This window comes from Streptomyces sp. enrichment culture, from assembly GCF_964273255.1.
Lineage (GTDB): Bacteria > Actinomycetota > Actinomycetes > Streptomycetales > Streptomycetaceae > Streptomyces.
This window is the reverse complement of sequence record NZ_OZ186835.1, coordinates 4,042,967-4,099,551: the sequence shown is the minus strand read 5'-3', so window position 1 is coordinate 4,099,551 and position 56,585 is coordinate 4,042,967. Positions and strand designations below refer to the sequence as shown.

The 56,585-nt window shown below is 75.1% G+C and carries 48 protein-coding genes and 1 pseudogene (2 of these 49 running past the window's edge); 17 read left to right on the top strand and 32 right to left on the bottom strand.

Annotation, left to right across the window (positions count from 1 at the left end):
- Positions 1–1,724, bottom strand: the 5' portion of a protein-coding gene (locus ACSU53_RS17780) for a bifunctional FO biosynthesis protein CofGH (protein ID WP_437028916.1). The gene continues 865 nt to the left of window position 1, outside the view; the window shows 1,724 of its 2,589 coding nt (coding positions 1–1,724); it begins with the start codon at positions 1,722–1,724; the stop codon falls past the left edge of the window.
- 342 nt (positions 1,725–2,066) lie between these two features.
- A complete protein-coding gene (locus ACSU53_RS17775; RefSeq protein ID WP_437028914.1) occupies positions 2,067–2,927 on the bottom strand; it encodes an LLM class F420-dependent oxidoreductase in 861 nt (286 codons plus the stop codon).
- Between the two features lie 205 nt (positions 2,928–3,132).
- On the opposite strand from ACSU53_RS17775, the gene ACSU53_RS17770 reads away from it, so the two are divergent.
- The 3 genes from ACSU53_RS17770 to ACSU53_RS17760 all read left to right on the top strand — a co-directional run bounded on the left by ACSU53_RS17770 (position 3,133) and on the right by ACSU53_RS17760 (position 7,211).
- Entirely contained in the window at positions 3,133–3,525 is a 393-nt protein-coding gene (locus ACSU53_RS17770) for a nitroreductase/quinone reductase family protein (protein ID WP_437028912.1), read from the top strand.
- Between the two features lie 322 nt (positions 3,526–3,847).
- Entirely contained in the window at positions 3,848–6,805 is a 2,958-nt protein-coding gene (locus ACSU53_RS17765) for an AfsR/SARP family transcriptional regulator (RefSeq protein WP_437028910.1), read from the top strand.
- A gap of 220 nt (positions 6,806–7,025) precedes the next feature.
- The gene (locus ACSU53_RS17760; RefSeq protein WP_437028908.1) at positions 7,026–7,211 is read left to right on the top strand and encodes a hypothetical protein; all 186 of its coding nucleotides are present in this window, start codon (positions 7,026–7,028) and stop codon (positions 7,209–7,211) included.
- Between the two features lie 392 nt (positions 7,212–7,603).
- Here the strand turns inward: ACSU53_RS17760 and ACSU53_RS17755 are convergent, their stop codons facing one another.
- The 3 genes from ACSU53_RS17755 to ACSU53_RS17745 form a co-directional block, all read right to left on the bottom strand.
- Entirely contained in the window at positions 7,604–8,128 is a 525-nt protein-coding gene (locus tag ACSU53_RS17755) for a hypothetical protein (RefSeq protein WP_437028906.1), read from the bottom strand.
- A gap of 179 nt (positions 8,129–8,307) precedes the next feature.
- Positions 8,308–10,680, bottom strand: a complete 2,373-nt coding sequence (locus ACSU53_RS17750) for an outer membrane protein assembly factor BamB family protein (RefSeq protein ID WP_437028905.1) — start codon at positions 10,678–10,680, stop codon at positions 8,308–8,310.
- A gap of 247 nt (positions 10,681–10,927) precedes the next feature.
- Positions 10,928–11,668, bottom strand: a complete 741-nt coding sequence (locus ACSU53_RS17745) for a VOC family protein (protein ID WP_437028903.1) — start codon at positions 11,666–11,668, stop codon at positions 10,928–10,930.
- Between the two features lie 134 nt (positions 11,669–11,802).
- Here ACSU53_RS17745 and ACSU53_RS17740 point away from each other — a divergent pair, with 134 nt between their 5' ends.
- Positions 11,803–12,438, top strand: a complete 636-nt coding sequence (locus tag ACSU53_RS17740; protein ID WP_437033249.1) for a TetR family transcriptional regulator — start codon at positions 11,803–11,805, stop codon at positions 12,436–12,438.
- Positions 12,439–12,822: 384 nt separating this feature from the next.
- On the opposite strand, the gene ACSU53_RS17735 is transcribed toward ACSU53_RS17740, so the two are convergent.
- Complete coding sequence (locus ACSU53_RS17735) at positions 12,823–13,275, bottom strand: Lrp/AsnC family transcriptional regulator (RefSeq protein ID WP_437028901.1); 453 nt, start codon at positions 13,273–13,275, stop codon at positions 12,823–12,825.
- 82 nt (positions 13,276–13,357) lie between these two features.
- Here ACSU53_RS17735 and ACSU53_RS17730 point away from each other — a divergent pair, with 82 nt between their 5' ends.
- The 3 genes from ACSU53_RS17730 to ACSU53_RS17720 all read left to right on the top strand — a co-directional run bounded on the left by ACSU53_RS17730 (position 13,358) and on the right by ACSU53_RS17720 (position 15,441).
- Entirely contained in the window at positions 13,358–13,984 is a 627-nt protein-coding gene (locus ACSU53_RS17730) for a LysE family translocator (RefSeq protein WP_437028899.1), read from the top strand.
- Positions 13,985–14,143: 159 nt separating this feature from the next.
- Positions 14,144–14,572 (top strand): pyridoxamine 5'-phosphate oxidase family protein, encoded by a 429-nt coding sequence (locus tag ACSU53_RS17725; protein ID WP_437028897.1) that lies wholly within the window; start codon positions 14,144–14,146, stop codon positions 14,570–14,572.
- 89 nt (positions 14,573–14,661) lie between these two features.
- Positions 14,662–15,441, top strand: a complete 780-nt coding sequence (locus ACSU53_RS17720; RefSeq protein WP_437028895.1) for a pyridoxine/pyridoxamine 5'-phosphate oxidase — start codon at positions 14,662–14,664, stop codon at positions 15,439–15,441.
- A gap of 43 nt (positions 15,442–15,484) precedes the next feature.
- On the opposite strand, the gene ACSU53_RS17715 is transcribed toward ACSU53_RS17720, so the two are convergent.
- The gene (locus ACSU53_RS17715; protein ID WP_437028893.1) at positions 15,485–16,396 is read right to left on the bottom strand and encodes a GNAT family N-acetyltransferase; all 912 of its coding nucleotides are present in this window, start codon (positions 16,394–16,396) and stop codon (positions 15,485–15,487) included.
- A gap of 275 nt (positions 16,397–16,671) precedes the next feature.
- Here ACSU53_RS17715 and ACSU53_RS17710 point away from each other — a divergent pair, with 275 nt between their 5' ends.
- On the top strand, positions 16,672–17,889 hold the full coding sequence (locus ACSU53_RS17710) for a flavin-containing monooxygenase (protein WP_437028891.1): 1,218 nt from the start codon (positions 16,672–16,674) through the stop codon (positions 17,887–17,889).
- Positions 17,890–17,954: 65 nt separating this feature from the next.
- Here the strand turns inward: ACSU53_RS17710 and ACSU53_RS17705 are convergent, their stop codons facing one another.
- Entirely contained in the window at positions 17,955–19,331 is a 1,377-nt protein-coding gene (locus tag ACSU53_RS17705; RefSeq protein WP_437028889.1) for an MFS transporter, read from the bottom strand.
- A 71-nt stretch (positions 19,332–19,402) separates the two neighbouring features.
- Between ACSU53_RS17705 and ACSU53_RS17700 the strand changes: the two genes are divergently transcribed.
- Entirely contained in the window at positions 19,403–20,581 is a 1,179-nt protein-coding gene (locus ACSU53_RS17700) for a GlxA family transcriptional regulator (protein ID WP_437028887.1), read from the top strand.
- 609 nt (positions 20,582–21,190) lie between these two features.
- Here ACSU53_RS17700 and ACSU53_RS17695 read toward each other — a convergent pair.
- The 3 genes from ACSU53_RS17695 to ACSU53_RS17685 all read right to left on the bottom strand — a co-directional run bounded on the left by ACSU53_RS17695 (position 21,191) and on the right by ACSU53_RS17685 (position 24,204).
- Positions 21,191–21,652 (bottom strand): ATP-binding protein, encoded by a 462-nt coding sequence (locus tag ACSU53_RS17695; protein WP_437028886.1) that lies wholly within the window; start codon positions 21,650–21,652, stop codon positions 21,191–21,193.
- A gap of 1,246 nt (positions 21,653–22,898) precedes the next feature.
- Positions 22,899–23,411, bottom strand: coding sequence for an EF-hand domain-containing protein (locus ACSU53_RS17690; RefSeq protein WP_437028884.1), 513 nt, complete (start codon positions 23,409–23,411; stop codon positions 22,899–22,901).
- 412 nt (positions 23,412–23,823) lie between these two features.
- Complete coding sequence (locus ACSU53_RS17685) at positions 23,824–24,204, bottom strand: STAS domain-containing protein (RefSeq protein WP_362099610.1); 381 nt, start codon at positions 24,202–24,204, stop codon at positions 23,824–23,826.
- Positions 24,205–24,487: 283 nt separating this feature from the next.
- Here ACSU53_RS17685 and ACSU53_RS17680 point away from each other — a divergent pair, with 283 nt between their 5' ends.
- Together ACSU53_RS17680 and ACSU53_RS17675 are read left to right on the top strand one after the other, a co-directional pair.
- Positions 24,488–25,069, top strand: a complete 582-nt coding sequence (locus ACSU53_RS17680) for a sigma-70 family RNA polymerase sigma factor (RefSeq protein WP_437028881.1) — start codon at positions 24,488–24,490, stop codon at positions 25,067–25,069.
- A complete protein-coding gene (locus ACSU53_RS17675; RefSeq protein ID WP_437028879.1) occupies positions 25,066–26,430 on the top strand; it encodes a zf-HC2 domain-containing protein in 1,365 nt (454 codons plus the stop codon). Before ACSU53_RS17680 ends, ACSU53_RS17675 begins: the two co-directional genes overlap by 4 nt.
- 38 nt (positions 26,431–26,468) lie before the next feature.
- Here the strand turns inward: ACSU53_RS17675 and purU are convergent, their stop codons facing one another.
- Positions 26,469–27,350: a formyltetrahydrofolate deformylase gene (purU, locus tag ACSU53_RS17670; RefSeq protein WP_437028877.1), complete on the bottom strand. Its 882-nt coding sequence runs from the start codon at positions 27,348–27,350 to the stop codon at positions 26,469–26,471.
- A gap of 47 nt (positions 27,351–27,397) precedes the next feature.
- Positions 27,398–27,844, bottom strand: a complete 447-nt coding sequence (locus ACSU53_RS17665; protein ID WP_362099622.1) for an SCO4402 family protein — start codon at positions 27,842–27,844, stop codon at positions 27,398–27,400.
- A gap of 172 nt (positions 27,845–28,016) precedes the next feature.
- Here ACSU53_RS17665 and ACSU53_RS17660 point away from each other — a divergent pair, with 172 nt between their 5' ends.
- Entirely contained in the window at positions 28,017–29,339 is a 1,323-nt protein-coding gene (locus tag ACSU53_RS17660) for an ABC transporter substrate-binding protein (RefSeq protein ID WP_437028875.1), read from the top strand.
- Between the two features lie 111 nt (positions 29,340–29,450).
- On the opposite strand, the gene ACSU53_RS17655 is transcribed toward ACSU53_RS17660, so the two are convergent.
- Both ACSU53_RS17655 and ACSU53_RS17650 read right to left on the bottom strand, forming a co-directional pair.
- Entirely contained in the window at positions 29,451–31,241 is a 1,791-nt protein-coding gene (locus ACSU53_RS17655; RefSeq protein WP_437028873.1) for a hypothetical protein, read from the bottom strand.
- A gap of 216 nt (positions 31,242–31,457) precedes the next feature.
- The gene (locus ACSU53_RS17650; protein ID WP_437028872.1) at positions 31,458–32,843 is read right to left on the bottom strand and encodes a transcriptional regulator; all 1,386 of its coding nucleotides are present in this window, start codon (positions 32,841–32,843) and stop codon (positions 31,458–31,460) included.
- A 282-nt stretch (positions 32,844–33,125) separates the two neighbouring features.
- On the opposite strand from ACSU53_RS17650, the gene ACSU53_RS17645 reads away from it, so the two are divergent.
- The 3 genes from ACSU53_RS17645 to ACSU53_RS17635 all read left to right on the top strand — a co-directional run bounded on the left by ACSU53_RS17645 (position 33,126) and on the right by ACSU53_RS17635 (position 36,227).
- On the top strand, positions 33,126–33,788 hold the full coding sequence (locus ACSU53_RS17645; protein WP_437033248.1) for a bifunctional DNA primase/polymerase: 663 nt from the start codon (positions 33,126–33,128) through the stop codon (positions 33,786–33,788).
- 73 nt (positions 33,789–33,861) lie between these two features.
- Positions 33,862–34,638 carry an ABC transporter ATP-binding protein gene (locus tag ACSU53_RS17640; protein ID WP_437028870.1) on the top strand — a complete coding sequence of 259 codons (777 nt, stop codon included), beginning with the start codon at positions 33,862–33,864 and terminating at the stop codon, positions 34,636–34,638.
- Positions 34,635–36,227 (top strand): transporter, encoded by a 1,593-nt coding sequence (locus ACSU53_RS17635; RefSeq protein ID WP_437028869.1) that lies wholly within the window; start codon positions 34,635–34,637, stop codon positions 36,225–36,227. Before ACSU53_RS17640 ends, ACSU53_RS17635 begins: the two co-directional genes overlap by 4 nt.
- A 162-nt stretch (positions 36,228–36,389) precedes the next feature.
- Here ACSU53_RS17635 and ACSU53_RS17630 read toward each other — a convergent pair whose 3' ends face one another.
- Entirely contained in the window at positions 36,390–37,274 is an 885-nt protein-coding gene (locus ACSU53_RS17630) for an alpha/beta fold hydrolase (RefSeq protein ID WP_437028868.1), read from the bottom strand.
- A 739-nt stretch (positions 37,275–38,013) separates the two neighbouring features.
- The gene (locus ACSU53_RS17625; RefSeq protein WP_362099646.1) at positions 38,014–38,706 is read right to left on the bottom strand and encodes a metal-dependent transcriptional regulator; all 693 of its coding nucleotides are present in this window, start codon (positions 38,704–38,706) and stop codon (positions 38,014–38,016) included.
- A 376-nt stretch (positions 38,707–39,082) separates the two neighbouring features.
- Between ACSU53_RS17625 and ACSU53_RS17620 the strand changes: the two genes are divergently transcribed.
- Positions 39,083–39,838 (top strand): SIS domain-containing protein, encoded by a 756-nt coding sequence (locus tag ACSU53_RS17620; RefSeq protein ID WP_437028866.1) that lies wholly within the window; start codon positions 39,083–39,085, stop codon positions 39,836–39,838.
- Between the two features lie 295 nt (positions 39,839–40,133).
- Here the strand turns inward: ACSU53_RS17620 and ACSU53_RS17615 are convergent, their stop codons facing one another.
- The 3 genes from ACSU53_RS17615 to ACSU53_RS17605 form a co-directional block, all read right to left on the bottom strand.
- On the bottom strand, positions 40,134–41,531 hold the full coding sequence (locus ACSU53_RS17615; RefSeq protein WP_437028864.1) for a PAS domain-containing protein: 1,398 nt from the start codon (positions 41,529–41,531) through the stop codon (positions 40,134–40,136).
- 208 nt (positions 41,532–41,739) lie between these two features.
- Positions 41,740–42,093 carry a Rid family hydrolase gene (locus ACSU53_RS17610; RefSeq protein WP_437028862.1) on the bottom strand — a complete coding sequence of 118 codons (354 nt, stop codon included), beginning with the start codon at positions 42,091–42,093 and terminating at the stop codon, positions 41,740–41,742.
- 387 nt (positions 42,094–42,480) lie between these two features.
- Entirely contained in the window at positions 42,481–43,581 is a 1,101-nt protein-coding gene (locus ACSU53_RS17605; protein WP_437028860.1) for a citrate synthase 2, read from the bottom strand.
- Between the two features lie 394 nt (positions 43,582–43,975).
- Between ACSU53_RS17605 and pdxH the strand changes: the two genes are divergently transcribed.
- Positions 43,976–44,662 (top strand): pyridoxamine 5'-phosphate oxidase, encoded by a 687-nt coding sequence (gene pdxH / locus ACSU53_RS17600; RefSeq protein ID WP_437028858.1) that lies wholly within the window; start codon positions 43,976–43,978, stop codon positions 44,660–44,662.
- 28 nt (positions 44,663–44,690) lie between these two features.
- Here pdxH and ACSU53_RS17595 read toward each other — a convergent pair whose 3' ends face one another.
- The 12 genes and pseudogenes from ACSU53_RS17595 to ACSU53_RS17540 all read right to left on the bottom strand — a co-directional run.
- The gene (locus ACSU53_RS17595; protein ID WP_437028856.1) at positions 44,691–45,248 is read right to left on the bottom strand and encodes a hypothetical protein; all 558 of its coding nucleotides are present in this window, start codon (positions 45,246–45,248) and stop codon (positions 44,691–44,693) included.
- Between the two features lie 3 nt (positions 45,249–45,251).
- Positions 45,252–45,866 carry a TetR/AcrR family transcriptional regulator gene (locus ACSU53_RS17590; protein ID WP_437028855.1) on the bottom strand — a complete coding sequence of 205 codons (615 nt, stop codon included), beginning with the start codon at positions 45,864–45,866 and terminating at the stop codon, positions 45,252–45,254.
- Entirely contained in the window at positions 45,854–46,588 is a 735-nt protein-coding gene (locus ACSU53_RS17585) for an enoyl-CoA hydratase family protein (RefSeq protein ID WP_437028853.1), read from the bottom strand. Before ACSU53_RS17585 ends, ACSU53_RS17590 begins: the two co-directional genes overlap by 13 nt.
- The gene (locus ACSU53_RS17580; RefSeq protein ID WP_437028851.1) at positions 46,585–48,165 is read right to left on the bottom strand and encodes a 4-coumarate--CoA ligase family protein; all 1,581 of its coding nucleotides are present in this window, start codon (positions 48,163–48,165) and stop codon (positions 46,585–46,587) included. Before ACSU53_RS17580 ends, ACSU53_RS17585 begins: the two co-directional genes overlap by 4 nt.
- A gap of 38 nt (positions 48,166–48,203) precedes the next feature.
- Positions 48,204–49,367, bottom strand: a complete 1,164-nt coding sequence (locus tag ACSU53_RS17575; protein ID WP_437028849.1) for an acyl-CoA dehydrogenase family protein — start codon at positions 49,365–49,367, stop codon at positions 48,204–48,206.
- Complete coding sequence (locus ACSU53_RS17570; RefSeq protein ID WP_437028847.1) at positions 49,364–51,346, bottom strand: acetyl/propionyl/methylcrotonyl-CoA carboxylase subunit alpha; 1,983 nt, start codon at positions 51,344–51,346, stop codon at positions 49,364–49,366. Before ACSU53_RS17570 ends, ACSU53_RS17575 begins: the two co-directional genes overlap by 4 nt.
- Before the next feature lie 5 nt (positions 51,347–51,351).
- Entirely contained in the window at positions 51,352–52,950 is a 1,599-nt protein-coding gene (locus ACSU53_RS17565) for an acyl-CoA carboxylase subunit beta (RefSeq protein WP_437028846.1), read from the bottom strand.
- Positions 52,947–54,641 carry an acyclic terpene utilization AtuA family protein gene (locus ACSU53_RS17560; protein WP_437028844.1) on the bottom strand — a complete coding sequence of 565 codons (1,695 nt, stop codon included), beginning with the start codon at positions 54,639–54,641 and terminating at the stop codon, positions 52,947–52,949. Before ACSU53_RS17560 ends, ACSU53_RS17565 begins: the two co-directional genes overlap by 4 nt.
- Positions 54,638–55,632, bottom strand: a pseudogene (locus tag ACSU53_RS17555) (TIGR03084 family metal-binding protein). Before ACSU53_RS17555 ends, ACSU53_RS17560 begins: the two are co-directional and overlap by 4 nt.
- A 108-nt stretch (positions 55,633–55,740) precedes the next feature.
- Entirely contained in the window at positions 55,741–55,980 is a 240-nt protein-coding gene (locus tag ACSU53_RS17550; protein ID WP_437028842.1) for a hypothetical protein, read from the bottom strand.
- Between the two features lie 17 nt (positions 55,981–55,997).
- Positions 55,998–56,288, bottom strand: a complete 291-nt coding sequence (locus tag ACSU53_RS17545; RefSeq protein ID WP_437033246.1) for a hypothetical protein — start codon at positions 56,286–56,288, stop codon at positions 55,998–56,000.
- Positions 56,289–56,552: 264 nt separating this feature from the next.
- A protein-coding gene (locus tag ACSU53_RS17540; RefSeq protein WP_437028840.1) for a serine/threonine-protein kinase crosses the window boundary here: on the bottom strand, positions 56,553–56,585 show its end. It continues 1,776 nt past the right edge of the window; the window shows 33 of its 1,809 coding nt (coding positions 1,777–1,809); its start codon lies off the right edge, out of view — the gene reads right to left on this strand; it ends in the stop codon at positions 56,553–56,555.

The following is a 56,585-nucleotide window of genomic DNA, read 5'->3' as shown; positions in this document are numbered from 1 at the left end:
TGCTGGGCGCGGTCGGCGACCTGGTCCAGGGAGAGGGTGTAGGCGTCGGCGTCGGTGCGGCGCTGGGCGAAGGCGCAGAAACGGCAGCCGGTGTAGCAGACGTTGGTGAAGTTGATGTTGCGGGTGACGATGTAGGTGACGTCGTCGCCGACCGCCGCCCTGCGCACGTCGTCCGCGATGCGGCACAGCGCGTCCAGGGCCGGGCCGTCGGCGTGCAGCAGGGCCAGCGCCTCGGCGTCGGTGAGCCGGGTCGGGTCGTCGGCGGCGGTGTTCAGCGCGGCGCGCACGTCGGTGTCGACGCGCTCGGGCACGAGCCCGGGGGCGGCGGCCTCGCGCAGGGCCTCCCAGTCGCCGTACACCTCGTCGAAGTCCGCGCGGCGGTCGCCGGTGCGGCCCTCGGTGTCGATGGTGCGGTGCAGGTCGGTGCGGCCGGTGGCGGTGAACGCCTCGTCCGGCTCCTGCCAGGGCAGGCCCTTCGGCAGGGCGTCCGGGCGGGCCAGGCCGGTGTCCGGGTCGGCGAGCGCGGCCACGTGCGGGCGCAGCCGGGGGTCCAGCCAGGGCTCCCCGCGGCGCACGAACTCCGGGTAGACGCAGAGGCGTTCGCGCAGTTCGAACCCGGCCGCGCGGGACGTCTCGGCCAGTTCGTCGATCCGGGGCCAGGGCCGCTCGGGGTTGACGTGGTCGATGGTCAGCGGGGAGACCCCGCCCCAGTCGTCGATGCCGGCCGCGATGAGGCGGCCGTACTCGGAGTCCACCAGGTTCGGCGGGGCCTGGATGCAGGCGGACGGGCCGAGGACGTGCCGGGCCACGGCGACCGTGGCGACCAGCGCGTCGAGTTCCGCGTCCGGCATGCCGCGCATCGCGGTGTCCGGCTTGGCGCGGAAGTTCTGGATGATCAGTTCCTGGATGCCGTGGTGGGCCCGGGAGATCCGGCGCAGCGCGAACAGGGAGTCGGCGCGCTCCTCGTGGGTCTCGCCGATGCCGATGAGGATGCCGGAGGTGAAGGGCACCGAGGAGCGTCCGGCGTCCTCCAGCACCCGCAGCCGCACGGCCGGTTCCTTGTCCGGGGAGCCGTGGTGGGGGCCGCCGGGCTCGGACCACAGCCGGGTCGCGGTGGTCTCCAGCATCATGCCCATCGACGGCGCGACCGGCTTGAGGCGCTGCAGGTCGGTCCAGGTCAGCACGCCCGGGTTGAGGTGCGGCAGGAGGCCGGTCTCCTCCAGGATGCGCACCGACATGGCGCGGACGTAGGCGAGGGTGTCGTCGTAGCCGTGCGCGTCGAGCCACTCGCGCGCCTCGGGCCAGCGGTCCTCGGGCTTGTCGCCGAGGGTGATGAGGGCTTCCTTGCAGCCGAGGGCGGCGCCCTTGCGGGCGATGTCCAGCACCTCGTCCGGCGACATGAACATCCCGTGCCCGGCCCGCCGCAGCTTGCCGGGGACGGTGACGAACGTGCAGTAGTGGCACTTGTCCCGGCACAGCCGTGTCAGGGGAAGGAAGACGCTCTTGGAGTACGTGATGACGCCGGGCCGCCCGGCCGCCTCCAGGCCGGCGTCCCGCACCCGGGCGGCCGAGGCGCACAGGTCCTGGAGGTCCTCGCCGCGGGCCTGGAGCAGCACCGCCGCCTCGGAGACGTCCAGGGAGACGCCGTCCCGGGCCCGCTTCAGGGCGCGCCGCATGGAGTTCCCGGTCGGGCCGCCGGTTCCGGAGGTCACGGAAGTCGTCATTCCTTGAGCATACGTTCGGGGTGATCGGGCCGGACGGGGGCCGCCACCGGCCACCGTCCGCGGACGCCCGGCGCCGGGACCCCCGCGGGGCCCTCCCGCGCCGCGACTCCCGCACGGCCCGCGGGACGTGCGCCGCCGGTGCGCACGGCGGGCGGGCGTCCGCCGGCCCTGCGCGGCACGGCCGGGACCGGCGGGCGTCCGCCGGTCCTCTGCGGCCTCCGTCCTCCGGTCCCGCGTGGCCTCCGCCCTCCGGTCCCGTTCGGCAGCCGTGCTCCGGTCCCGCGCGGCCTCCGTCCTCCGGCCCCGTGCGGCAGCCGCCCGTCGGCCGCTCCGGGCAGTCCGTCACCCGGCGTTCCCGTCGACGAACGGCTGGACGGCGTCCAGGGCCCGCAGCACCTCCGTCTCGCCCTCGGGCGGCAGCTGCACCACGGCCTCCTCGATGCCCAGCTCGGCGTAGTGCGCCAGCTTGCCCGGGGTCGGGTGGACGGCGTAGGGCACCACCTGGAGGGCGTCCGGGTCACGTCCCGTGTCGGCCCAGACCGTCCGCAGGGCGGGCAGCGACTCGGACAGGCCGCGTCCGCCGATCGGCAGCCAGCCGTCGGCGTACTCGCAGATGTGCGCGAACAGCTTCGGTCCCGCGCCGCCGCCGATCAGGGTGCGCGGCCCCACCACCGGTCCGCGCGGCTTCTGCACCGGCTTGGGGTGCGCGAAGCTCGCCCGGACGCTGGCGAACTCGCCCTCGTACGACGTCGGTTCCTCGGACCACAGGGAGCGCATCAGGCCCATCCGGTCGCGTACCAGCTCGCGCCGGGTGCGCCAGTCGACGCCGTGGTCGGCGGCCTCCTCCACGTTCCAGCCGAAGCCCACGCCGAGCGTGAACCGGCCGCCGGAGAGGTGGTCCAGGGTGGCGATCTGCTTGGCCAGGTCGATCGGGTCGTGCTGGGCGGCCAGCGTGATGCCCGTGCCGACGCCCAGCCGCTCGGTGACGGCCGCCGCCTGGCCGAGCGCGACGAAGGGGTCGAGGGTGCGGCCGTACTCCCGGGGCAGCTCACCGCCCGCCGGGTAGGGGGTGGTCCGCTCGACGGGGATGTGGGTGTGCTCGGGCAGGTACAGTCCGGCGAATCCGCGCTGTTCCAGCTCGCGGGCGAGCCGGACGGGGCTGATCGTCTCGTCGGTGAGGAAGATCGTGACGGCGATGCGCATGGGCGGCCTTTCGTACGCGGACGACGCCTCATGCATACCGGGGACCCGTCCGACTGTCCATACCGACCGGTCGGACAGGCCCGTGCGGAGCCACCGCCCCTCGGCGGCGTCCGCGCGCGGCGGGGACCCGACGGCCGTCCGTGCGGGTGGCGGGATTCCGCCTCTTGGCGCCGGTGGACCGCGGACCGTCGGTAGCCTCGCCGGGATGACACTCCCAGCCGTCCGCAAGTACCGCATCGCCACTGCCTTCCAGCGCCGGATCAACCCCGTCCTGCGCCGGATGCCGTTCCAGACGCTCCTGGAGACCACCGGCCGGGTCTCCGGGCTCCCCCGCACCACACCGGTGGGCGGCCGGCGCACCGGGGACGCGTTCTGGCTGGTCTCGGAGTTCGGCGAGCGGTCCCAGTACGTGCGCAACATCAAGGCCGACCCCCGGGTGCGGGTACGGCTGCGGGGCCGCTGGTACACCGGCACCGCCGTGCTGCTGCCCGACGACGACCCCGTGGCCCGGCTGCGCCGCCTGCCCCGCCTCAACGGCGTCGCCGTGCGGGCGTTCGGTGCGGAGCTGCTGACGGTGCGGGTGGATCTCGACGACTGAACCGGGCGGCCGGCCGGCGGGGGGGGCCCCGCCCGGGAGCCGTGGCGCCCGCGGACCCGGACACCCGCCCGGAAGACCGCCCGGGAACCCCGGACAACCGCCCGGACGGCACGGCGATCCGTGTCCGACGCTCCGTCAACTGGGGTCCCGGCGCGGCCGGAAGGGCGGCCGCAGTGACACCACGGCCCGACAGCACGCAGAAAGCTGTAAAGACCTTGTGAACCAGGACGCGCCGCCGTGTGATCGGCGTCTCCCACGGCTGACGCATCCGCCGTGTGCAAGGCAGACTGGCGTGGTTGCTCAGTGACAATGGGGGGACTGCATGGACGGTGTGCCGCGAGTGCCGGAGCAGCGGCGGCCCGGCTCCCCGGCGGAGCCCGCGGCGCTGCGCTTCTGCGTGCTCGGCCCGGTGCGCGCCCGGCGCGGTACGGAGCCCGTCGCGACCGGATCGCCGCAGCAACGCGCCCTGCTGGCCGCCCTGTTGCTGCGCGAGGGCCGCACCGCCACGGCGGCCGAGCTGATCGACGCGCTGTGGGGCGAGGAACCGCCCTCCCAGGCGCTGGCGGCGCTGCGCACCTACGCCTCGCGGCTGCGCAAGGTCCTGGACCCGGGGGTCCTGCTGAGCGAGTCCGGCGGGTACGCGGTGCGTCTGCCCTCCGACGGCGCGCTGGACCTCGTCGTCGCGCAGGAGCTGGCCGCCGACGCGGAGAAGGCGCGGGCCGCCGGTGACCTGTGCGCGGCGCGCGCGGCCCTGGACCGGGCCCTGGAACTGTGGGACGGCGAGGCCCTGGCCGGGGTGCCGGGCCCCTACGCCGAGGCCCAGCGGGTCCGGCTGGAGGAGTGGCGGCTGCAACTTCTCGAAACGCGGCTGGACATGGACCTGGAGCAGGGCTGCCACGCGGAGGCCGTCTCCGAGCTGACCGCGCTGACCGCCGCCCACCCCCTGCGCGAACGGCTGCGCGAGCTGCTGATGCTGGCGCTGTACCGCAGCGGGCGCCAGGCGGAGGCACTGGCCGTGTACGCCGACACCCGGCGGCTGCTCGCCGACGAACTGGGCGTCGACCCGCGGCCGGGCCTGCAGGACCTGCAGCAGCGCATCCTGCGCGCGGACCCGCACCTCGCGGAGCCGTCCTCCCCGGCGCCCGAACCGACGGCTCCGGCCCCGGTGCGGCCGGCCCAGCTCCCGGCCACGGTGCCCGACTTCACCGGGCGCGCGTCCTTCGTGCGCGAACTCGGCGAGACCCTCGCCTCGGCCGAGGGGCGGGTGATGGCGGTCTCCGCGCTGGCCGGGATCGGGGGCGTCGGCAAGACGACCCTCGCCGTGCACGTCGCCCACCGGGCCCGGGCCGCCTTCCCGGACGGCCAGCTCTACGTCGATCTGCAGGGGGCGGGCGCGCGGGCCGCGGAGCCGGAGACCGTCCTCGGCTCGTTCCTGCGCGCCCTGGGCACCCCCGACTCGGCGGTCCCGGACTCCTTGGAGGACCGGGCGGCGCTGTACCGCTCGGTGCTGGACGGGCGCCGGGTGCTGGTGCTGCTGGACAACGCGCGCGACGCCGCCCAGGTGCGTCCGCTGCTGCCGGGCACGGAGGGCTGTGCGGCCCTGGTCACCTCCCGGGTGCGGATGGTGGACCTGGCCGGGGCCCACCTGGTGGACCTGGACGTGATGTCGCCGGACGAGGCGCTGACCCTGTTCACCCGGATCGTCGGCGAGGAGCGGGTGGCCTCCGAGCGGGAGGCCGCGCTGGACGTGGTGGCCGCCTGCGGTTTCCTGCCGCTGGCCATCCGGATCGCGGCCTCCCGGCTGGCGGCCCGCCGCACCTGGACCGTGTCGGTGCTGGCCGCCAAGCTGGCCGACGAGCGCCGCCGGCTGGACGAGCTGCAGGCGGGCGACCTGGCCGTGAAGGCGACCTTCGAGCTGGGCTACGGCCAGCTGGAGCCCGCCCAGGCCCGCGCGTTCCGCCTGCTGGGCCTGGCCGACGGTCCCGACCTGTCGCTGGCGGCCGCGGCGGCGGTGCTGGACCTCCCGGCGGACGACACGGAGGACCTGCTGGAGTCCCTGGTGGACACCTCCCTGCTGGAGTCGGCGGCACCGGGCCGCTACCGCTTCCACGATCTGGTCCGGCTCTACGCGCGTGCCTGCGCGGAGCGCGACGAGCTGCCGCCGAGCGAACGGGAGGGCGCGCTGTCCCGCCTGCTCGACTTCACGCTGGCGACGACGGCGGGGGTGTACGCGGCCGAGCGTCCGGGCGACCGGCTGGTGGACCACCTCGCGCCGACCGCCCACCCGGGGCTGACGTTCCCGGACCGCGAACGGGCCCGGGACTGGCTGTACACGGAGGCGAACTGCCTGCTGGCGCTGGCCCGTCAGTCGGCGTCCCGCCCGGACACGCTCGACCGGGCGGTCGACCTGCTGTGGGCCGCGCTCGACATCTCGGAGTCGGGGGCCAACCCGCGCGAGTACGCGGCGACCGCCGAGGTGCTGCTGGAGGCGGCGCACCGGTTCGGCGGGCCCCGGGTGCGGGCGCGGGCCCTGATGACGCTGGCCCACGCGCATGTGGACGGTGGCCGGTTCGACCGGGCCGACGAGGAGGCCGGGCACGTGATCCGGCTGGCCCAGGAGGCCGACGACCTGCTCGCGGCGTCCTGGGCACGCAACGCGCGCGGCATCATCGCCCTGTACCAGGGCCGCAACGAGGACGGCGAGGAGCACCTCTCGTACGCCATCGAGCACTTCCGCACGCTGGGCGACCGCCCCGGTGAGGCCAGCGCCCTGTGCAACCTCTCCCGGATCCATCTCGCCACCGGCCGCATCGGCAGCGCGGTCGCCCTGGCCGAGCAGGGCATCGCGATCTACGACGCGATGGGCAACTCCATGCGGGGCGCGAACGGGCGGTACGCCCTGGGCATGGCGCTCACCCGCAGCGGCGGCCTCGACGAGGCGGCGGACCGGCTCGTCGAGGCCCTCGACGTGTTCCGGGAGAGCCGGCAGCGGCTGTGGGAGGGCATGACCCTGTTCCGGCTGGCCGAGGTGGACATCGCGGCGCGGCGCTTCGGCCAGGCCGCCAGCAACGCGGAGCTGGCCCTGACGGTGCTGCGCGGCATCGGCGGGGAGTGGCGCCGCGGCAACGTGCTCACCGTGCTGGGGCACGCTCTGACGGGCGCCGGCCAGACCGGCCGCGCCGAGGTGTGCTGGCGGGACGCCCTGCGCATCTACGAGGAGCTGGGGGCGTCCGAGGCGGCCACGGTGCGCGAACTCCTGGACCGTGTACCGGCCGTGTGACAAAGCGGCTCGCCGTTCATCATTCGTTTATCGCCCGGCGCCATGCTGGGTTCCGGTCGATCCGGCGCGTCGGGGGGCAGGCGGGTCGACCGGAGAGGGGCCGCACGCCTCCTGGGGAAGGGGCGGCGGCCCGGTGGGCCCGCCCGGGCGTCCTCGGGGGAATGCCCGGACGGGCCCTCACCGACCACCGCACGACACACTGACGCAAGGGGAGCACCGCATGAGCGACGAGCAGGACATCAAGCCGCAGGACATGCACGCCACCGGGGGGACCGAGCCGGAGCCCGTGGCCGGTGACAAGCCCGGCGAGGGCCAGGCCGGCAAGGAGGACATGCACGCCACCTCCGAGCCCCTGGAGACCAAGGACATGCACGCCACGTCGGAGCCGTTCAAGCCGACCCGGTAGCCACCTCCGCACGGGGTCGGGCCGCGGCGGCGCGGAGGGGGGCCGCCGCGGCTCGCTGCCGTGCCCGGGGAACGCGGGAGGGGTGGCCGGTCCACGTGGACCGGCCACCCCTCCCGCGTTCCCCGGCACCCGTCCGCCCGCCTCGCGTGCGGGGATCGGTGGGGCCGGTGACGGCGCACGGCGGCCGCGTCCGTGGGGAGACGCAGCGGAGACGCCCTCGTCGCGAAGCCACCGCCGACGCGAACGGCGTCGCGCGGCCCGCGCGGCCCGGCGTCCACCGGGCGCCCCGGCGGATCGCCGTACGGTCCGGCCCCCCGGCGCCCCCGCGCGAAGGCGTTCCGGACCCGGTGGTCCGGAACGCCTTCCCGTACGAAGTGCCGTGGCGCCGCGGCTCAGCGGGTGGCCGGCGCCGCCGTGGGGTCGAGGTCGCACCCGGCGACGCGCTTCGCGCGCCGGGGAGCGGCGTCGATATAGACCTTCACGGTGACGCTGTCCTCGCCGGGCACGGCGACATCCTGTTCCACGGTGGTGATGCCGGTGCCGTCGCGCTCCTGGAAGGTGAGGCGGACGGTGAAGGTGCCGTGGTCGAGGTTGGGGTTGGTGACCCGGACGTTCGCGTGCCGGACCTTCTTCGACGCGCAGCTCAGCAGTTCCGTGTCGGCGCTGATCAGGGACGCCGAGTTGTCGCTTCCGCTGCTGCTGGTACCGCTGGAGCCGGAACCGGTGCCCGTGTCGGAGCCGTAGTCGTAGTCGTCGTCGTCATCGTCGTCGTAGTCGCGGTGGTGGCTGCCGCCGGACGTCGAGGAGGAGTCGTGGTTCTGCGAGGAACTGCTGCAGCCTCCCCCGCCGCCGTCGCCACCGCCCCGGCCACGTCCCGTCGAGAAGCCCGTCAGGGCGAGGACGACCAGGACGGACACGGCGGTGAGTCTGAGTGTGTTCCCCCGAAAACGCATGTCCCGCACCCTACTGACACAGTGTCACGAGCATGTCACCGGCCCTCGACCGTCCCGTCATCGGGCTCCGCGCCCGAGGCGAGGCGCGGCCCGCACGCGCCGGGCGGGCGGGCGGGGACCGGTCGTGCCCGCCCGGCGGGGCGTCACGTCGTCCGGGCCGTGCCGGTGCCCTTCTCCGCGTCCAGCGCGTACACGCAGCGGTCCTTGCTGCAGGCGTACACCACGCCGTCCCGCACCACCGGGGAGCCGGTGATCTCGCCGCCGGTGGCCAGCTTCCACCGCAGCCGGCCGTCGTCGGCCTTGAGCGTGTACAGGAGGTGGTCGGTGGACCCGAAGTGGATGCGCCCCTCCGCCACCGCCGGGGCGCCCACGATGTCCCCGCCCGACTGGAAGCGCCACTTGGGCGTCCCGGTGACGGCGTCCAGGGTGTAGAGGCCCTTGCCGCTGCCGACGTGGACGTGTCCGGCGGCGACCAGGACCGGCTCGACGGAGGTGCGGGCCTCGGTGGCGATGCGCCAGCGGTCGCGGCCGTCGGTGGCGTCGAGGGCGTAGACCGTGCCGAGGTAGTCGGCGAGGTAGACGCCGCCGCCCGTGACCGCCGGCCCGGGGACGAACGCGGGCGGGCACAGGAAGACCGCCGGGGCCTCGAAGTGCCAGCGCACGTGACCGCCCGCGACGTCCAGGGCGAGCACCCGGGTCCCGGCGGAGACGTAGACGTAGCCGTCGGGGGCCTGCGTGACGCGGACCGGGACGCCGCCGCAGGAGGCCGCGTCACCGATCGGGTAGGACCAGCGCTCCTCGCCGGTGCGGGCGTCGAGGGCGCGCAGGCGGGCGTCCTGCCAGACGTAGACCGTGCCGTCGTGCAGGGCGGGGCCCGCCTCCGGCGTCTCGAAGTCGGTCTGGCAGCCGGTGATCTCCCACAGCTTCTGCCCGGTGGACGCCTCCCAGCCCTGCGCCCCGCCGCCCCGGGTGCCGGTGACGACGGTGCCGTGCCCGGCCCGCAGCGAGTACACCCAGGCGTCGGTGGACAGCCGCCACAGGTCGCCGCCCTCGCGGGAGTCCAGGGCGAACAGGGTGGGGCCGTCGGAGGCGTGGATGCGGCCGTCGGCGACCGCCATGGACCAGGCGACGTCCCGGGTCTTGAAGCGGCGCCGGCCGGTGGCGACGTCCAGGGCGTGCACCTCGAAGGAGGTGACGTAGACCAGGTCGCCGTCGACGGACGGGGTGCCCCACACGTCGTTGGACATCCGGAACCGCCACGGCCGCCAGCCGCTGGGCTGCTCCGGAGCCGCCGGGGCGGGCGGCACGGCGGGGTCGGCGCCGTTGACGCCGGGGCGCGGCTTGGCCCAGGACGCGGCGAGGGCGGCCTCGGGCGGGGGCGCCGTCACGGCGGCGGCCCGCATGTCGGCGACCCTCGGGCCGGGGCCGATGGGCACGGCCGCGCCCGCCAGGCGCACCGGTCCCGTGCCGGCTGCGGCCTGCGCCCCCACCGGCGCGGGCCGGGACGGGGGCGGCGGCGGGACGACCGGGTCGTGCGGCGGCGGGGGCGGGGGCGGCGGCACGGGCGGCCGGGAACCGCCGGCGCTGCGCCCGGTGCCGTGGGCGGGCCGGGGGGACCGGCGGCCGCCGCGGCGGGACTCGATGAGGTGGACCGCCCGCTCGGGCAGCCAGGCGGACGCCGTCCCGCTGTCGTCGGAGCCCGAGCCGAACAGGTGCGGGGCGAGCTGTGCCTGGAGGTCGGCGGGGTTGGGGCGGGCGGTGGCGTCCATCTGCATGCAGGACTCGATCAGCGGGCGCAGCTCGTCCGGCAGGCCATCGAGGTCGGGGCCCTCGCGCAGCAGCATGAAGACGGTCTCGACCGGGTTGGCGCCGTGGTAGGGCGGGTGCCCGGTGGCGGCGAAGACCAGCATGGAGCCGAGCGAGAACACGTCGCTCGCGCCGGTGACGCTGCGGGAGTCCTTGGCCTGCTCGGGCGACATGTAGGCGGGGGTGCCGACGGCGACGTTCGTCATCGTCAGACGGGTGTTCGAAACACCGGACGCGATGCCGAAGTCGATCACCCGCGGGCCGTCCTCGACGACGAGGACGTTGGACGGCTTGAGGTCGCGGTGGACGAGGCCGGCGCCGTGGATCGACTGCAGCGCCTCGGCCACGCCGGCCGCCAGCCAGCGCACCGCCTGGGCCGGCAGCGGCCCGCACTCGTTCACTATCTCCTCGAGGGAGGGCGCGGGGACGTAGGCGGTGGCCAGCCATGGCACGGCGGCCCGGGGATCGGCGTCCACCACGGCCGCGGTGTAGAAGCCGGAGACCGCGCGGGCCGCCTCCACCTCGCGCGTGAAGCGGACCCGGAACAGCTGGTCCTCGGCCAGCTCGGTCCGGACCGTCTTGATCGCCACCCGCCGCCCGGACGCCGAGCGTGCGAGGTAGACCAGTCCCATGCCACCGGCACCCAGCCGTCCCAGCACCTCGAACGGCCCGATACGCCGCGGATCGTGCTGCGTCAGCTGATCCACCACTTGCCTGCCACCTCCCCGTACGAGTCGCGCCACCGCCTGTGCACGCGACCGAAGTGCAGCGTCTCACCACCGCACCGCCGCGGCGGCACGCCCCCCGATTCTTCCTGTCCGGCGCGCAGGTTGCGAACCCGGGGACAAAGGGGATGTCCAGGTATTTTCCCGACAGGGTGCGACACGGGCGGCCCGTCGGACGGAACACCGGACGGAACGCCGGGCGGGACGCCGGGCGGGACGCCGGGCCGGCGGCTCAGCGGCGCAGCAGCGCGAAGGACGCCCCCTGATTGTCGGTGACGACGGCCGCCGTGCCGTAGGACGTCTCGAAGGGCGGGACCTGGACGCGTCCGCCGAGCCGGGTCACCTCCGCCATCGTGGCGGCCGGGTCCTCGGCGGCGAAGTGCACCAGGAAGTGGGGCGGCATCTCGGCGGGGAAGACGTCGGAGACCGGGGCGCGGCCGAAGTCGGGCTCGGCGCCCGGTCCGAACAGGGCGTCGTGGAAGAGGTCGCCGTAGAAGTCGTTGGCCGCCTCGGTGTCCCGTGTGTACAGCTGCACCCATGCGAAGGTGCCCGGCGTGTGCCGGCGGCCGAAGCCGCGGAGCCCGTCCGGCTGCCACAGGCCGAACACCGCGCCCTCGGGGTCGGTGACGAGCGCGGCGGTCCCCAGTCCGTCGACCGGCAGCGGGGCGGAGACGATCTGCCCGCCCGCCGCGCGGATGCGCCGGCAGAGCGCCTCGGCGTCCGGGGTGGAGAAGGACACCGTCCACACGGTGGGGAGCCGGCCGTCGGCCTTCCGTCCGAGGGAGGCGACGGGCTCCCCGTCCTTCAGCGCCCGTACCCGGCCCCCGGGACGCTCCTCGAAGGTCCACCCGAAGAGGTCGCCGTAGAACCGCGTGCCCGCCGCCACGTCCGGCAGTTGCACGTCGGCCCAGCACGGCGCGCCCTCCGCGCACTCCGGTGCCCCTGTGTGACGCGATGCACTGTTTTCGGCCATGCCGCCAACGTAACCACGTCGCCCGCACCCCGCAGACCAGGCACACCACGGTCCTGGAACCCCCGCACCCCATTTGCAGTCGGCCGAATCGCGCTCCCATCGCCCCTCGGTAAGCTGACGACATGACAGGACAAGTGCGTACCGTGGACGGCCGCGTGGCCGGACGGCGTGGGCAGGCGACCCGGCAGAAGCTGCTCGACTGTCTCGGCGAGATGCTCAGCTCCTCCCCCTACCGGGACGTCAAAGTCATCGATGTCGCCAGGAAGGCCGGGACCTCTCCGGCCACCTTCTACCAGTATTTTCCGGACGTCGAGGGCGCGGTTCTGGAGATCGCCGACCGGACGGCCGCCGAGGGCGCCGAACTGGCCGGACTGCTGGAGGGCCGCTCCTGGGCCGGCAAGGCCGGCTGGCAGACGGCACAGGAACTCGTCGACGGCTTCCTGGACTTCTGGCGGCGCAACGACGCCATCCTGCGGGTCGTCGACCTCGGGGCGGCCGAGGGCGACAAGCGCTTCTACAAGCTCCGGATGAAGGTCCTCAACTCCGTGAACAGCTCCCTGGCGGACGCGGTCGCCGAGTTGCAGGCCAAGGGGCGGATCGACAAGGACGTGAACCCGGCGGCGATCGCGGGCTCCCTGGTCACCATGCTCGCGGCGGTCGCCTCGCACCAGAAGGGGTTCACCTCCTGGGGCGTGAAGCAGGCGGAGCTCAAGCCGAATCTGGCGATGCTGGTGCACCTCGGCGTCACCGGCAGGAAGCCGACCCGGTAGGCCGCGGAGCCCTCGCGGCCTCCCCTCTTCTCTGCGCATTCTCTTCGCAGCATCTCCGCAAGTCCTGTCCGGCAGGCGGCGGTTCACCCCGGTGGACCGCCGCCTGTCCCGTTCCCGGGCCGGCGCGACGGCGCTCCCGCGGGGCGCGGGCGGGGACCGGCGCCCGGCCACGAGAGCGGGGCGGAACGGTCCGGTCGGGGGTAACCGGACCCGGACCGGCCCGGGAGCCGTCCCGTCCCGGCCGCCGTCCCGGTCGCCCCGGCAGTCCCGGCAGCCGCCCCCGTCGCCCCGGCAGTCCCGGCAGCCCCGGTCGCCTCGGCCGCCCCGGTCGCCCCGGCCGTCGGGGATCCTGCCGCCCGTGGTGCGGAGGTGCGGGGGTGCGGGTCAGGCGGGCAGGGGGCGGTCCTTCACGAGGTGCTTCATCACCAGCGTGGACGTCAGCCGCTGCACGCCCGGCAGGGTGGCCAGCCGCTCGTCGTAGAGCCGCTGGTAGGCGGACAGGTCGGCGGCGACCACCCGCAGCAGGTAGTCCGGCTCCCCGAACAGCCGCTGGGCCTCCAGCACCTCGGCCACCTCGCTCACCGCCTGTTCGAACTCCCGGACCGTCTCCCGGTCCTCCTGCCGCATGGACACGAAGACCAGCGCCTCGAAGGTGAGCCCCACGGCCGCCGGATCGACCACCGCCCGGTACCCGCTGATCGCCCCCGACCGCTCCAGCTCCCGCAGCCGCCGGTGACAGGGCGAGACACTCAGCCGCACCCGCGCCGCCAGCTCGGTCACGGTCAGCCGCCCGTCCTGCTGGAGCTCCGCAAGAATCTTCCGGTCCATGTCGTCCATGAGGGAAACCTTGCCCCAACATGCCCCGGAAGCGGAAAAATACGGGAACACATTCGGCCGGAATCCTCCTAATCTCGCCTCCATGGACACCGGGACCCTCCTCTCCTTCCTCGCCCTCGACCTGATGCTGGTGTGCGTCCCGGGCGCCGACTGGGCGTACGCGATCTCGGCGGGGCTGCGCGGACGGTCGGTGGCGGCCGCGGTCGGCGGTCTGGTCGCCGGGTACGCCCTGCACACCGTGCTGGCGGCGGCCGGGCTGGCGGTCCTCGTCGCCGGCTCCCCGGTGCTGCTCACGGTGCTGACCGTGGCGGGGGCGGCCTATCTGGTGTGGCTGGGCTGGAGCGTGCTGCGCCGGCCGGGCACGCCGGGCGCGGGTGCGGGCGCCCCCGACGAGAGCGGTGTCCGCGCCTTCCGCCAGGGGGCCGTGATCAGCGGCCTCAACCCCAAGGGCCTGCTGCTCTACCTCTCCGTGCTGCCCCAGTTCCTGGTCACCGGGGCCGACGCCCACCTGCCGGTGGCGGCGCAGACCGTGGTCCTGGGGCTGGCGCACATGGCGTGCTGTGCGGCCGTCTACCTCGCGGTCGGCGCCGGGGCGCGAGCCGTCCTGGGCGCCCGTCCGGCGGCGGCCCGGGCGGTGGTGCGCACCTCGGGCGCCGCGATGCTCGGCATCGGCGCCCTGCTCCTGGTGCAGCGGCTGGCCGTGCTCTGACGGGGGCCGCACGGGGCCGGCCGGGCACGGGAGCTTTCGGCCATCCGGGGGACGGGCGGAACACGGGGGTGCGCGGACCTCGTTGTGCTGCACGCGAGCGCACGGCACGCCCGCCGCCCGCGTGAACGGTCCGACGCATCCCGTCCTCCGGAGGAACCCATGGCCGCTTTGAGCCGCGAAGAGCGTGAGCAGTTCCTGGCCGAGCCCCGTGTCGCCGCCCTCTCCGTCGCCGGAGAGGCCGGGCGGGCCCCGCTGACCGTGCCGATCTGGTACCAGTACGCGCCCGGCGGGGACGCCTGGATCCTGACCGGACTGCACAGCCGCAAGAACCGGCTGATCGGTGCGGCCGGCCGGTTCTCCCTCATGGTCGACCGCCTCGTACCCACCATCCGCTACGTCTCCGTCGAGGGTCCCGTCCTCGACACCGTCCCCGCCACCGTCGAGCGCCTCCGGGAGATCTCCGCGCGGTACCTCCCGGCCGAGAAGATCGACGGCTACGTCGACTTCGCCTGGAAGAACCACGGCGAGCAGGTCATCGTCCGCATGCGCCCGGAGCGCTGGGTGTCCTCGGACCTCGGCTCGCTCTGATCCGTCCCGGGGCGCCGGGCGGCCCGGTGCCGTGCCGGGCCGGGCCCGGGTCCGGCCCCGGTCCGGCGGCCCGCGACCGACAATGGGGCATGACCGACGATCCGTACGAGCTGCACGAGCTGCACGAGCTGCTGAGGTCCCTGCGGGTGTGGGACCCGGAGGTCACCGAGCTCCCCCCGCTGGACCCGGACACCGTCCCGGACGAGCCGTTGCCGCTGTTCACGCGCTGGCTCGCCGAGGTGGCGGCGGCCGGGCAGCGCGAACCGCACACCCCGGCCCTGGCCACCGCCGACGAGGCGGGACGCCCGGACGCCCGGGTGGTGATGCTGCACGGCGCGGACGCCGGCGGCTGGTCCTTCGCCACCCACGCCCACAGCCGCAAGGGCGCCCAGCTGGCCGCCCGCCCGTATGCCGCCCTGGTCTTCCACTGGCCGGTCCTGGGGCGCCAGGTCCGGGTGCGCGGCCCCGTCGAGGCGGCCCCGCCGGAGGAGGCGCGGGCCGATCTGCGGGTGCGCTCCACCGGTGCGCTGGCCGCCGCCCTCACCGGTCGGCAGAGCGAGGTGCTGGACTCGGTGCAGGAGCTGGCCCGGGCCTCGGAGGCGGCCTGGGAACGGGCCGCCTCCGAACCGGACGCCCCCGTGCCGTCCTGGACGCTGTACCGGCTGCGCGCGGAGGAGGTGGAGTTCTTCCAGGGCGACGCCCGCCGCCGCCACGTCCGCCTGCGCTACCGGCGAGCTGCGGCAGCGGACGGCGGGGACGGCAGAGGCGACGGGGACGGCGGGGGCGGCGACGGCGCGGGTCCCGGGCGCGGGCACGGTGGCGCGGACCGCACGGCGGAGCCGTGGATCCGCGAGCTGCTCTGGCCGTGATCCGCACCCCCTTCCGCCGTGGGCCGCTCCCCCGCCCGGGCCGCTACGCCCCGGCGCGTTCGGTGGTGTCCGGCGCGGGGGCCCCGAAGTCGTACACCGTGAAGTCGGCGACCGGGCGGTAACCGAGGCGCTGGTAGAGGCCGTTGCTGGTGGGGTTGGCCAGGTCGGTGAAGAGCAGGACCTCCTCGGCGCCCCGAGCCGCCGCCGCCCGGCTCACCTCCGCCGTGGACGCACCGGCGTAACCGCGTCCGCGCAGCTCCGGGGGCGTGTACACACCGACCACCCGGGACTGCCCGGCCACGATCGGGGAGCGGCAGGCCATGGCGACCGGGGTGCCGTCCGGGACCTCCCAGAGGACGACCTCGCCGGCCGCGGCACGGGTGTCCGCCCAGCCGTCCGGGTCCTGCGGCGGGGTCTGGCCCACCGCCGCGCAGAAGTCGCGGTACCAGGCGGCCAGTTGCTCGTGGTCCGCCGGGCCCGCGGTCCGGGACCGGCCGGGAGGCGCCGGGCTGGGCACGGTCAGCTCACCCAGCCGGTACAAGCGCTGACGCTCGTGCACGGTGGCGCAGGCGCCCGTCCGGCGGCACCAGGCGTCGGCGAAGGCGGCGGCCGTGCCCTGCTCGGCCTGCACGCCGGGCAACGCCCGTCCGAGGCCGGCGAGCCGGGCGGCCAGGGTGTCCGCCTCACGCTCCGTCAGCCGGGTGAGCTGCAGCCGGTGCGGTGGCGTGCGCAGGAAGGCGGCCGTGACGCTCCCGTCGCGTGCCAGGACGCCGAACTCGGGGGTGCCGTCACCGTAGGTGTGCGGCCCGTGCGTGCGCAGCGTCCGGGTGATGGTGAGCAGCAGCGTGTGCAGGGCGGCATGCGAGCGGAGGAACGATCCGGCCCGCGTGAGGAAGGCATCGGTGTCCTCGGGGAAGCGCCAACGGGCGGTGTCCGTGGTGTCGTCGGTGTCCATGCCCCATGGTGCCGACCGGCCCCGTTCCGGCGCCTCTTCTTTTCCTCCGGGGCCCGGCGCCCCCTCCGGGCGGCGGGCGGGGTGCTGCCGGGGCCGGTGGCCGGGCGGGCGGGACGGGCGGGCGGACGGGCGCCGGGCGCCGGGCGCCGGGCGCCGGGGGAGGCGACCCGGCGGCCGGAGGCGCACCGCGTCCCGCGTGCAGGTGTGATCGATCCGCAACCAATTCCCGTCTTGACCGATACCCATCAAGCAGGTGCCCGCCTACGCTCGCGTTCATGGCCGACTCCGACTCCACCAGCTCCGCCAGATCCGCCCCGTCCACGGCTCCGCAGCCCGCCGACCGCCCCGTCTACGTGATCGGGGGCGGCCCGGGCGGACTCGCCGCCGCCCAGGCGCTGCGCGCCCGGGGGATACGCGCCGTCGTCCTGGAGCGGTCCGAGGCGGTGGGCGCGTCGTGGCGCCGGCACTACGACCGGCTGCACCTGCACACCACCCGGCGCATGTCCGCCCTGCCGGGCCTGCCGATGCCGCGCCGGTTCGGCCGCTGGGTGTCCCGCGACGACGTGGTGCGGTACCTGGAGAAGTACGCCGAGCACCACCGCCTGGAGATCGTCACCGGGGTCGAGGTCGACCGCGTCGAGCGCACCGCCGACGGCACCGGCTGGCTGCTGCGCGCCACCGGCGGCCGGGAACTGACCGGTGCCGCGGTGGTCGTCGCCACCGGCTACAACCACACGCCCCGGGTGCCGGACTGGCCCGGCCGCGCGTCGTACACGGGCGAGTTCCTGCACGCCCACGCCTACCGCAACCCGGCTCCCTTCGCGGGCCGGGACGTGCTGGTCGCGGGCATCGGCAACACGGGGGCGGAGATCGCCGTCGACCTGGTGGAGGGCGGTGCCGCGCGAGTACGCCTGTCCGTGCGCACGGTGCCGCACATCGTGCGCCGCTCGACGGCGGGCTGGCCCGCGCAGTACTCGGGCGTGCTGGTGCGGCGGCTGCCGGTCGGGCTGGTCGACCGGCTATGCCGGGCGCAGGCCCGTCTGGCCCTGCCGGACCTGTCGGCGCACGGGCTCCCCCGTCCGGACACCGGCCTCTACAGCCGGGTGCTGGAGGGCGCGATCCCCGTGCAGGACGTGGGCCTGATCGACGCGGTCCGCACGGGCCGGGTGGAGATCGTGGCCGCGGTGGAGGGCTTCGAGGAGGGCGCGGTGCTGCTCGCCGACGGCACCCGCGTCGAGCCCGACGCGGTCGTCGCCGCCACCGGTTACGTCCGCGCCCTGGAGGGTCTCGTCGGCCACCTGGGCGTGCTCGACGACCGCGGCAGGCCGGTGGCGCACGGCGGCCGCTCCCCCGCCGGCGCACCCGGTCTGTACTTCACCGGCTTCACCAACCCCATCAGCGGCAACCTGCGCGAGATGGCCCTCGACGCGGAGCGCATCGCGCGGGCGGTCCTGCGCCGCGGCGCCCCGGGGGTGTCCCGCCTGCCGGCCTGACGGGCCGCGGCGGCCGGCGACCGCCCGGCCCGCGCTCGGCGGGCTCCCCCGGGAGGGGGCCCGCCCTACGGCGTCGCGGCCGCCCCCACGGGCGGGGCCGGGCTGCGGCGGATCACCAGGGCCATCAGCGCCGCCGCCGCGCACAGGGCTCCCGAGGCGTACCAGACCACGTCGTAGGAGCCGAACACGTCCCGCGCGACGCCGCCGAGGAAGGCGACCACGGCCGCGCCGACCTGGTGCGAGGCGAGCACCCAGCCGAAGACGATCGCGCTGTCGTCCCCGTAGTGCTCGCGGCACAGGGCGAGGGTGGGCGGGACGGTGGCGACCCAGTCGAGGCCGTAGAAGACGATGAAGAAGACCATCGGGGGCTGCACCGTGGGGGCCAGCAGCATCGGCAGGAACAGCAGGGAGACGCCGCGCAGCGCGTAGTAGACGGCGAGCAGGCGGCGCGCCTCGAAGCGGTCGGTGAACCAGCCGGAGGCCACCGTGCCGACCACGTCGAAGACCCCGATGACGGCGAGCAGGGAGGCGGCCGCCGTGATGGGCATGCCGTGGTCGTGGGAGGCCGGCACGAAGTGGGTCTGGATCAGGCCGTTGGTCGACGCCCCGCAGATCGCGAAGGTGCCCGCGAGCAGCCAGAAGGGGCCGGTGCGGGCCGCCCGGAACAGCACCGTGACCGCGCGCCGCGCGGCCCCGGGCACCGGCGCCGGCTTCGGCACGAACTCCTTCGCCCCGTAGGGCTTCAGCCCGACGTCCGCCGGGTGGTCGCGCAGCAGCAGCCAGACGAACGGCACGACCGCGAGGGCGGCGAGCGCCGTCGTGACGGCCGCCGGACGCCAGTCGTGCGTGGCGACGATCCAGGACAGCACCGGCAGGAAGATCAGTTGTCCGGAGGCGGACGCGGCCGTGAGGATGCCGGTGACCAGGCCCCGCCGCTCGGTGAACCAGCGGTTGGTGACCGTCGCCGCGAAGGCCAGCGCCATGGAGCCGGAGCCGAGTCCCACCAACAGGCCCCAGCACAGCATCAGTTGCCAGGCGGCCGTCATCCACACCGTCAGGCCCGAGCCGAGCGCGATGACGGTCAGCGCCCCGGCCACGACCCGGCGGATGCCGTAGCGGTCCATCAGCGCCGCCGCGAAGGGGGCGGTGAGGCCGTAGAGCGCGAGGTTCACCGACACAGCCGCGCCGATGGTGCCGCGGGACCAGCCGAACTCCTCGTGGAGCGGGTCGATGAACAGGCCCGGGACGGACCGGAAGGCCGCCGCGCCGATGATCGTCACGAAGGTCACGGCGGCGACGAACCAGGCCCGGTGGACGCGCCGTCCCGCGCCTCCTCCCCAGCCCCGGCCACCGCCGGGCCGTCGACTGCCGGTGGCCGCCTGCGGGTCCTGGTGCGGTCCGGAGCGCCGGCCGGCGGCGGCCGTCTCACTGGTGTAGGTCACGTCGAAGAGCTTCGGTGACCGGCCGCGCGCCAACGAGTGGCCCGAAGGCCAGCCTTCGCTAGGATCGGGCCATGCATCCGGCCGCACCCCCTCCCGCACCCGACGGCTTCCGCCCGCACCGGGTCGTCGTCCTCGCGCTCGACGGCCTGCTGCCCTTCGAGACGGGCATCCCGCACCGCATCTTCGGTGGCCCGCGGGACGCCCGGGGGCGGCGGCTGTACGAGGTCGTCACCTGCTCCGTCCGGCCGCCGGGACCGGTCGAGACCGACGCCGACTTCACCCTGCACGTCGCCCACGGGCCCGAGGCCCTCGCCACCGCCGACACGGTGATCGTCCCGGCCTCCTACGAGCTGGGCCCGGTGTACGAGCGCGGCGAGCTGACGCCGGAACTGGCGGCGGCGCTCGCCCTGGTGCGGCCGGGCACGCGCATCGCGTCCATCTGCACCGGGGTCTACGTCCTCGCCGCCGCCGGGCGCCTCGACGGCCGGCCGGCCACCACCCACTGGGCGGACGCCGAGCGCCTGCAGCGCCTCTTCCCCCGGGTCCGGGTCGACCCGGACGTGCTGTTCATCGACGACGGCGACATCCTGACCTCGGCGGGCGTCGCGGCCGGCATCGACCTCTGCCTGCACATGGTGCGCCGCGACCACGGCGCCGCCGTCGCCAACGACGTGGCCCGCCGTACCGTCGTGCCGCCGCACCGCGACGGCGGGCAGGCGCAGTACATCGACCGGCCGGTCCCGGATCCCCAGCAGGCGTCCACCACGCGGGCCCGCGCGTGGGCGCTGGAGCGGCTGCACGAGCCGATCCAGCTGCGGGACCTGGCGGCGCGGGAGTCGATGTCGGTGCGCACCTTCACCCGCCGCTTCCGGGAGGAGACCGGGGTGAGTCCGGGCCAGTGGCTGACCCGGCAGCGGGTGGAGCGGGCGCGGCACCTGCTGGAGACGACCGACCGGTCCGTGGACCAGGTGGCCCACGACTGCGGTTTCGGCACGGCGCAGTCGATGCGGCAGCACCTCCAGGCGGCCCTCGGGGTGACCCCGACCGCCTACCGGAGCACGTTCCGCACCGGCACCGACCGGGGCGAGGACCCCGGTGCGCAGCGCCCGCCCGCGGAGCGGTCCGCGCCGGCGCCCGCCCCGGCCGCCGCGCCCGCGGAACGGTCCACGGCCGCCGCCGGCACCGTCCCCGAGCCCGGTTCCGGCCCCGGCCGTGGCCCTGCGCCGGTGACCGCCGCCGTCGGCTCCTGAAGCGCCGCGCAGGGCCGGGGGCCGACACAGGGCCCGCTGTCAGCGGCGGAAGGTCCGGAACGTTGTCCACAGCCTGTGGAGGAACCCGGCCGCTCCGGGCAGCGGTCGCACCGTAGCCCTCGGGGGCCCTGCGCGGCCGGGGCGACGACGTCGGCGGCGGTGCGGCGCCGGCCGCCCGGACACGGCCTTCCCGCACCGCCGTTCCGACTCGGCGCTCCCGTCCGGGTTCCCCCCGGGAGCCGCCCCGCCCGGCAGGTCCGGTGGGCCGCTCCCGCCCGGGGCCTCACGAAGGACCGCTCCCGCCCGGTTCCCTCCGGAGTCTCCGACGCCGTGTCACGACCCGCACTCGCCGAGGACCTCCCCCCCCCCCATCGAGTCCCTCGCCGTCCCCTCGCGGCGGATCGCTGGCACCAGGGTGACGAGCCGGTCACATCAGGTCAACACCGATTGCTGCGCATATGCCTGACTCACCCCTGATGTCCCGTTCGCGGCCCGGCGCGCACGGAAGCACGCCCGGCGCACCGCACGCGATCCCGCCGCACACGGCCCCGCGCCCATGCGCCCGTGCACCGCGCCGGCCGCCCTCGGCACCGGCACGCCCGGCGCGGGCTACACCGCCTCGTACGCCAGCCCGTCGTAGGTCACCGTGCCGCCGCCGCACGCGGCAGCCGCGCCACCGGGCTCCGCACAGCGGTCGAGTTCGCACCAGATCCGCTTGCCGGTGCCCTCGGCGCTCCAGCCCCAGCGGTCGGCCAGGCCGTCGACGAGGGCGAGCCCGCGCCCGCCGGTCGCGTCGCCGTCGACGCACCGCGGCACCGGCGCCCGGTCACTGCGGTCGGTCACCTCCAGCCGGACGGTGGCACCTTCGTCCGCCCCGTCCGGCAGGGACAGGCACAGCACGGCCGGACAGCCGGTGTGCACCACGGCGTTGGTGACGAGCTCCGAGACGAGCAGGATCAGGGTCTCGGCGATCGGCTCGTCGGGCTCTATGCCGGAGCCGGCCAGTCGCGAGCGGGCCCACCGCCGGGCACGCCCCACCTCGGCGGGGTCGGGCCGGATATCCAGCTGCACTCGAAGCACCTGCACCGCTCACACCATCCGAACCGGCGGACACTTAGGCTCGCGCCTCACGTAGGCCACGATCGTAGCCATTTTCTGCATGGCCAGAACAACGGCCGGGGCAGGGATCACGGACCGTGAATCCCTTGTGGCACAGCATGGTTGACGTACAGTCACCCCAACAAGCGCTTCGGGCATATTCCAGCGCGAAGGAGTACCCGTGGGGCATACTGTGCGACGCCCGCCCCGGGGAGTCGAACAGGCGGCGGCATCACGCCAGGCCACCCGGCGAGCAGGCGCGGCCACCAGCGGATCCGGCGCTGCCCCGAGGGCAACTCCGGTGCGGTGCGTGCTCATAACCACTCGCATCCCACACAAGGTACCGGAGCGGACGCCCGGCCACAGGCCGTGACGAGTCACCCGCCGGACACGACCCGGTATCGACGCTGCGTGATCCCCCGATGCCACGATCCGTGACATCGCCCTCCGCCCGCCCGGCGGTCCGGGAGAACCCGCAGACGGGACGCCCCGTCCGCGGCGGCCGGCCCGTGCACCGACGGCCAACGCGTCATCACGGTGCGTCACTTGGCCGCACGGCAGGCCAGGTCCTGGCCACGTCGGGACCTGCCGGGGGGTGCCGGGTCCCGGGGGCACGCGCGTGCCGCCGTGCACCCGGGGGACGTTCCGCGTACGGCACCGGCGGGCCGTCCCGGTCCGTACCGGCGTGCGGGGGGGGGCAACGGGCGGGCCGCCACGCGGAGGCGTCGGCGAGGCCGGCCGAAGTGTGCGCGGCGCCGGGCGTGTTGCACCGGCGGGCGCACACGGGACACCCCTGTGAGGCCCGCCGGACGGCGGGGCGCTCAGCCACGGGGCGCTCAGCCACGGGACGCTCAGCCACGGGGCGCTCAGGCACGGCGGCGTTGAGGCCCACCGTGGACGTTGAGGCCGTGGGCGTTGAGGCCGCGGGTGTTGAGGCCGTGGGCCGCGGGCCGCGGGGTGCCTGAGCCACGGGGATGCGGGGTGCCTGAGCCACGGGGATGCGGGAGCGGTCCCGGCGGGCGGCCGGCGGCTGCGGCGCCCGGGCGCGGAAGGACCGGGCCCGGGCGGGCGGGACTTCGGCTTCGAGGAACGCCGAGGAACTGCGCACGGACTCCGCAGGGACCGCGAAGGGCCTGGCGAAGGGCCTGCGAGGGGACTGCCGGCGGACCGCGAGGGAGCGGCGCCCCGCACCGGAGCAGGGCGCCGACGGTGGGAGAGGTTACTCGGGGACGGTGAAGTAGCGGGCGAAGGACCGCACGACCTCGTCCTCGCCGATCCGGTCGTCGCCGTCCGTGTCCAGCGTGGCCGCGGCGGTGCGGGCCAGGTCGCCCTCGACGCCGAGTGCCACGAGGACGCGGGCGGTCTCCTCGACGGTGGCCGCGCCGTCACCGTCGCCGTCCGCCACGGCGAGGGCCGCCTGCAGGAAGGGCCGCGCGATCTCGCCGAACCGGTCCGGGTTGTCGCGCAGTCGCTTCAGCGCACCGTTCACGAACTCGTCACGGGTGATGCGCTGGTCGCCGTCGCGGTCCGCGATTCCGGCCATGCCCTGCCAGAACGCCTCCGCCCCGCCGTATAGGGACTGTCCCCGGTCGGAACGGGCCGCGACGTCGAACTCCGCCAGCAGGACCTTCGCCGCGTGGAAGAAGTCCTCGCGGTCGATGTAGCCGTTGCCGTTCTGGTCGAACGTGGCGAAGCGGTCCGCGATCCTGCGGTCGTGCTCGCTGGTGACCATGTCTTTTTCAGGCCGCCTTAGGTATCAGTGGGTTCTTCTCGCTCGGAGCGTACGTCGTGGGGAACGGTCCCGGGGACCGGAAACGGCACCTGTGCCGGGACCGGGCACATTCCGCGACACCCCTGTTGCTCCCTCCAGGGGTGGGCGATGCCCGGGGCCCGTGACCGGGGGCGCGCGGCCGGACGGGAGGAGCCGGACCGGGCGGGCACGCCGTCCCCGGGGCCCGGACCGGTGCCCGGCCTCGCGGGTGGGCGCGTACGCGTCCCCGAGGCCGCACCTCGGCCCGTACCGGTACCGGGGCCCGCATCCGTGCCACGGCCCGTGCGCGCGTCCGTGGGGGCGTGGGCACCGTCCGCGTCCGTGGGCGCGGCCGTCGCCGCGGCTGCGGCCGTGCGGGCGCCCTCGTGCGCGGTTAGGCCGACAGCGGGCGGGCGTCCTCGTCGACGGCGGAGGGCACGTCCGGGTGGATGTCGAAGAGACGGCGCACGCCGAGTGCGCCCAGCACTTTGTTCACGTGGCTGCCGTCGGCAGCACCCCGGGCGGGCAGGATCAGCCGCAGCTCACCCCCGCAGGAGCGCAGCAGCCGTCGGGCGCCTATGAGCACGCCGACCCCGCTGGAGTCGCAGAACCACACGTCGGACAGGTCGAGGACGAGACTGTGCCGGCCGTCCGCCACGGCGTCGTGCACCCGTTGGCGCAGCACCGGGGACGTCATCAGGTCCAGTTCGCCCGACACCCGGAGCACGGCCCATGCGCCCTGCTCCCCGTCGGTCACTGTGAAGGTCACCACCACGCCCTTCGCTCGCCGAAACGGAAGCAGTCCCTACGCTTCCTTGCAGCGCCGCTGCCCACCGGCCGTTTCCCTGAAACGCGAGACCAGAAACGGTTACCGAACAGAAAAGGCTTGATTCAGTCGACTTCGATCCTATTCGATCGGTTCTGATCGGCTGCAGGGGGGTAGGGCCTCCTACCACGTACGGCTGCGCGGGGGGCGCACATTGCCACAAAGGGGCGTGCGTCCCAGGTGACGCCGACTACATTCACAGGAGAGGCGAGACAGGGGGTGAGGGGGCCGCATGGCGAAACGGAACGTACCGCCCCGTGGGGACCGCACGATGCAGCAGCGGCTGGCGCGCGGCGAGGCGGCCGCCCTCGGCGAGCTCTACGACCGCTTCGCCTCTCTGGTGCACGGGCTCGCCCACCGCGTCCTCGGTGACGAGCGCGCCGCCGACGCGGTCACCCGGGACGTCTTCGCCCACGTCTGGGAGCACCCGGACACCTACGACCCCCGGCAGGGCAACCTGCGCGCCTGGCTCGCCGGGCTGGCGCACCGGCTGGCCGTGCAGCGGCTGCGCGTGACCGAGACCGCCGCTCTCGCCCGGGGCGGCCCCGGCACGCCGGAGGAACTGGAGCACAAGGTGCGCCACGCCTCGGTGGCCGCCCGCGCCGACTACATCGTCCAGTCCATGCCGGTGCCGCTGCGGGCGGCCCTGGAGCTGGCCTACTTCCAGCGGCGCGACTACCGGCAGACCGCCGCCGACCTCGGCGTCACCGAGGACGAGGCCCGCCGCCGGCTGCGGCTGGGCCTCCAGCTGCTCTCCACGGCCCACGACACCGACGCCTCGGGCGGCCCGCCGGGCATCGGGGGTGCCGCATGAGCGACGACCGCTTCGCCGCCGGCCACGGCGACGGGTGCGGCGAGGACGGCGGACACCACGGCGGGTCCGCCCGGGGCCGGGACAGCGGCCCGGGTCCGGGCGCGCCCCCGGCATACGGGGCGGACGGTACGCTGCCCGGCGCACCCGGCGCGGACCCCCGCGTCCCGCTCCCCCGGCCGTCCGCGGAGGACGGCACGTCGCCCCTGCCCGCCCCCGCCGGGGACCCGGGTGTCGTCCCCCGGGCCGAACCGGCGGTCCTGGACCACCGGGTGCTGACCTCCCTGCTGGGCGCCTGGGCGCTGGCCGCCTGCGCCCCGGAGGAGGCCGCGGCGGTCGAGGAACACCTGGGCGAGTGCGGGTCCTGCGCCGACGAGGCCCTGCGCCTGCGCGAGGCGGTCGGTCTGCTCCAGCGCCCCGAGAGCCTCGACCTCGACCCCGGCCTGCGCACCCGCGTCCTGGACTCCTGCCTGGAACGCCGCCCGCCGCGCATCCCCGTGCCCGACTGGGCCGCCGCGTACGACGCGGAGACCGCGCGGCTGGACGCGCTGCTCCAGGACTTCGGCGACGCCGAGTGGCACGCCCCGGTCCGGCTGCGCTGGTACCGGGCCGACGAGGCGGCCACCCGCCGGACCACGGTCGCCGGGGTGATCGCGCACCTGCTGACCGTCGACGGGATGGTCGCCGTCGCGCTCGGCCTGGACGACCCGCTCGGCGAGGTCACGGCGGAGCGGGACACCCCGGCCTCGCGCACCGAGGCGTACTGGCGGGCGGCCCACGTCCCGCACACCCGCGCGGTGCGGGCGCCCTGGCGGGAGCAGACCCACAACCTGGTGCGCACCGTGTCCTTCACCGGCGGCCGCACCGGCGGCCTGCCGGTCCCCTACGGCGACTTCGAACTGCCGCTGCACGACGCCATGCTGGACCGGGCCTTCGAGTGCTGGGTGCACGCGGAGGACATCGCGGAAGCCGTCGACTACCCGTACGAGCCGCCCTCGGGACGGCATCTGCACCGCATGGTCGACCTGGCGGCCCGGATGCTGCCGAGCGTGCTGGAGGCGCGCCGGCGGTCCGGGCTGGCCGCGCCCGCCGAGCGGCGCCTGGTCGCGGCGGGGGAACCGGGGCGGAGCCTGCGGCTGGAGATCGAGGGCTCCGGCGGCGGCGAGTGGCTGATCCCGCTGGACTCGCCGGCCGCGAAGGGGTCCGCCGAGCACGAGGTGGCCCACGTCGCCCTGGACGGGGCGGAGTTCTGCCGCCTGGCCGCCGGGCACGTGACCCCGCAGGAGGCGGCGGCCGGGCAGGTCGGGGACCGGGAGGCGATCAGGGACGTGCTGTACGCGGCGGCCAGTCTGAGCCGGATGTGACCGGCCCGCCCAGCGGCGGGCGCCGGGCCCGACAGGACCTACGCGAAGACGACCGTGCGCCGCCCGTTCAGCAGGATCCTGCGCTCGGCGTGCCACTTCACGGCGCGGGCCAGCGCCTGGCACTCCACGTCCCGTCCGACGGCGACGAGCTGGTCGGGGGAGACGTCGTGGCCCACCCGCTCGACCTCCTGCTCGATGATCGGGCCCTCGTCGAGGTCGGCGGTGACGTAGTGCGCGGTCGCTCCGATCAGCTTCACGCCCCGCGCGTGCGCCTGGTGGTAGGGCTTGGCGCCCTTGAAGCTGGGGAGGAAGGAGTGGTGGATGTTGATGATCCGCCCGGAGAGCTGCTTGCACAGGTCGTCGGAGAGCACCTGCATGTAGCGGGCGAGGACGACCAGTTCCACCCGCTCCTCGTGGACGATCTCCAGCAGCTTCGCCTCGGCCTCGGGCTTGGTGTCCTTCGTCACCGGGATGTGGTGGAAGGGGATGTTGTACGAAGCCACGAGTTCGGCGAAGTCGGTGTGGTTGGAGACCACTCCGGCGATCTCCACCGGCAGCGCCCCGGTGCGCGCCCGGAACAGCAGGTCGTTCAGGCAGTGGCCGAACCTGCTGACCATCAGCAGGATGCGCATCTTCTCGTCGGCCCGGTCGATGTGCCAGTCCATCTGGAAGGCGTCACCGATCGCGGCGAAGCTGGCCCGCAGCTTGTCCACCGTGACCGGGGCCTCGGCGGAGAAGTGCACCCGCATGAAGAACAGGCCCGTGTCGTGGTCGCCGAACTGCTGGCTGTCCTCGATGTTGCAACCGGTCATGAACAGGTAGCTCGACACGGCGTGCACGATGCCCTGCTTGTCGGGGCAGAACAGGGTGAGGACGTACTGGTCGGCCGGGGCCGCGACTCGGGTGGACTGCTCGCTCATGCGGGCAAGGGTCCCACATCGGGGCCGGCGGCCGACGGGCCGTTCCGCTACGCGGACCGCGTCAGGATCTGCAGCACTTCCAGGGTGCGCGGCGGGGCGTCGGGGTCCTCGCCGTCGCTCGCCGCCATCCGCACGTGCGCGTCCCGCGCCGCCCGGACCGCCTCCGGCCAGCCCTGGTGCTCCAGGTAGGCGGTGACCGGTGCGTCCGGTCCGACCTGGTGCATGATCCGCAGCACCCGCAGCACCGCGGTGTCGACCAGCGCGGCCTCCTGGGAGTCGCGGAAGATCGTGCCGACGTACTTCTCGGCGGACCAGTTGTCCAGCCAGGTGTCCTCGACCAGGCGGTAGACCGCGTCGGTGACGTCCCCGTAGCCGTCCACCCCGGCCAGCCAGACGTCCCGCTGGAACCCGGGGTCGGAGAGCATGTGCAGCGCGGAGCGCACATTGCTGCGCCAGCGCCACCACGGCATGTCGTTGAGTGGCATGCCGCCCATGGTGGACGAGCGACGGCCGCGACGGGAAGTGTTCTCCGAACCCTGCACGGTCGTCGATCGTACGTTTCCGCCGTCCGGTCCCGGCACCGGACCCCGTAATTCACCTCGCTGTCACCGGACGTCGACCAAGGGTCACTCCGGGGTTGGCCGTGTGACGGAATCGTGCGGGGCCATGACCGGCAGGCGACCCACCCGCAGCACTGTCCTTCCCCGCCCCCTCTCGCGCCTCCTCCCCCGGCGCCTCAGAGCCGGCGCGCTGACCACGGGCGCGTTCGCGGCGTGCGTGTCGCTCCTCGCCGGCTGCGGCGTCGTCCCCGGTGCCACGGGGGGCTCCGGGGACGACGGCCCGATCACCGTCATGACCTGGGCACCGGAGAAGACCGCCGCCACCAACAAGCCCGGCATGCCCGCCTTCGCCCGGGCCTACGCCCGCTGGATCAACGGGCGCGGCGGTCTCGACGGCCGCGAGCTGAGGGTGCTGACCTGCAACGAACGCAACGACAGCGTCACCGCCGCCCGGTGTGCGCGGCGAGCCGTCGAGGAGGACGCGGTCGCCGTCGTCGGCTCCTACAGCCAGCACGCCGACTCCTTCCTGCGCACCCTGGAGGGGGCGGGCATCCCGTACATCGGCGGCTACGGCATGACCGAGGAGGAGTTCACCAGCCCGCTGTCCTACCCCGTCAACGGCGGCCAGCCCGCGCTGCTGGCCGGGCTGGGCCGCACCCTCGCCGACCGGTGCGGTCCGGTCGCCCTGGTCCGGCCGGACACCATCGCCGGGGACCAGCTGCCGAAGCTGCTCGACTCGGGGCTGGAGGCGGGCGGCCACGCCCGGACCGGCGACCAGCGGGCGCCGGAGGAGGCCACCGCGTACGACGGCGAGGTGCGGCGGGCGCTGGAGCGGGCCACCGCCGACCCGCAGCGGCAGGGCTGCGTGGTGCCGGCGCTCGGGGACGGCACGAGCACCTTCATGGACTCCTTCCGGCGGGCCCGCCAGAAGTTCCCCGACGTGCGCACCGGGACGGTGCTGGGCAGCGTCGACCAGAGCACCGTCGACGCCTCCGGCGGGGCGTCCGGCCCCTACGAGGGGTCGTTCGTCACCGGCTGGTACCCGCACGCCGGCGACCGGCGCTGGGAGCCGATGAAGCAGGTGATCGAGGAGGCGGCGTTCGGCGACAACCGGATCGACCCGGGCGACGCGGGCGTGCAGACGACCTGGATCGCGTACACCGTCCTGCGGCAGGCGGTCGAGTCGCTCGGCGGCGGGGAGGTGACCGCCCGGACCGTGGCGCGCACCCTGCGGAGCGGGCTGAAGGTCTCCACCGGCGGGCTCACCCCGACGCTGCGCTGGTCGTTCCAGGACAAGCTGGCCGCGGTCGGCTATCCGCGGCTGGTGAACGCGCAGGTGACGCTCCAGGTGGTGCGGGACGGCCGGCTGGTGTCGGCCCGCGACGGCTTCACCGACGTGACGCAGACCCTGCTGGACGCCGACCTGTGAGGTGACGTCCGGCGGGCGCGGGCGGCAGGGCCGCCACCCGGGAGGCGACGGGGCCGGGGCCGGCGGGATGTCCTCCGCCGGCCCCGGCCCCCGTCGCGGCTGCCGTTTCGGTCACAACTGGGTCGGCTGGCGCTCCGTGAGGCCGTACTGCTTGGCGATCGTGTTCCACAGCCGGGCGGCCTTGCCCTTCTCCGCGGTCGCGGTGCCGCTGGCGCGGTTGCCGGCCTGGGTCCGGCCGGTGGTGCGCGCCTGGCCCTTGCGGCAGCCCCGCTTGCCGGCGGTCTGGTCGGCCCAGGCGGCGTAGTGGTTGTCCGCCGCGGCGGACGCCTTCCACGCCTTGGTGAGCGCGGTGGTCAGCGCCTGGTGGTCGGGCAGCTTGTCGACGGAGAGCGCCTCGAGGTCGGTGACCAGCTGGTTGCGCTGCCCGGCGGCGTCGCGCAGGTCCTTGGCCGCCTTGGCCAGGTCCTTGCACTCCTTCACGTCCGCGACCGCGTTGATCACGGTGGTCCGGCTCTCGCCGCTGTGCGCCAGCAGCTTGTCCAGTTCGACGGCCTGCTGCCGGGCCGGGTCGACGGTGGGGGTGGGCGAGGGCCGGGTGCTCGCCGGGGCGGTGGCGGAGACCGGCTGGTTCCGGTCGCCCTCGTCGTCGTCGCTGCCGCCCCCGCCGCCGAGCAGCGCGCCCGCGCCGACGCCGACGACGGCGATGCCGACGCCCACGGCGGCGAGCAGGGGCACCCGGGAACCGGTGCGGCCGCCACCGCCCCGGCCGGCGGGCCCGGCGGCACGCCGGCTGCCGCCACCGCCCGGGCCGGACGGCGGGGCCGCGGCCCGGCCGGGCGCCGGGTGCTCGATGCGCGGCATCTGCTGGGTGGCCCCGGCCGGGCCCTCGTCGCTGCGGAAGAGGTTGTCGAACTCGGCGGGCGGCTGCCGGTGGTCCTCACCGGCGGGGGCGCCGTAGGGGGCGGGGCCCTGGTCGGTGACCGGGGCGATGTACTGGGTGGCCTCGGCGTCCGGGTTCCCCGCGGGCGGGAACGGGCCGTGACCGGCCGGGCCCTGGTGGTGTCCCGGCGGCGAGGCGGGGTGCGTGCCGGCGGGCATCTCGGGCGGCAGTGCGCCCGGGCCCGCCGCGGGTATCGGGGGTATGTACTGCGTCGGGCCCTCGTCGGCGGGGGCGGCGGGCACCGGCGGCAGGAACTGCGTGGCCCCTTCCGCCCCGTCGGGCGCCCCCGCCCCGGGTCCGGCGGGGACGGGCGGCAGGTACTGGGTCGCGCCCTCGGGCGACACCTGCGGCTGTGCGCCGCCGGCGCCGTAACCGGAGTGGGGGGCGTGGGGTGCGTGGGAGGCGTACGGGTCGTGCGGGGCGTAGGGGTCCTGGTGACCGTAGGGGGCCGCCTGGGCCGGGGCCCCGCCGTGGCCGCCCTGCGGGCCGTGGCCGCCGTCCGGCGCCCCGTAGGCGTCGGCCGGCGGGGCGGGCGGCGCTCCGTATCCGGCGTCCGGCCCCTGCGGGTGGGCGCCGTGGGCGGGCGGGCCGCCGTGCGACGCGGGCGGGGCACCCTCGGGCGGCAGCGGGCCCGGACCGCCCTGCCCGCCCCAGCCGGACGCGGCGGAGCCGCCCCACTGCTGCGGGCCGGGGGACGGCGACGCGGACGCCGAGGGCTGCCAGTCCTGGCCGGTCACCGGTGCGGACGCCTGCTGCCCCGGGCCCCACGGCTCGACCCAGGTCCGGCCGCCGGACGGCGCCGAGGGCGCCTGCCCGCCGTCGGTGCCCGGGGCACCCGGTACGGGACCGGCGGGCGGGGCCGACCTGCCCGGAACCAGGGGCTCACCGCCGTCGGAGGGCAGCACGATGCCTTCGCGCGCGGGGCGCGCCGAGGGCTCCTCGCCCTGTCCACTCTGCGTCACCGGTACTCCTACCCATGGGGGACCTTGTGCATCGTCGGCTCACGCTACCGGGTCCCCCGAGCGCGGTGCCACGCAGCACGGGGCGGCTGCTCCTGCCCAGCGGGAGCAGTAACAAAACCACGTCACGGCACGCTGTTCATGGCTCCTTTCCCACGTCAACTCCGCGACGGGCGCGGGCAGTCCGCCGTACGCCGGGTGATTCCGGTGTGTTCACCCTCACGCCGCGACGGGCAGCGCGGTGCGGGCGCCGAACTCGCGGACCGCCGGCTCGTCCCGGTACGGTTCCAGGCGCTGCCGCAGGTCCTCCACGTACTCGGCGCCGCGGTCGGAGCGCAGTCCTTCGAGCAGTTCGACCGCCTGCAGGCCCGTGCTGCACGCCTGCTCGATCTCCCGCTGCTGCACCTGCGCCGTGGCCAGCAGCACCAGGCCGATCGCCCGCCGCCGCGCCCGTGACTCCGGGTGCCCGGCCAGCGCCGCCCGCGCGCACCGCTCGGCGGCCCGGGCCTGTCCGAGGTCGCGGTGGCAGTGGGCCAACTCGTCGGCGAGATAGGCCTCGTCGAAGTGACGGATCCACGGCGGGTCGTCCCCGGAGCCCGGGTCGGCCGCCTCCAGGGCGCTCATCGCGCGCCCGACGGACGTCTCGGCGGCGCGCGCGTCGCCCATCAGCGCGTGGCCGCGCGCCTCCGCGGCGTGGAACATGGACTCCGCGCGCGGTGTCACCCGGCCGCGTGCGCCCTCCTGCGCCGCCCGCGCCAACTGCGCGATCTCGCGCGGGTTCCCGAGCTGGGCGGCCAGGTGGCTCATGGAGGCGGCGAGCACGTACCCGCCGTAGCCGCGGTCCCCGGCGGCCTGGGCCAGACGCAGCGCCTGGATGTAGTACCGCTGGGCGAGGCCGGGTTGGCCGGTGTCGACGGCCATGTACCCGGCGAGCTCGGTCAGCCGGGCGACGGACGCGAACAGTTCGCGCCCCACGGCCTCCCGGTAGGAGCCGGTCAGCAGCCCGGAGACGACGCTGTTGAGGTAGTGCACGACGACCGGGCGCACGTGTCCGCTGCCGTACTGGTGGTCGAGGTCCACCAGGGCCTGGGTCATGGACCGCACCGCCTCCACGTCCGACGGGCCCACGCGCGGTCCCGCCGAGCGGGCCACCTGGGCGTCGGGGACGGAGATCAGCCAGTCCCGGCTGGGTTCCACCAGCGCGGAGGCGGCGACGGAGGAGCCGGACAGGAAGTCCCGGCGTCCCACGTCGCTGCGCCACAGCTCACACACCTGCTCGATGGCGCCCAGTACCGTCGGCGAGAACTGGAGGCCCACTCCCGAGGCGAGGTTCTTGCCGTTGGCCATCCCGATCTCGTCGATCGTGACCGTGCGGCCCAGTTTGCGGCCCAGTGCTTCCGCGATGACCGCCGGCGCCCGGCCGCGCGGCTGCTGACCGCGCAGCCAGCGGGCCACGGAGGTCTTGTCGTACCGCAGGTCGAGGCCGTGTTCGGCCCCGCACAGGTTGACCCTGCGGGCGAGGCCGGCGTTGGAGCATCCGGCCTCCTGGATGAGCGCCTGCAGCCGTTCGTTCGGCTGTCGCGCGACGAGTGGCCTCGCGGCCATGGCGTACCCCCTGCTGTCTCGGCGGCTCCCGCGGCCGTACCTCCCGCTTCTCAGCGGTGAGTTGCGGCCGTGAAGATCAATGCCCCGCCCCGGTGCCGAAAATGCGAGGTGTGTGAGGTTTGCCGGGGTTATTGCCGGTCCCGGCCCTTCTCCTGGTTACCCACGCGGGGAGGCGGATCCCCCCGCGCGCCCCCATCGGTGCACCCATGCGCCCCGGTCGCGGGCCGGGTGCTCTCCCCCCGCGCACGTGCACGGGCGTAACCCCTGGTGACGGGCGTAGTTGTGTTCATCGTGGAAGAGACGATCCCGGGCACCGAAGCCGCACAGATCCCGACGCAGCGCGGGAAATCGCTGCTGGACACCGCAGTTCGCTACGTCGAGGAGCGGCACTGGGACGTGTTCCCGGGCACCTGGCTCGAACCGGTGGACGGCGTCCAGCGCTGCTCCTGCGGTGACGCCGGGTGTCCCGCCCCCGGCGCACACCCCCAGGGACCGGGCTGGGCGGACCGGGCGACGGGCAGCGCGACCGTCGCCCGCCGTCTGTGGCAGGAGCGGCCGACGGCGTCCGTCCTGCTGCCCACGGGCCGCACCTTCGACGCGGTCTCCGTCCCGGAGACGGCCGGGTTCCTCGCCCTCGCGCGCATGGAGCGGATGGAACTCACGCTGGGACCGGTCACCCTGACACCGCACCGGCGCATGGAGTTCTTCGTCCTGCCGGGTGCGACGGCGAAGGTGCCCGACCTGGTCCGCGCGCTGGGCTGGGCGCCCGCCTCGCTGGATCTGGCGGTGCTGGGCGAGGGCGCCTGGGTGGCCGCGCCGCCCACCCGCTTCGGCTCCCGGGGCGCCGTGCAGTGGGCCTGCCGGCCGACTCCGGCCAACCGCTGGCTGCCGGACGCGGAGGAGCTGATCTCGCCCCTGGCCTACGCGTGCGGGCGGGACCGTTAGGCGGCGCGCCCGCGCGCCCCTGAGCGACCCCCGGGTCCCGCCGTAGGGTTTTCGGGCGACGGAGGGAGACGCGGTGGGTGCTGGTGCCGTACGTGTGGAAGGGCTCTGGAAGCGGTTCGGGCAGCAGGTCGCGGTCGCCGGGATCGACCTGGAGCTGCCCGCGGGCCGGTTCATCGGGCTCGTCGGCCCGAACGGGGCCGGGAAGACCACGACGCTGTCGATGGTGACCGGCCTGCTCCGGCCCGACGCGGGCACGGTCGAGGTCGTCGGGCACGACGTGTGGCGCGACCCGGTCCGGGTCAAGGCGCGCATCGGCGTGCTGCCCGAGGGGCTGCGGCTGTTCGACCGGCTCTCGGGCCGCGAACTCCTCGGCTACGCGGGCCGCCTGCGCGGGCTGCCCGGCGCGGAGGTCGACCAGCGCGCCACCCAGCTGCTGGACGTCCTGGACCTGGCCGGGGCCCAGCACAAGCTGGTGGTCGACTACTCCACCGGCATGCGCAAGAAGATCGGCCTCGCCACCGCGCTGCTGCACAACCCCGAAGTCCTCTTCCTGGACGAGCCGTTCGAAGGCGTCGACCCGGTCTCCGCGCAGACCATCCGGGGCGTCCTGGAGCGCTACACCGCCTCCGGCGCCACCGTCGTGTTCTCTTCCCACGTCATGGAGCTGGTCGAGTCGCTGTGCGACTGGGTGGCGGTGATGGCGGCGGGGCGGATCCGCGCGCACGGCCCGCTCGCCGAGGTGCGCGGCGACGCGGCCTCGCTGCAGGAGGCGTTCCTCGCCCTCGTCGGGGCGCACGGCCGGGACGCCGCCTCGGATCTGGACTGGCTCGGCGGCGGGGGCGCCCGGTGAGCGCGCCCGCCCTCACCCCCGTCCTCGTCCGGCTGAAGCTGTCCCTGCTGCGCAACGGCCTGCGCGGGTCGGGCGGGCGGCGCGCCGCCTATCTCGCGTCGGCGGTCTTCGCGCTGCTGTTCGCCGCGCTCCAGGTGGTCGGCCTGGTCGCGCTGCGCGGGGTCGGGCACGTGGAGTCCCTGGTGGTCCTGCTGGTGGCGGTGCTGGCACTCGGCTGGGCGGTGATGCCGCTGTTCTTCCCCAGCGGCGACGAGACCCTCGACCCGACCCGGCTGGTGATGCTGCCGCTGCGTCCGCGACCGCTGGTGCGGGGGCTGCTGGTGGCGTCACTGGTGGGCATCGGGCCGCTGTTCACACTGTGCCTGCTCACCGGCTCGGTGATCGCGGTGGCGGACGGCGCCGCCGCCTTCGCGGCCGCGGCGGTCGCCGTGCCGCTGGCCCTGCTGGTGTGCGTGGCGCTCGCCCGGGCGGTCGCGGCGGCCAACGTGCGGCTGCTGAGCAGCCGCCGGGGACGGGACCTCGCGGTGCTCAGCGGCCTGCTGATCGCGGTCGGCGCGCAGGTGGTCAACTTCGGCGCCCAGCGGATCGGTTCCTCCGGCCTGGAGCAGCTCGCCCCCGTCGCGGACGTCCTCGCCTGGATCCCGCCGGCCTCCGCGCTCGCCGCCGTGCACGCGGCGGGCGAGGGCGCGCACGCCGTGGCCGCCGCCCGGCTCGCCCTGTGCGCGGCTGCCCTGGCCGTCCTGCTGGCCGTGTGGACGCGGTCGCTGACCCGGCTGATGACGGCGCCCGACGGCTCCACGCTGCCGTCCTCGCGGGCGGCCGTCCGCGCACGCCCCTCCGACGCGCTCGCCCGGCTGCTGCCCGCGGGCCGCACCGGCACCGTCGCGGCCCGCAGCCTGCGCTACGTCTGGCGGGACCCGAAGACGAAGGCGGCGTGGGTGACGTCACTGGCGATCGGCCTGATCGTGCCGGTCTTCAACGCCTGGCAGGGCACCGGCTCGGTCTACTTCGCCTGCTTCGCCGCCGGGATGCTCGGCATCATGATGTACAACCAGTTCGGCCAGGACACCTCGGCCTTCTGGATCGTCGCGACGACGGTCTCCTCCGCCCGGGACGCCCACGCCGAGCTGCGCGGCCGGGCGCTGGCCCTGGTGCTGATCACCCTGCCGTACGCCACCTTCGTGACCGTGCTGACGGCGGCCGTGCTGGGCGACTGGCGGCGGATGCCGGAGGCGCTGGGCCTGTCCTTCGCCCTGCTCGGGGCGATGCTGGCGACCGGGGCCTGGACGTCGGCCCGGTTCCCCTACTCCATCCCGCAGGAGGGCTACAAGAACGTCGCCCCCGGGCAGACCGGCCTCGCCTGGATCTCCGTCTTCGGCGGCATGGTCGCGGCGGCGCTGCTGTGCGCCCCGGTCATCACGGCGGCGATCTGGCTCAACGTGAGCGCCGGCGGCCGCCCGTGGACCTGGCTGCTGCTGCCCGCCGGCGCCCTGTACGGCACCGCCCTCACCGTCGCCGGGCTGCGCCTGGCCGCCCCCCGCACGGCGGCCCGGCTGCCGGAGATCCTCGCGGCGGTCAGCAGGGCGTGACGGGCGGGAGGGGCCGGCGAGCGGGCGGACCGACGCGGGCGGGACGGGCGGGAGGGCGGCGGGTCCGGTGCCCGGGCCGCCCTCCGTCCCGCCCGTCCCTCCGTACGCCCGTGCGCCCGTGCGCCCGTCCGGCGCGTCCGCCGGCGGGTGGTCAGGGGCGGGTCAGGGGCGGGTCAGGGAGTCCAGGAAGGGCTCGACGGCGGCCCGCCAGGCGTCCGGCTGGTCGTAGTGGACCAGGTGGCCGGCGTCGGCGACCTCCGCGTACTGGCCACGGGGCAGGACGCGGACCATCTCCTGGGCCTCCGCCCGGCCCAGTTCACCGTCGAGGCCCCGGACCACCAGGGTGGGGCAGCGGACCTGGGCCAGTTCCTCCCAGTGGGCGTCGTAGACCCAGGTCTCGCGGGAGCGGAGCATCTGCTCGGGATCGAAGACCGGCCGCCAGCCGTCGGCGGCCTCGGCCATCACCTCGGCGTAGAACGCGCCCCGGGCCGGGTTCGGCCGTTCCACCCAGGGGTCGTCCTCGCCGAACCACTTGCGGACGTCGGCGAGCGTGGCGAACGGGACCGGCCATGCCGTGAACCAGGCGTCCCACTCCCGCTGCGAGGCGGCGCCGAGCGCGGAGGCCCGCATGTCGCAGATGACCAGCCCGCGCACCAGGTCGGGCCGTTTCGCGGCGAGCTGCCAGGCGGTCAGCGCGCCCATCGCGTGGCCGATCAGCACGGCCGGACCGAGGCCGAGCTGTTCCAGGGCGGCCTCCGCGTCGTCCACGTAGGCGTCGCGGCTGAAGGCGGCCCGAGGGGGCTTCTCGCTGCGGCCGTGGCCGCGCTGGTCCAGGGCGACGGCCCGGTACCGCTCGCAGAGCCAGCGGGCGGTGGACGCCCAGTGCGACGCGCGGCCCATCAGGCCGTGCAGTAACAGCACGCCCCCGGCGCCCCGGTCGCCGTCTCCAGCGTCGTCCCGGTCCGCCGCGGTCTTGGGCGGGTCGCCGAACTCCCAGGCGGCCAGACGTACGCCGTCCGCCCCCGTCACGTCGATGCGTCGCGCCATGGTCTGGCACCCCCAAGCTCGCTGCCTGTCGTGCTCGTCCTGATGGCCCGGCCCGCCCCGTTGTTCCGGCCGCCGGGCCGATGCCGCGTCCGCCGGTGCGGCGGACGTGCGGCCCGTGCCGATGACCGCCCGCCCGCAGGCTATCGAATACCTATTCGAAAATACCCCTTCGCCCGGCAACACCCCTCATACGAGTGACACCCCGTCACGATTGACCGCCGCGCCGCGGGGGAGATCTTCATCGGGAGGCGGACCGCTCGGGGAAAAACGGTCCGCAGGGGATGACCCTGGGAGCTCGGGGCTCCGGGTCAGCACAGGGGAGGACAGGCCCCGGCGCCCTACGGCGCCGGGGCCCCTCACGTGGTCACGGCACATCGTCCCGCCCCTCCCCGGCCGGGTCCCGGCGCCGCGCGGTCCGGCCCGGCCCTGAGCCCTTCAGGTATATGCACCACGCGACAGCCTCGCACGGGAACGGGCCGCGCGAGGCCGTTCCGCGCACTGGCTCCCGGATTCGGCGCGGAACCAGCCACGCTCCTCGCGGCACCCCACCGCCCGCACTCAACTTCCGTGCGGAGCGCGGTAGTTGAGAGGCGCCGGGAAGGGGCGGGCAGCTCCCGCGCCGAGGCCGGACGGGCAGCCGCCCGTGGTCCCCGGGCGCTGCCGCCGCCGGGGCCCGCCTCCCGGCGGTGTCCCGGCGGCAGGCCCACGGCGGCCCCGGCGGCCGCCGCGCGCGTCCGGCTCAGGGCTTGGCGACGAAGACGTGCGAGGCGACGTCCGAGGCCAGCTCGGCCGCCTCCCCGCCGCTGCCCACCAGCACCCCGCCCGCCGACTCCGTCACGCTCACCACGGAACCGGGCTGCACGCCCGCGCGGCGCAGCGTGTACATCAGCTGGGCGTCCGTCTGGATGGGCTCGCCGATCCGGCGCACCACGACGTTCTTGCCCTCGGCGCCGGGGTCGAGGTCGGCCAGCGAGACCATGCCCTCGTCCAGGAACGGATCGGCGCCGTCCTTCTCGCCCAGCTCCTCCAGGCCCGGGATGGGGTTGCCGTACGGCGACTCGGTGGGGTGCCGCAGCAGCTCCAGCACCCGGCGCTCGACGGCCTCGCTCATCACGTGCTCCCAGCGGCACGCCTCGGCGTGCACCTGCTCCCACTCCAGGCCGATCACGTCGACCAGCAGGCACTCGGCGAGCCGGTGCTTGCGCATCACGCGCGTGGCCAGGCGGCGGCCCTCGTCGGTGAGCTCCAGGTGCCGGTCGGCCGCGACGGAGACCAGTCCGTCGCGCTCCATGCGGGCCACCGTCTGGCTGACCGTCGGGCCGCTCTGGTCGAGCCGCTCGGCGATCCGGGCACGCATGGGGACCACCCCTTCCTCCTCCAGCTCGAGGATGGTGCGGAGATACATCTCCGTGGTGTCGATCAGTCCGGACATACGTGCCCCTCGATTAGCTCTGCGATTGGCTCTGCCGGAGGCTGGACGGCTCACCGGCGCATGCGCTGGCCCTGGACTCAATTCTTACGCATCCCGCCGACAACCGGGCCCTTCGGTGTGAACGAGCGTCCGGGCCGGCCGGGCGCGGCCCTCCCGGCCCGCCCCTCCACGATCCCCCGGCAGCCCCTCCGCGGCCCCCGCGCGGCCCCGACGGCGGTCCCTTCCCCGCCCCCACGGCGCCCCTTCGGCTGCCCCCGCCGGGCGGCCGACCGGGACGGGCCGCACCGCACCGGGCCCTCCCGCGACGCCGTATTGACAGGGCAGTGGTCCAGACCGCACGGTGATCCGCGACACAGCCACCCCGAAGGGATGCCGCATGAGCGACCGCACGCCGGCCGACCGGTTCCTCGACGCCGCGACGGACCTGCTGCACCGGGTCCGCGACGAGGAGGCCGGGGCCATCGCGGCGGCGGGCACCCTGATCGCCGACACCGCGGCGGAGGGCGGACGGCTGTTCGCCTTCGGCGCCGGCCACTCCTCGCTCGCCGCGCAGGACCTCGTCTACCGGGCGGGCGGCCTGGCGCTGGTGAACCTGCTCGCCGTCCCCGGCGTCGTCGGCGTGGACGTCATGCCCGCCACGCTCGGCTCGGCCCTGGAGCGCGTGGACGGCCTCGCGTCCACCGTCCTGGACGCCTCACCGCTGCGCGCCGGGGACGTGCTGGTGATCATCTCCCTGTCCGGACGCAACGCGCTCCCGGTCGAGATGGCGATGCACGCCCGCGCCCTGGGCGTGCGGGTCGTCGGGGTCACGTCCGTGGCGTACGCCTCCCAGACCGCCTCCCGGCACACCTCGGGGACGTTCCTGAAGGACCACTGCGACGTCGTGCTGGACTCCAAGATCGCGGTCGGGGACGCGGAGCTGACCCACGACCGGATCCCGGCGCCCTTCGCCCCCGCCTCCACCGTGGTCACCACGGCGCTGCTCCAGGCGGTCATGGCGACCGCCGCCGCCACGCTCGCCGACCGGGGCGTCGAGCCCCCGCTGCTGCGCTCGGGCAACGTCGACGGCGGCCTGGAGTGGAACGACCGGGTCTTCGAGGAGTACGGCGACCGGATCTACTACCGCCGCTGACCGGAGGGCCACGCCACCGGCGCCCCGCGCGACCCGGGCGCCTCCCCTGCCCACCGGGCCCCGGCACAAGCCCGCCGGGCCCCGGCACGTGTGCGCCGGACGCCCTCCCGCCCCCACCGGGCCCCTGCGCGCAGGCCGGACGACTCCCACGCCCACCGGTGCCGCGGGCGCGCGGACCCGGGCACCCCGCCCGACTGCCCGGGCCGCGCCCCGCGCCGCGGTCGCCCGCGTCACCTCCGCGCCTCCCCGGCGGACCGCCCGCCTCCGCCGGGACCACCGCGCGAACCCGGCCGCCCTACTCCTCGCCGAGGATCCCCGCCAGGTCCAGGGCGGTGGCGATGCGCATGGCCACGTCCTCGGCGTAGAGCGTGTCCGCGCGGGCGAAGGCCGACCGGCCCGCCCCGCGCAGAAACGTCACGGCACCCAGCGTCCGGCCCCGGCTGCGCAGCACCGTGCACAGGGCGTGTGCGGTGTCCGGCGGCCACTGCCGGGCCACCGCCCAGGCGCGCGCCTCGTCGCCGGCACCGGCGGCCGCCCGCACCGACCCGGCCCGCTGCACGCACTGCAGCGCCGGGTGCTTCTCCCCGTAGCGCACCGGCAGGCCGGCCCGGCCGGCCAGCAGGCTCGGCCCCGGCGCCCCGGACGGGGTGGCCGCGATCCGCACCAGCCGGACGGGTCCGGGGTCCCCCGCGCGGACCGGGCCCCCGGCCACCCGGTCGATCAGCGCGTGGTCGGCGAACCCGGCGAGCGCGAAGTCCAGGTGGACGGTGGCCGCCTCGGCCGGGTCCTCGCACTCGGCGGCCGCCCGGGCCGCCCGGTGCAGCTGCTGCGTGCGGAACCGCAGCAGGGACGCCTCCTGCTCGACCTGCCGGGACTCGGTCACGTCCTGGAACAGCCAGCCCACCCCGAGCGGCACCGGCTCCTCCGCGAGCGGCGAGGACAGCCGGACGAACCCGCTGCGCCAGCACCGCCGCCGTTCCCCCTCCGGCGTGCGCACGCTCACCCAGATCTCCGCCGGGGCGGGCGGGGCGCCCTCCGCCAGCACATGGGTCAGGGCGCTCTCCAGCTCCTCCACGCCCTGCGTCAGCAGCTCGCCGAGCGGGCGCCCGAGCACGGCCGTGCGCCCGGCACCCAGTGCCTTCGCCGCGTGGCCGTTGACCACCGCGGGCCGCAGGTCCGCGTCGACCAGGACGACGCCCCAGCTCGCCTCCTCCAGCAGGGCCTCGCTGAGGGCGATGGAGCGTTCCAGGTCGATCTGGGCGTGCACCTCGCTGAACGCGCAGTACACCCCGGCCGCCTTCCCGTCCGTCCCGCGCACGGCCGCGGACTGGGTGCGCACCAGCACCCGCCCGCCGTCCTTGGTCAGCAGCGCGAACTCGTGCACCTGGCGGCCCGGGGCGTCCATGGCGGACAGCAGCCGCGCCTCGACCTCCTCGGCGTCGGCGCTGCGCACCGCCCACCCGGCGAAGCCCTGCCGCCCGACCGCCTCGGCCGCGGTCCAGCCGAGGATGCGTTCCGCCTCGCGGTTCCAGTGCGTCACCACGCCGTCGGCGTCGAAGGCGCACAGCGCCGCGTCCATGCCGTCGAGCAGCGCGGCGAGCAGGTCGGACCCGTCCGCGCTGTCGCGACCCACCCGCCCGGGCTCGTCGGGACCGAGCTCGTCGGTGGCCCCACTACGCCGGGAAGCACTCACCTGGACCCCCTGCCGGCTGCGTCCGCACGTACCGCACGTCCGGTTCGCTCACGTGCGACTATTCAACTTGAACGTGACCCAGCGCACATCGGGTTCCCGCAAGATTGCGGAAATCGTTGTGCGGTGCCACGACCTCACCCGGCCGCCGCCGGGGCCCGCCCGGTGGTGCCGCCGCTGCCCCGCCGGGCGTCGACCTCGATCTCGATCCTCATCCGGGGATCCGCGAGCCCGCACTGCAGCATCGTGGCGGCGGGCCGCACCTCGCCGACGTACCGCTCGAGCACCGGCCGGCAGGGCTCGAAGTCCTCCCGGTCGGGCAGCAGGTACCGCACCCGCGGCCGTCGGCGAAGGTGCGGCCCGCCTCGGCCAGGGCGGCCCCGATGGTGCGCAGGCACTGCTCGGCCTGCTCCACCACGTCGTCGGAGATCGTCATGGTCGCGTAGTCGAACCCGGTCGTGCCGGACACGTGCACCCGGTCGCCGTCGACCACCGCCCGCGCGTAGCCGAAGCGCTCCTCGAACTCCGACGCGCTGGACACCACGTACCGCGCTCCATCGCTCATGACCTGCACGTTAGGTGAATCCGTGCGGGTGGTCCCGGGTTCCCGGAAAAAAGCGCTTGCCTCGGGGGGCGAGCACTTTTTAGGGTTCCCGGTACACGAGAAGGGAGGTGGTTCGGCAGATGTATGACAACCGGACGCGTGAGGTGACTGCGGGCTAGCGGCCCGTCACCCACTCAGTGCGGTGCCGGACCAGCGCGTGATCCACGCGCGCAGCCGGCCCAGTCCCAAGCAGTCACCCGACCCGCGAGTCGCCGGTACGTCCGGCCGGCTCCTCCCCGGAGGAACCCGACTCGCGGGTCGTCTGCGTTCCCGGGCCGTCCGCCGCGTCGTGCCCGTCCGCCGCGTCGGCCCGTGCACCGCGTCGTGCCCGTGCGTCACATCACACGGTCAGCGCGCGATGTCCCCGTAGCCCTCGATCTCGCGCGGGTCGCGGGTACCGGGGCCCACGTAGCGGGCGGAGGGGCGGACCAGGCGGCCGGTGCGCTTCTGCTCCAGGATGTGCGCCGACCAGCCCGCGGTGCGGGCGCAGGTGAACATCGACGTGAACATGTGCGCCGGGACCTCGGCGAAGTCCAGGACGATCGCCGCCCAGAACTCGACGTTGGTGGCCAGCACCCGGTCGGGGCGCCGGGCGTGCAGTTCGGCCAGGGCCGCCTTCTCCAGGGCCTCGGCGACCTCGTAGCGCGGGGCGCCCAGCTCGCGGGCGGTGCGCCGCAGCACGCGGGCGCGGGGGTCCTCGGCGCGGTAGACCCGGTGTCCGAAGCCCATCAGGCGCTCGCCCTTGTCGAGGGTGCTGCGGACGTACGCCTCGGCGTCCCCGGTGCGCTCGATCTCCTCGATCATGTGCAGCACCCGGGAGGGGGCGCCGCCGTGCAGCGGGCCCGACATGGCGCCGACGGCACCGGACAGTGCCGCCGCCACGTCCGCGCCGGTGGAGGCGATGACCCGCGCGGTGAACGTGGACGCGTTCATGCCGTGCTCGGCCGCGGACGTCCAGTAGGCGTCCACCGCCGCCACGTGCCGCGGGTCGGGCTCGCCCCGCCAGCGGATCATGAAACGTTCGACGATGGAGTCGGCCTTGTCGATCTCGCGCTGCGGCACCATCGGCCGCCCCTGTCCGCGCGCGGACTGGGCCACGTAGGACAGCGCCATGACAGCGGCGCGGGCGAGGTCGTCGCGGGCCTGGGCGGCATCGATGTCGAGCAGCGGTTTCAGGCCCCAGACGGGCGCCAGCATGGCGAGCGCGGACTGCACGTCGACCCGTATGTCACCGGAGTGCACGGGGATGGGGAACGGCTCGGCGGGCGGCAGGCCGGGGTTGAAGGCGCCGTCGACGAGCAGGCCCCAGACGTTGCCGAAGGAGACGTGACCGACCAGATCCTCGATGTCGACGCCCCGGTACCGGAGGGCACCGCCCTCCTTGTCCGGTTCGGCGATCTCCGTTTCGAACGCGACGACTCCTTCGAGCCCGGGTACGAAGTCGGACATCAGGCGGCTCCTCGTGATGTGGATGACGGATGACGTTCTGCGTCTGTGGGGGGAGACGGACCGTGCCCGGCCGTGCGGGTCCCGCGGGTGGCCGGAGGGGTCCGAGGTGTCGTGGGTGGGGTGTGAGGGGCGGGTGGGGTCGGTGGGGTGTGTGAGGTCCGGGGACCGGGCCGGTCGGCGGCTGCTGCGGGGGGTCGTCCGGTGGATCCTCGGTCCTGACGGGAGGGCTCGCGGTCCGGGACGTCACCCCTGTGATGCCCGGCAGGCGGTCACCCAACCGGGTCAGTGCCAGCACGATATCCCTGAGTGCCAGTTTTGGGGAGTGATGGCGGCACTGAGTGCCATTCACGGTGCGTTCCGTGACCGGCGTCACCTCTGTCCACGGCCTCCGGGCATGCGGCAGGATGACGCTGTGACCGACCCAGACGCCGCGCCCCTCGACCTCGCCGCGATGCGCAAGCAGTACCGGGCCGACGGGCTCACCGAGGCCGACCTGGCCGCCTCGCCCGTCGAGCAGTTCGCCCGCTGGTTCTCACAGGCGGCGACGGACGGCGGGCTGTTCGAGCCGAACGCCATGATCGTGTCCACGGCGGACCCGGAGGGCCGGCCCAGCGCCCGCACGGTGCTGCTGAAGCACTTCGACGACGACGGGTTCGTCTTCTACACCAACTACGACTCCCGCAAGGGACGCGAACTGACCGCGAACCCGCACGTCTGCCTGCTGTTCCCGTGGCACCCGATGGCCCGCCAGGTCGTCGTCACCGGCGTGGCCCGCCGCACCGGCCGCGACGAGACGGCCCGCTACTTCCGCACCCGCCCGCACGGCTCCCGGCTCGGCGCCTGGGCCAGCGGCCAGTCCTCGGTGATCCCCGGCCGCGCCGAGCTGGACGCCGCCTACGCCGAGCTCGCGGACCGCTACCCGGAGGGCGAGCAGGTGCCGGTGCCACCGCACTGGGGCGGCTTCCGGGTGACCCCGCACACCGTGGAGTTCTGGCAGGGCCGGGAGAACCGCCTGCACGACCGCCTGCGGTACGTGGCGGAGCCCGGCGGGGGCTGGCGGGTCGAGCGACTGGCGCCCTGACGGGACGGGCGCCCCGGGAACGGGTCTCCTACAGCTTCCCCCACACGTACGCGGTCCGGTGCCCGTCCAGCACCGCGGCGGTCCGGGCACGGAAGCGGGCTCCCAGGTCGGGCCAGTTCCGGAACTCCAGACCGAGGGCGCCCAGCGCGAGGGGGGCCTCGTCCCAGGTCCACTCCTGGACGGGGACGGCGACCGCGCACCCGGGGCAGGCGACGGCCGCGGCGCCCGCCTCCTTCCAGGTCCGCAGGGCGTCGCAGAACCGCTCCCAGAACCCGTCGTCCAGGCCGGTGGCCGTCCCGCAGGCGGGGCACCGGGCCGCGCCGGGGAGGTCGGCGCCGCTGGTGAACCCGGCGCGCCCGGTGTGCACGGTCAGGCCGTCGGTCGGGGCGCGGTCCGGCTCACCGTCCGCCACCCGGTGCCAGTGCGGGCCGGGTGGGTGCTCCGCGGGCCGGCCCGGCACGTGCGGCCCGGGCGGGGGCAGGACGATGCCCTCGGACACGAGCCACGCGACGGCGCGGCGCGCGAGGCGCTCCGCCTCCTCCCCGGTCGCGTCGAGGTCGACGATCACCTGGTAGTGGTCGCCCACGGCTCAGCCCAGCGCCTCGTCCAGCAGTGCCGCCCACTGCGCGACCACGCGCTCGCGGCGGGCGGTGTCGTCGGTGAGCAGGTTGGCCAGGCCCAGCCCGCGCGCCATGTCGAGCAGGCCCTGCACGCTCTCGCGGACGCCGGGGCGGCTCTCGTCGGCGCCGAGGAGTTCCACGGCGATGCGGTGGGTCTCCCGGCCCACCCGGGACTCCAGCTCGGTCACCCGCGCGCCCAGCTGCTCCTCGTTGGACGCGGCGACCCACAGGTGCAGGGCGGCCCGGAACAGCGGACCGGTGAACAGGTCCACCAGGGCGGCCACCACCGCACGGCGCTCCCCGGCCCCGGCGCCCTCGGGGAACAGGGCGCGCAGGGCGGTGGAGCGTTCCTCGGCGACGTACTCGACGGCCGCCGTGAACAGGTCCTCGCGGGTCGGGAAGTGGTGCTGGGCGGCGCCGCGCGACACCCCGGCCCGTTCGGCCACCACGGAGACCGTCGAGCCGGCCCAGCCGTGCTCGGCGAGGCAGGCCACCGCGGCCTCCAGCAGGCGCTGCCGGGTGGCCCGGCTGCGGTCCTGTTTGGGGACGCGTCCGGCACGGTCGGCCGTGCTCACACCACCCATGTCGGATCCCGTCGTTCGAGGAAGGCCGTCATTCCCTCGCGCGCGTGGTCGGAGGCGAACAGCCGGGCCGAGAGCGCGGTCAGGCCGGCCGCGTCCCGGTCGAATGTCTCCAGCACCCTAGCCGTGAGCAGTCGTTTCGTCTCGGCCAGGGCCTCGGGCGACGAGCGGCGCAGGCCGTCGAGGATCGGCGCGAGCACGGCGTCGACGTCCGGGCCGGAGGCGGTGAGCAGGCCGATGCGGGTGGCCTCGGCGGCGTCGAAGCGCTCCCCGGTGAGGTAGAGGCGGGCCAGGGCGCGCGGGTCGGTGCGGGGCAGCAGCGGCAGGGAGATGACGGCCGGGGCGACGCCGATGCGGACCTCGGTGAAGGCGAACGTGGCGTCCTCGGAGGCGGCCGTGATGTCGCACGCGGCCAGCAGGCCGAGGCCGCCGGCGCGGACGTGCCCGGTGACCCGGGCGACGACGGGCTGCGGCAGTTCGACGAGCTGCCGCAGCAGGCCCACCAGCGCGTCCGGGTCGGGCGGGTCGCGCAGGTCGGCGCCGGCGCTGAAGGTGGTGCCGGTGTGGGTGAGGACGACCGCGCGGACCCCGGGGTCCCGTCCGGCCGCGGCCAGCGCGTCGGCGAGGTCGCCGACGAGGGCCGCGGACAGGGCGTTGCGGCGTTCCGGGGCGTCGAGGGCGAGCGTCTCGACGCCCCGGGTGCGGGTGCGGGCGATCAGGGTCACGAGGGCTCCTCGGGCGCCGCCCGGAGTTCACGGCGCAGGATCTTGCCGGACGCGGCGCGGGGTACGGCGTCCAGGAAGGTGACCCGGCGGACCCGCTTGTAGGGGGCGACGCGTTCGGCGACGTACATCATGATCTTCCCCTCGGTCAGGCCGGCGGCGGACGGCTGGCGCACCACGTGGGCGTGCGGGACCTCGTTGCCGTCCTCGTCGCGCTCGCCGATGACGGCGGCGTCGGCGATGCCGGGGTGGGTCAGCAGCAGCGCCTCCAGTTCGGCGGGGGCCACCTGGAAGCCCTTGTACTTGATCAGCTCCTTGACCCGGTCGACGACGAACAGCCAGCCCTCACCATCCACGTGTCCCACGTCCCCGGTGTGCAGCCACCCGTCCTCGTCGATCATCGCCGCGGTGGCGTCGGGACGGCCGAGGTAGCCCTTCATCACCTGCGGGCCCCGGATGAGGATCTCGCCGGACTCGCCGGGCCCGAGGTCCTTGCCCGGGTCGTCCAGGGACACGATGCGCATCTCGGTGCTCGCGATCAGCTGGCCGACGGTGCCCGGCGGCGCCTGGTCCATGAGGTCCAGGGGGACGACGTGGGTGCCCGGCGACAGCTCCGTCATGCCGTACGCCTGCCCGACCGGCGGCAGGCCGAGCCGCTTCGAGCAGGCGGCGGCGAGCCCGGCGTCCAGGGGCGCGGCGGCGCTGATGACGTGTCGCAGGGAGGACAGGTCGTACTCGGCGACCATCGGGTGCTTGGCGAGGGCGAGGACGATGGGCGGGGCCACGTACAGGGCGGTGATGCGGTGGTTCTGGATGGCGGCGAGGAACTGTTCGAGGTCGAAGCGGGGCAGCACGACGACGGTGGCGCCCTGCCGCAGCGGGGCGTTCATGAGGGCGGTCAAACCGTAGATGTGGAAGAACGGCAGCACGGCGAGGATGCGGTCGCCGGGGCCCGCGGTGATCGCCGGGTCGAGCTGGGCGAGGTTGGTGGCGATCTGCCGGTGGGTGAGCATCACGCCCTTGGGCAGGCCGGTGGTGCCGGAGGAGTACGGCAGCGCGGCCACGTCCTCGGCCGGGTCGATGGCGACCCTCGGTTCGGGCGCGGTGGAGGCCAGCATGTCGATGAGGGAGCGGTGTCCGGGCGCGCTGTCGCAGACGAAGATCTCCTCGATGCCGCCGGCGATCTCGGCGGCCCGGCGCGCGGACTCCAGCAGCGGGGAGACGGTGACGATCCAGCGGGCCCCGCAGTCGGTGAGCTGTCTGCCGAACTCCTCGGCGGTGGCGAGCGGGTGGACGGTGGTGACGGTGGCGCCGGTGCGGGTGGCGGCGTAGAAGGCGGTGGGGAAGGCGACGGTGTTGGGGCTGTGCAGGGCGAGCACGTCGCCCTTGCGCACCCCGGCCTCGGCGAGCCCGGCGGCCACCCGGCGGTGGAAGCGGTCGACCTGTTCGTAGGTGAGGGTGGTGCCGTCGGTGCCGTCGATGAGGGCGGGGGCGGAGCCGAACTCGGCGGCGCGCGCCAGGACCGCGTCGTGGATGGGCAGGTCGACCGGTTCAACGTCTGCGTACGTGCTGCGGAACATGGTTCCTCCTCCCGCGCCGGACGTCGGTCCGGCGGGTCTCAGTACGACTTGGGCAGACCCAGGGTCTGGTGGGAGACGTAGTTGAGAATCATCTCCCTGCTCACCGGGGCAATACGAGACACGCGCGCCGCCGTTATCAACGAGGCCAGTCCGAACTCGCGCGTCAGGCCGTTGCCGCCGAGGGTGTGCACGGCCTGGTCGACGGCCTTCACGCACGCCTCGCCCGCCGCGTACTTGGCCATGTTGGCGGCCTCCCCGGCACCGACGTCGTCGCCCGCGTCGCACAGGTGGGCGGCCTTCTGCATCATCAGGCGGGCCAGCTCCAGGTCGATGTGCGCCTGGGCGAGGGGGTGGGCGATGGCCTGGTGGGCGCCGATCGGCACCTTCCACACCGTGCGTTCGCGGGCGTACTCCACGGCGCGGGCGAGGGCGTAGCGGCCCATGCCGATCGCGAAGGCGGCGCCCATGATGCGCTCGGGGTTGAGGCCGGCGAACAGCTGGAGCAGCCCCGCGTCCTCGTCGCCCACCAGAGCCCCCGCGGGCAGCCGCACGTCGTCGAGGACCAGCTCGAACTGCCGCTCGGAGGCGTTGAGTTCCATCTCGATGGCCCGCCGCTGGAAGCCCTCGGCGTCCCGCGGGACGATGAACAGGCAGGGCCTGAGGCGGCCGGTGCGGGCGTCCTCGGTGCGGCCCACGACGAGTGTCGCGTCGGCGGTGTCGACGCCGGAGACGAACACCTTGCGGCCGGTGAGCAGCCAGTCCCCGGTGTCCGGGTCGCGCCGGGCGGTGGTGGTGATGCGGTGGGAGTTGGAGCCGGCGTCGGGTTCGGTGATGCCGAAGGCCATGGTGCGGGTGCCGTCCGCGAGGGCGGGCAGCCACTGGCGCTTCTGCTCCTCGGTGCCGAAGCGGGCGATGACCGTGCCGCAGATGGCGGGCGACACCACCATCATCAGCAGCGGGCAGCCGGCGGCCCCCAACTCCTCCAGCACGATGGACAGTTCGGAGATGCCGCCGCCCCCGCCGCCGTACTCCTCGGGCAGGTTGACGCCGAGGTAGCCCAGCTTCGCGGCCTCCGACCAGAGTTCGGCCGGGTGTCGGCCGGAGGAGACGGCGTTGGTGAGGTAGTCGCGGCCGTACTTGGCGCCGAGCGCGGCGACGGCCGCGCGGAGGGCCTGGTGCTCTTCGGATTCGATCACACTCATGGACGCTCCTCGGCGGGGTCGGAGGTATCGGAGGGCGGGGCCGGGGCGGGACCGGGCGGGGCGTCGGACGGGCCGGCGGAGGGCCGCACCACGGCCAGCAGCGTGCCGGGCTCCACCTGGCGTCCCACCACGGCGTGCAGGGCGGTGAGGACGCCCGCGGCCGGGGCGGTGATCCGGTGCTGCATCTTCATGGCCTCCAGCCACAGCAGCGGCTGCCCGGCCTCCACCGCCGCCCCTTCCGCCAGGCCGTCCGCGACGCGCACGACGGTGCCCGGCATGGGCGCCACCAGGGACCCGGGGGCGAGCTGGGCCCCGGGGTCGGGGAAGCGGGGCAGGGCGGTGAGGGCGAGGCCGTTGACGTACACCTGGTCGCCGTAGCGGGCGACGGTGTAGCGGCGCCGTACGCCGTCCGCCTCCAGCACCACCGACTCCGGCCCGGCGTGCACCACCCGCACCCCGTCGGCCGTCAGGCCCTCCCGGGTGTGCCGGTAGCGCACCTCGTGCTCCTCGCCCGCCAGGGCGTACCGCTTGACCTGCGGCCGGGCGGGGAGGTTGCGCCAGCCGCCGAAGCGGGAGCGGCCGTGGGCGTCGGCGAGGGCGGCGGCCAGCGCGGCCAGAGGGGGCCGCGCGGCGGCTCCGTCGAGGGCGGTGGCGGGGGACGGGCGGGCATCCGGGCCGGTGGCCGGGGCGGTCAGCCCGGGCAGGTGCCGGTCGTAGAAGCCGGTGTCCATGCGCCCCTGCGCGAACTCCTCGTGCCGCAGCGAGCGCACCAGCAGGTCCCGGTTGGTGACCGGGCCGTGGATCTCGGCGCGTTCGAGTGCGGCGGCGAGTTTCCGGACGGCCTCGGCGCGGGTGGGGGCGTGGGCGACGACCTTGGCGAGCATCGGGTCGTAGTGCACGCCGACCGTGTCGCCGTCGGTGTACCCGGTGTCCAGGCGCACGCCGTCGGGGACGGCGAGGCGGTGCAGGCGGCCGGTCTGCGGGGCCCACCCGCGGGCGGGGTCCTCGGCGTAGAGGCGGGCCTCGACGGCGTGCCCGTGCGGGCGGGGCGGCTCGCCGTCCAGGGCATGCCCCTCGGCGATCCGGATCTGCTCGGCGACGAGGTCGAGACCGAACACGGCCTCGGTGACCGGGTGTTCCACCTGGAGCCGGGTGTTCATCTCCAGGAAGTGCGCCCGGTCGCCGGCGACCAGGAACTCGACCGTGCCGGCGCCCACGTAGGAGACGGCCCGCGCGGCGCGCACCGCGAGGGCGTGCACCTCCTCGGTGAGCCGCGGGGACAGACCGGGCGCCGGGGCCTCCTCGATCACCTTCTGGTGGCGGCGCTGGAGGGAGCAGTCGCGGGTGCCGAGCGCCCACACGGTGCCGTGGGTGTCGGCGAGCACCTGCACCTCCACGTGCCGGCCGCCCGCCTCACCGCCGAGGTACGGCTCGACGAACACCTCCCCGTCGCCGAAGGCGCTCACCGCCTCCGCGCGGGCGGCGGCCCGTTCGGCCTCCAGGTCCTCGAGGCGCCGCACGACCCGCATGCCGCGCCCACCGCCGCCCGCCGCCGCCTTCACCAGCACCGGCAGGTCGGCCTCGGTGACGTCCGTCAGGGGCTCGACGCCCATGAGCTGCTTGGCCCGCGTCTTGGACGCCATCGCCTCGATGGCCTCCGGCGGGGGTCCGATCCACACCAGGCCGGCGTCCCGCACGGCGCGCGCGAAGTCCGCGTTCTCGGAGAGGAACCCGTAGCCGGGGTGCACGGCGTCGGCTCCGGCGGCGAGGGCGGCCTTCACGATCAGGTCGCCGCGCAGGTAGGTGTCGGCGGGCGCCGCCCCCGGGAGCCGCACCGCGAGGTCGGCCGTCCGCGTGTGCAGGGCGTCCTGGTCGGCGTCGGAGTGCACGGCGACGGTCGTGATGCCCAGTGCACGGCAGGTGCGGGCGATGCGGCAGGCGATCTCGCCCCGGTTCGCGACGAGGACTGACGTAATCACTGGCCTCACATCCGGAAGACGCCGAAGCCGCCCCGCACGCCCTCGAAGGGGGCGGTGTGGACGGCCGACAGGCACAGGCCGAGGACGGTCCGGGTGTCGCGCGGGTCGATGACCCCGTCGTCGTACAGCCGCCCGGACAGGAACATCGGCAGGGACTCGGACTCGATCTGCTGCTCCACCATGGCCCGCAGCGCGGCGTCCGCCTCGTCGTCGTAGGGCCGTCCCTTCGCCGCCGCCGACTGCCGGGCGACGATGGACAGCACGCCCGCGAGCTGCTGCGGGCCCATGACGGCGGACTTGGCGCTCGGCCAGGCGAACAGGAAGCGCGGGTCGTACGCCCGCCCGCACATGCCGTAGTGCCCGGCACCGTAGGAGGCGCCCATCAGTACGGACAGGTGCGGGACGCGGGAGTTGGAGACCGCGTTGATCATCATGGCGCCGTGCTTGATGATGCCGCCCTGCTCGTACCGACTGCCGACCATGTAGCCGGTGGTGTTGTGCAGGAACAGCAGCGGGATGTCGCGCTGGTTGGCGAGCTGGATGAACTGGGCCGCCTTCTGCGACTCCTCGCTGAACAGCACGCCCTGCGCGTTGGCGAGGATGCCCACCGGATAACCGTGCAGGGCGGCCCAGCCGGTGGTCAGGCTGGTCCCGTACAGCGGCTTGAACTCGTCGAAGTCGGATCCGTCCACGATGCGGGCGATCACCTCGCGCGGGTCGAAGGGGATCTTCAGGTCGCCGGGGACGATGCCCAGCAGCTCCTCCGGGTCGTACTTCGGCGGCTCGGCGGGGCCCGGATCCGGGTACGCCTTGCGGTGGTTGAGGCGGGCCACCACCCGGCGGGCCCGCCGCAGCGCGTCGGGTTCGTCGACGGCGAAGTGGTCGGCGAGGCCGGAGACACGGGCGTGCATCTCGGCGCCGCCGAGCGACTCGTCGTCGCTCTCCTCCCCGGTGGCCATCTTCACCAGCGGCGGCCCGCCGAGGAACACCTTCGCCCGCTCCTCGACCATGATGACGTGGTCGGACATGCCGGGCACGTACGCGCCCCCGGCGGTGGAGTTGCCGAAGACGACGGCGACGGTGGGGATGCCGGCGGCGGACAGCCGGGTGAGGTCCCGGAAGATCGCGCCGCCGGGGATGAAGATCTCCTTCTGCGAGGGCAGGTCGGCGCCGCCGGACTCGACCAGGCTGATCACGGGCAGCCGGTTGGCGAAGGCGACCTCGTGGGCGCGCAGGGCCTTCTTCAGCGACCAGGGGTTGCTGGCCCCGCCGCGCACGGTCGGGTCGTTGGCGGTGATCAGGCACTCCACGCCCTCGACGACCCCGATCCCGGTGACCAGGGAGGCGCCGACGGTGTAGTCGCTGCCCCAGGCCGCCAGCGGGGACAGCTCCAGGAACGGCGTGTCGGGGTCGAGGAGCAGTTCGACGCGCTCGCGGGCGAGGAGTTTGCCGCGCCCGCGGTGCCGTTCGACGTACTTCTCGCCGCCGCCCGCGAGGGCCTTGGCGTGTTCGGTGTCGAGCTCGGCCAGCTTGGCGAGCATGGCCTCGCGGTTCGCCCGGTACTCCGGGTCTCCGGTGTCCAGGGCCGAGCCGAGGACCGTCACAGCAGCACCTCCGGTAGGTCGACGTGGCGGGAGCGCAGCCATTCGCCGAGCGCCTTGGCCTGGGGGTCGAAACGGGCCTGCGCGGCGACGCCCTCGCCGAGGATCCCGGCGACGACGAAGTTCAGGGCGCGCAGGCGGGGCAGCACATGCCGGGCGACGGGGAGGTCGCGGGCCTCGGGGATCAGCTCGCGGAACCGCTCGACGGTCAGTTCGTGGGCGAGCCACCGCCAGGCGTCGTCGGAGCGCACCCAGACGCCGACGTTGGCGTCCCCGCCCTTGTCCCCGCTGCGGGCCCCGGCGACGCGGCCCAGCGGCGCCCGGACCGTCGGGCCCGCCGGCAGCGGCTCGGGGAGCGCGGGCTCCGGCACGTCGTCGAGGGCGGCCGTCTCCCGGGGCGGGGCCACCGGGACGCGGCGCCCGTCGGGCAGGACGGCCACGTGCGGGACGTCCTCCTGCGGGACGTACACCCCCTGGAACACCCCGTAGGGGGCGCCCTTCCCGGGCGGTGCCAGGACGTGGAAGCCCGGGTAGCTGGCCAGGGCCAGCTCGACGGCGGCCCCGCTGAACGCCCTCCCGACCGCCTCCGGGGAGGGGTCCCGGACGACGAGCCGCAGCAGCGCGCTCGCCGCCTCCTGGACCGGGGCGTCGGGCCGGTCGGTGCGGACCAGCTCCCACCGGGCCTCAGCGGGCGGGGACTTGGCGAGCGCCCGGTCCATCTGCTCCTTCACGAGGCCAGCCTTGGCCTCGATGTCGAGCCCGGTGAGCACGAACACCACCTCGTTGCGGAACCCGCCGAGCCGGTTGAGTCCGACCTTCAGGACGGGGGGCGGGGGCTCGCCGCGCACGCCGTCGATCCGCACCCGGTCCGGACCCTCCCGGGTCAGCCGCACGGTGTCCAGGCGGGCGGTGGTGTCCGGCCCCGCGTACCGGGCGCCGGCCGTCTCGTAGAGCAGTTGCGCCGTCACCGTGCCCACGTCGACGAAGCCGCCGGTGCCGGGGTGCTTGGTGACGACGCTGCTGCCGTCGGCGTGGATCTCGGCGACCGGGAAGCCGGGGTGGTGCAGGGCGACGCCGTCCGGACACTCGCCGAAGAAGGCGTAGTTGCCTCCGGTGGCCTGGGTCCCGCATTCCAGCACGTGTCCGGCGACGACGGCTCCCGCCAGCCTGTCGTGGTCGGTCGGCGCCCAGCCGAAGTGCGCGGCGGCGGGCCCGGTGACCAGGGCGGCGTCGGTGACCCGCCCGGTGACGACGAGGTCGGCGCCCGCGCGGAGGCACGCGGCGATGCCGAACCCCCCGAGGTAGGCGTGCGCGGCGAGGCTGCCGGGGTGCCGGGCGGTGAGGTCGTCGCCCTCGACGTGGGCGACCCGTACGGGGATGCCGAGCCGGTCGGCCAGGGCCCGCACGGCGTCGGCGAGCCCGGCCGGGTTGAGCCCGCCCGCGTTGGTGACGATCCGCACGCCCCGCTCGTGGGCGAGCCCGAGGGTGTCCTCCAACTGCCGCAGGAACGTGCGGGCGTAGCCGGCCCCGGGATCCTTCAGCCGGTCGCGGGCCAGGATGAGCATGGTCAGCTCGGCGAGGTAGTCACCGGTGAGCACGTCCAGTTCCCCGCCGGTCAGCATCTCGCGCAGGGCGTCGGCGCGGTCGCCGTAGAAGCCGGAGAAGTTGCCGATGCGCAGGGGCGCGGCCGTCACCGCGCGTCCCCCTTCCGCGCCCGCCCGCCGCCGGGCGGCCCGGCGAACGCCTGCGCGATGTCCAGCCAGCGGTCGGCGTCCGGTCCGTCGGCTCTCAGGGCGAGGTCGGCGCGGTGGGCGCGCTGGGTGACCAGCAGGCAGAAGTCGAGTGCGGGGCCGGTGACCCGCTGGGGCGCGTCCTCGGGACCGTAGGCCCACAACTCACCGTCCGGTGCCGTGAGCTCGACGCGGAACGAGTCGGCGGGCGGCGTCAGCCCGTGCACCCCGTGGGCGAAGTCCCGGGTGCGGACGCCGAGTCGGGTGATGTGCCGCAGCCGCGCGGTGGGAGCACGCTCCACGCCCAGCGCGTCCGCCACGTCCAGGCCGTGCGCCCAGGTCTCCATCAGGCGGGCGGTGGCCATCGAGGCGGCGGACATCGGCGGCCCGTACCAGGGCAGCCGCTCCCCGGACGGCACGGCCGCAGCGCAGCGTCCAGCGCGTCCCGCCCCGCCCGCCACCGCTCCAGCAGCACGTCCGGCGGCACCCGGGCGCCTTCCTCGGCGCCCTCGTCCACGAAGGTGTGCGGGGCGGCCAGGGCGGCCTCGACCAGCTTCTGGAATCCGTCCGCGTCCGTGGCGGCGACCAGCGCCGAGTGGTCGGTCCAGGCGAGGTGGGCGATCTGGTGGGCGACGGTCCAGCCGGGGGCGGGAGTCGCCAGCGCCCACCGCTCGGGACCGAGACCGGCCACGAGCCGGTCCAGCTCCTCGCTCTCCTCCCGCAGATCGTCGATCACAGGCGTCGGATCGGACACGAGGCGCTCCCCTCGGGGCACGGACACGGCGGCGTGCGGTGCGTGGTCCGCGGTGCGTGACGCGGGTCGCGGCGCGCTGTTGCGGTCGCGGTGTGCGTCGGGCGTGCGGTGCGTATCGCCTGCGGTGTGCAGCGCATGCGGTGCTCGGGACGCGGTGCGGACGCGGCGAGCATGGCAGGGGGATGGGCAATTATCAAGCATGCGTGCATGCTTTTTTGGTTGGCCGCTGCCTTGCCGGCCGTCGACTTCGGCAGGAGGGCGCCGGGGCGTCGGGGGCCGTGTCGTGGCGGCGCCCCGGACAGTCAGCGCTCAGGCAAGGGGATCCGGCGTGACCTGCCACACGGTGACGAGCTCCGACCGTGGTGTCACCATGTACACGAAGAAGCCTCCGGCGACGAACGCGTGCTTCGCCCCCTCGTCCGCTTCCTCGTGCGCGGGACCGTGCACATGGAGAGCCTCAGCCGCCCTGACCAGCTCCGCCGCCTTCTTCTCCACCTCGGCGAGGAAGCCTGCGGGTGCGCCCGCCGCCACCGTCTCCTCGTCTGGCACGGACTCCCAGCACCAACTCACCGGGCGCGCACCGCCTGGGATGCCTCCCGGTAGAGAGAGCCGGCCAGGGCCAGGTGCTCTCGTGCCTCGTCCGGCGCGGTGGCGATGCGCGCAAGGTACTCGGCCCGGTGATACGCCCTGGCCACGGCAGGGTGGCGTTCGATCTCGATCAGAGCTGCCCAGTGACTGAGGTAGGCGTGCACCGGCTTGAGCGAACCGTGCTCCACGGCCTCGGCCAGAGCCTGGTCCTTCGCCCGGTCGTAGAGCGGCAGAAGTCCCGGGGCGACGACCGCGCAGGCGGCACGCAGCGCCCCGGGTGTGCGCTCCGGTCGGGGGATCAGCGGCCCGTCACCCCTGTCTCGCTGTGCTGCACGCTCATGTCGCCGTTCCCTTCGTGCCTGCGGCGGAGGGGCCGGTCATGCCCCGGACTCCCCGGGCATGCGCCGAACCCAGTTGAAATGAGACCCGGAGCGACTCTAGTCGCGTCCCGGCACCGCACGCTCCCGCAGTCACACGGATCGAGCCCCAGGTCCCCGCCCTCGCCCGGAGCCACTGAGCGGCGCCATACCCCCTCAGTCCTTCCGCCAGACCGTCATGTCCACCCT

What these genes read in the sequence shown, in the direction of transcription:
- ACSU53_RS17775 (WP_437028914.1), bottom strand. Translation starts at nt 2,927, where the DNA reads ATGCGCATCGCCGTCACGATCTTCCTCACCGACGAGACGATCAGCCCC.
- ACSU53_RS17770 (WP_437028912.1), top strand. Translation starts at nt 3,133, where the DNA reads ATGACACTCCCAGCCGTCCGCAAGTACCGCATCGCCACTGCCTTCCAG.
- ACSU53_RS17765 (WP_437028910.1), top strand. Translation starts at nt 3,848, where the DNA reads ATGGACGGTGTGCCGCGAGTGCCGGAGCAGCGGCGGCCCGGCTCCCCG.
- ACSU53_RS17760 (WP_437028908.1), top strand. Translation starts at nt 7,026, where the DNA reads ATGAGCGACGAGCAGGACATCAAGCCGCAGGACATGCACGCCACCGGG.
- ACSU53_RS17745 (WP_437028903.1), bottom strand. Translation starts at nt 11,668, where the DNA reads ATGGCCGAAAACAGTGCATCGCGTCACACAGGGGCACCGGAGTGCGCG.
- ACSU53_RS17735 (WP_437028901.1), bottom strand. Translation starts at nt 13,275, where the DNA reads ATGGACGACATGGACCGGAAGATTCTTGCGGAGCTCCAGCAGGACGGG.
- ACSU53_RS17730 (WP_437028899.1), top strand. Translation starts at nt 13,358, where the DNA reads ATGGACACCGGGACCCTCCTCTCCTTCCTCGCCCTCGACCTGATGCTG.
- ACSU53_RS17725 (WP_437028897.1), top strand. Translation starts at nt 14,144, where the DNA reads ATGGCCGCTTTGAGCCGCGAAGAGCGTGAGCAGTTCCTGGCCGAGCCC.
- ACSU53_RS17720 (WP_437028895.1), top strand. Translation starts at nt 14,662, where the DNA reads ATGACCGACGATCCGTACGAGCTGCACGAGCTGCACGAGCTGCTGAGG.
- ACSU53_RS17715 (WP_437028893.1), bottom strand. Translation starts at nt 16,396, where the DNA reads ATGGACACCGACGACACCACGGACACCGCCCGTTGGCGCTTCCCCGAG.
- ACSU53_RS17710 (WP_437028891.1), top strand. Translation starts at nt 16,672, where the DNA reads ATGGCCGACTCCGACTCCACCAGCTCCGCCAGATCCGCCCCGTCCACG.
- ACSU53_RS17700 (WP_437028887.1), top strand. Translation starts at nt 19,403, where the DNA reads ATGCATCCGGCCGCACCCCCTCCCGCACCCGACGGCTTCCGCCCGCAC.
- ACSU53_RS17690 (WP_437028884.1), bottom strand. Translation starts at nt 23,411, where the DNA reads ATGGTCACCAGCGAGCACGACCGCAGGATCGCGGACCGCTTCGCCACG.
- ACSU53_RS17680 (WP_437028881.1), top strand. Translation starts at nt 24,488, where the DNA reads ATGGCGAAACGGAACGTACCGCCCCGTGGGGACCGCACGATGCAGCAG.
- ACSU53_RS17675 (WP_437028879.1), top strand. Translation starts at nt 25,066, where the DNA reads ATGAGCGACGACCGCTTCGCCGCCGGCCACGGCGACGGGTGCGGCGAG.
- purU (WP_437028877.1), bottom strand. Translation starts at nt 27,350, where the DNA reads ATGAGCGAGCAGTCCACCCGAGTCGCGGCCCCGGCCGACCAGTACGTC.
- ACSU53_RS17665 (WP_362099622.1), bottom strand. Translation starts at nt 27,844, where the DNA reads ATGGGCGGCATGCCACTCAACGACATGCCGTGGTGGCGCTGGCGCAGC.
- ACSU53_RS17660 (WP_437028875.1), top strand. Translation starts at nt 28,017, where the DNA reads ATGACCGGCAGGCGACCCACCCGCAGCACTGTCCTTCCCCGCCCCCTC.
- ACSU53_RS17650 (WP_437028872.1), bottom strand. Translation starts at nt 32,843, where the DNA reads ATGGCCGCGAGGCCACTCGTCGCGCGACAGCCGAACGAACGGCTGCAG.
- ACSU53_RS17630 (WP_437028868.1), bottom strand. Translation starts at nt 37,274, where the DNA reads ATGGCGCGACGCATCGACGTGACGGGGGCGGACGGCGTACGTCTGGCC.
- ACSU53_RS17625 (WP_362099646.1), bottom strand. Translation starts at nt 38,706, where the DNA reads ATGTCCGGACTGATCGACACCACGGAGATGTATCTCCGCACCATCCTC.
- ACSU53_RS17620 (WP_437028866.1), top strand. Translation starts at nt 39,083, where the DNA reads ATGAGCGACCGCACGCCGGCCGACCGGTTCCTCGACGCCGCGACGGAC.
- ACSU53_RS17610 (WP_437028862.1), bottom strand. Translation starts at nt 42,093, where the DNA reads ATGAGCGATGGAGCGCGGTACGTGGTGTCCAGCGCGTCGGAGTTCGAG.
- ACSU53_RS17605 (WP_437028860.1), bottom strand. Translation starts at nt 43,581, where the DNA reads ATGTCCGACTTCGTACCCGGGCTCGAAGGAGTCGTCGCGTTCGAAACG.
- pdxH (WP_437028858.1), top strand. Translation starts at nt 43,976, where the DNA reads ATGCGGCAGGATGACGCTGTGACCGACCCAGACGCCGCGCCCCTCGAC.
- ACSU53_RS17590 (WP_437028855.1), bottom strand. Translation starts at nt 45,866, where the DNA reads ATGGGTGGTGTGAGCACGGCCGACCGTGCCGGACGCGTCCCCAAACAG.
- ACSU53_RS17580 (WP_437028851.1), bottom strand. Translation starts at nt 48,165, where the DNA reads ATGTTCCGCAGCACGTACGCAGACGTTGAACCGGTCGACCTGCCCATC.
- ACSU53_RS17575 (WP_437028849.1), bottom strand. Translation starts at nt 49,367, where the DNA reads ATGAGTGTGATCGAATCCGAAGAGCACCAGGCCCTCCGCGCGGCCGTC.